The 56587-nt window shown below is 49.8% G+C and carries 60 protein-coding genes and 1 tRNA gene (2 of these 61 running past the window's edge); 33 read left to right on the plus strand and 28 right to left on the minus strand.

Annotated elements, in window-relative coordinates; genetic code table 11:
* On the minus strand, nucleotides 1–369 hold the 5' portion of the coding sequence (tal, locus tag AC9UCN_RS04675; RefSeq protein ID WP_509524267.1) for a transaldolase. The gene continues 735 nt to the left of window position 1, outside the view; the window shows 369 of its 1104 coding nt (coding positions 1–369); the start codon lies at nucleotides 367–369; the stop codon falls past the left edge of the window.
* Nucleotides 366–2456, minus strand: coding sequence for a transketolase (tkt, locus tag AC9UCN_RS04680; protein WP_509524270.1), 2091 nt, complete (start codon nucleotides 2454–2456; stop codon nucleotides 366–368). The genes tal and tkt overlap by 4 nt, the downstream gene beginning before the upstream one ends.
* Before the next feature lie 176 nt (nucleotides 2457–2632).
* Here tkt and AC9UCN_RS04685 point away from each other — a divergent pair, with 176 nt between their 5' ends.
* Nucleotides 2633–3559 (plus strand): heme o synthase, encoded by a 927-nt coding sequence (locus AC9UCN_RS04685; protein WP_509524273.1) that lies wholly within the window; start codon nucleotides 2633–2635, stop codon nucleotides 3557–3559.
* Here the strand turns inward: AC9UCN_RS04685 and AC9UCN_RS04690 are convergent.
* Nucleotides 3536–4900: a cryptochrome/photolyase family protein gene (locus AC9UCN_RS04690; RefSeq protein ID WP_509524276.1), complete on the minus strand. Its 1365-nt coding sequence runs from the start codon at nucleotides 4898–4900 to the stop codon at nucleotides 3536–3538. The two genes, AC9UCN_RS04685 and AC9UCN_RS04690, sit on opposite strands and share 24 nt — an antisense overlap.
* Entirely contained in the window at nucleotides 4897–5814 is a 918-nt protein-coding gene (locus AC9UCN_RS04695; protein WP_509524278.1) for a COX15/CtaA family protein, read from the minus strand. The genes AC9UCN_RS04690 and AC9UCN_RS04695 overlap by 4 nt, the downstream gene beginning before the upstream one ends.
* Nucleotides 5815–5956: 142 nt before the next feature.
* Between AC9UCN_RS04695 and sufB the strand changes: the two genes are divergently transcribed.
* The 5 genes from sufB to AC9UCN_RS04720 are packed head-to-tail and all read left to right on the plus strand — an operon-like array spanning nucleotide 5957 to nucleotide 9953.
* Nucleotides 5957–7375, plus strand: coding sequence for a Fe-S cluster assembly protein SufB (gene sufB, locus AC9UCN_RS04700; RefSeq protein WP_509524281.1), 1419 nt, complete (start codon nucleotides 5957–5959; stop codon nucleotides 7373–7375).
* A complete protein-coding gene (gene sufD, locus AC9UCN_RS04705; RefSeq protein ID WP_509524284.1) occupies nucleotides 7375–8547 on the plus strand; it encodes a Fe-S cluster assembly protein SufD in 1173 nt (390 codons plus the stop codon). Before sufB ends, sufD begins: the two co-directional genes overlap by 1 nt.
* Nucleotides 8547–8867, plus strand: coding sequence for a non-heme iron oxygenase ferredoxin subunit (locus AC9UCN_RS04710; RefSeq protein WP_509524286.1), 321 nt, complete (start codon nucleotides 8547–8549; stop codon nucleotides 8865–8867). Before sufD ends, AC9UCN_RS04710 begins: the two co-directional genes overlap by 1 nt.
* Nucleotides 8868–8870: 3 nt before the next feature.
* Nucleotides 8871–9623: a Fe-S cluster assembly ATPase SufC gene (sufC, locus tag AC9UCN_RS04715; protein ID WP_509524289.1), complete on the plus strand. Its 753-nt coding sequence runs from the start codon at nucleotides 8871–8873 to the stop codon at nucleotides 9621–9623.
* The gene (locus tag AC9UCN_RS04720) at nucleotides 9624–9953 is read left to right on the plus strand and encodes a metal-sulfur cluster assembly factor (protein WP_509524291.1); all 330 of its coding nucleotides are present in this window, start codon (nucleotides 9624–9626) and stop codon (nucleotides 9951–9953) included.
* Here AC9UCN_RS04720 and AC9UCN_RS04725 read toward each other — a convergent pair.
* Nucleotides 9950–10537 (minus strand): biotin transporter BioY, encoded by a 588-nt coding sequence (locus AC9UCN_RS04725; RefSeq protein ID WP_509524294.1) that lies wholly within the window; start codon nucleotides 10535–10537, stop codon nucleotides 9950–9952. The genes AC9UCN_RS04720 and AC9UCN_RS04725 overlap by 4 nt on opposite strands.
* A 77-nt stretch (nucleotides 10538–10614) precedes the next feature.
* Here AC9UCN_RS04725 and AC9UCN_RS04730 point away from each other — a divergent pair, with 77 nt between their 5' ends.
* Entirely contained in the window at nucleotides 10615–12213 is a 1599-nt protein-coding gene (locus AC9UCN_RS04730; protein ID WP_509524297.1) for an ABC-F family ATP-binding cassette domain-containing protein, read from the plus strand.
* Here the strand turns inward: AC9UCN_RS04730 and AC9UCN_RS04735 are convergent.
* Together AC9UCN_RS04735 and AC9UCN_RS04740 are read right to left on the minus strand one after the other, a co-directional pair.
* Nucleotides 12210–13028, minus strand: coding sequence for an SURF1 family cytochrome oxidase biogenesis protein (locus tag AC9UCN_RS04735; protein ID WP_509524299.1), 819 nt, complete (start codon nucleotides 13026–13028; stop codon nucleotides 12210–12212). The two genes, AC9UCN_RS04730 and AC9UCN_RS04735, sit on opposite strands and share 4 nt — an antisense overlap.
* Nucleotides 13029–13234: 206 nt before the next feature.
* Nucleotides 13235–13528 (minus strand): DUF3099 domain-containing protein, encoded by a 294-nt coding sequence (locus AC9UCN_RS04740; protein WP_509524302.1) that lies wholly within the window; start codon nucleotides 13526–13528, stop codon nucleotides 13235–13237.
* A gap of 97 nt (nucleotides 13529–13625) precedes the next feature.
* On the opposite strand from AC9UCN_RS04740, the gene fabG reads away from it, so the two are divergent.
* Nucleotides 13626–14336 carry a 3-oxoacyl-ACP reductase FabG gene (gene fabG, locus AC9UCN_RS04745; RefSeq protein ID WP_509524304.1) on the plus strand — a complete coding sequence of 237 codons (711 nt, stop codon included), beginning with the start codon at nucleotides 13626–13628 and terminating at the stop codon, nucleotides 14334–14336.
* A gap of 50 nt (nucleotides 14337–14386) precedes the next feature.
* Complete coding sequence (gene fabI / locus AC9UCN_RS04750) at nucleotides 14387–15154, plus strand: enoyl-ACP reductase FabI (RefSeq protein ID WP_509524306.1); 768 nt, start codon at nucleotides 14387–14389, stop codon at nucleotides 15152–15154.
* Here fabI and serB read toward each other — a convergent pair.
* Nucleotides 15140–15781 carry a phosphoserine phosphatase SerB gene (gene serB / locus AC9UCN_RS04755; protein ID WP_509524308.1) on the minus strand — a complete coding sequence of 214 codons (642 nt, stop codon included), beginning with the start codon at nucleotides 15779–15781 and terminating at the stop codon, nucleotides 15140–15142. The genes fabI and serB overlap by 15 nt on opposite strands.
* A gap of 97 nt (nucleotides 15782–15878) precedes the next feature.
* Between serB and AC9UCN_RS04760 the strand changes: the two genes are divergently transcribed.
* Complete coding sequence (locus AC9UCN_RS04760) at nucleotides 15879–16664, plus strand: ABC transporter ATP-binding protein (RefSeq protein WP_509524310.1); 786 nt, start codon at nucleotides 15879–15881, stop codon at nucleotides 16662–16664.
* Between the two features lie 84 nt (nucleotides 16665–16748).
* The gene (locus AC9UCN_RS04765; RefSeq protein ID WP_509524313.1) at nucleotides 16749–17000 is read left to right on the plus strand and encodes a type B 50S ribosomal protein L31; all 252 of its coding nucleotides are present in this window, start codon (nucleotides 16749–16751) and stop codon (nucleotides 16998–17000) included.
* Here AC9UCN_RS04765 and AC9UCN_RS04770 read toward each other — a convergent pair.
* Entirely contained in the window at nucleotides 16997–17719 is a 723-nt protein-coding gene (locus tag AC9UCN_RS04770; RefSeq protein ID WP_509524316.1) for an exonuclease domain-containing protein, read from the minus strand. The genes AC9UCN_RS04765 and AC9UCN_RS04770 overlap by 4 nt on opposite strands.
* A gap of 81 nt (nucleotides 17720–17800) precedes the next feature.
* Here AC9UCN_RS04770 and AC9UCN_RS04775 point away from each other — a divergent pair, with 81 nt between their 5' ends.
* Together AC9UCN_RS04775 and AC9UCN_RS04780 are read left to right on the plus strand one after the other, a co-directional pair.
* Nucleotides 17801–18682: an alpha/beta fold hydrolase gene (locus AC9UCN_RS04775; protein ID WP_509524319.1), complete on the plus strand. Its 882-nt coding sequence runs from the start codon at nucleotides 17801–17803 to the stop codon at nucleotides 18680–18682.
* Entirely contained in the window at nucleotides 18679–19755 is a 1077-nt protein-coding gene (locus AC9UCN_RS04780) for a glycosyltransferase family 4 protein (protein ID WP_509524322.1), read from the plus strand. Before AC9UCN_RS04775 ends, AC9UCN_RS04780 begins: the two co-directional genes overlap by 4 nt.
* Here AC9UCN_RS04780 and AC9UCN_RS04785 read toward each other — a convergent pair.
* A complete protein-coding gene (locus AC9UCN_RS04785; RefSeq protein ID WP_509524324.1) occupies nucleotides 19745–20326 on the minus strand; it encodes a histidine phosphatase family protein in 582 nt (193 codons plus the stop codon). The genes AC9UCN_RS04780 and AC9UCN_RS04785 overlap by 11 nt on opposite strands.
* A 48-nt stretch (nucleotides 20327–20374) precedes the next feature.
* Nucleotides 20375–20457, minus strand: a tRNA-Leu gene (locus tag AC9UCN_RS04790).
* A gap of 82 nt (nucleotides 20458–20539) precedes the next feature.
* Here AC9UCN_RS04790 and AC9UCN_RS04795 point away from each other — a divergent pair.
* On the plus strand, nucleotides 20540–20749 hold the full coding sequence (locus tag AC9UCN_RS04795; RefSeq protein WP_509524327.1) for a hypothetical protein: 210 nt from the start codon (nucleotides 20540–20542) through the stop codon (nucleotides 20747–20749).
* A complete protein-coding gene (uppP, locus tag AC9UCN_RS04800; RefSeq protein ID WP_509524329.1) occupies nucleotides 20746–21579 on the plus strand; it encodes an undecaprenyl-diphosphatase UppP in 834 nt (277 codons plus the stop codon). Before AC9UCN_RS04795 ends, uppP begins: the two co-directional genes overlap by 4 nt.
* Here the strand turns inward: uppP and AC9UCN_RS04805 are convergent.
* Entirely contained in the window at nucleotides 21576–22424 is an 849-nt protein-coding gene (locus tag AC9UCN_RS04805; protein WP_509524331.1) for a PAC2 family protein, read from the minus strand. The two genes, uppP and AC9UCN_RS04805, sit on opposite strands and share 4 nt — an antisense overlap.
* A 78-nt stretch (nucleotides 22425–22502) precedes the next feature.
* On the opposite strand from AC9UCN_RS04805, the gene AC9UCN_RS04810 reads away from it, so the two are divergent.
* From AC9UCN_RS04810 to AC9UCN_RS04860, 11 genes are all read left to right on the plus strand, one after another.
* Complete coding sequence (locus tag AC9UCN_RS04810) at nucleotides 22503–23162, plus strand: HAD family hydrolase (RefSeq protein ID WP_509524334.1); 660 nt, start codon at nucleotides 22503–22505, stop codon at nucleotides 23160–23162.
* Entirely contained in the window at nucleotides 23159–24109 is a 951-nt protein-coding gene (locus tag AC9UCN_RS04815; protein ID WP_509524336.1) for a tRNA (adenine-N1)-methyltransferase, read from the plus strand. Before AC9UCN_RS04810 ends, AC9UCN_RS04815 begins: the two co-directional genes overlap by 4 nt.
* A 72-nt stretch (nucleotides 24110–24181) precedes the next feature.
* Nucleotides 24182–25126 carry an FKBP-type peptidyl-prolyl cis-trans isomerase gene (locus AC9UCN_RS04820; protein ID WP_509524338.1) on the plus strand — a complete coding sequence of 315 codons (945 nt, stop codon included), beginning with the start codon at nucleotides 24182–24184 and terminating at the stop codon, nucleotides 25124–25126.
* Between the two features lie 3 nt (nucleotides 25127–25129).
* On the plus strand, nucleotides 25130–26098 hold the full coding sequence (locus AC9UCN_RS04825) for a helix-turn-helix transcriptional regulator (protein WP_509524341.1): 969 nt from the start codon (nucleotides 25130–25132) through the stop codon (nucleotides 26096–26098).
* Nucleotides 26091–27062 carry a helix-turn-helix transcriptional regulator gene (locus AC9UCN_RS04830; protein WP_509524343.1) on the plus strand — a complete coding sequence of 324 codons (972 nt, stop codon included), beginning with the start codon at nucleotides 26091–26093 and terminating at the stop codon, nucleotides 27060–27062. The genes AC9UCN_RS04825 and AC9UCN_RS04830 overlap by 8 nt, the downstream gene beginning before the upstream one ends.
* A 5-nt stretch (nucleotides 27063–27067) precedes the next feature.
* Nucleotides 27068–27313, plus strand: coding sequence for a hypothetical protein (locus AC9UCN_RS04835; protein ID WP_509524345.1), 246 nt, complete (start codon nucleotides 27068–27070; stop codon nucleotides 27311–27313).
* 50 nt (nucleotides 27314–27363) lie between these two features.
* A complete protein-coding gene (locus tag AC9UCN_RS04840) occupies nucleotides 27364–27555 on the plus strand; it encodes a twin-arginine translocase TatA/TatE family subunit (RefSeq protein WP_509524348.1) in 192 nt (63 codons plus the stop codon).
* Nucleotides 27556–28353: a twin-arginine translocase subunit TatC gene (gene tatC / locus AC9UCN_RS04845; protein ID WP_509524350.1), complete on the plus strand. Its 798-nt coding sequence runs from the start codon at nucleotides 27556–27558 to the stop codon at nucleotides 28351–28353.
* Nucleotides 28354–28358: 5 nt separating this feature from the next.
* Nucleotides 28359–30800: a DEAD/DEAH box helicase gene (locus tag AC9UCN_RS04850; RefSeq protein WP_509524352.1), complete on the plus strand. Its 2442-nt coding sequence runs from the start codon at nucleotides 28359–28361 to the stop codon at nucleotides 30798–30800.
* 9 nt (nucleotides 30801–30809) lie between these two features.
* Nucleotides 30810–32354, plus strand: coding sequence for an apolipoprotein N-acyltransferase (gene lnt / locus AC9UCN_RS04855; protein ID WP_509524354.1), 1545 nt, complete (start codon nucleotides 30810–30812; stop codon nucleotides 32352–32354).
* Nucleotides 32351–33055 (plus strand): polyprenol monophosphomannose synthase, encoded by a 705-nt coding sequence (locus tag AC9UCN_RS04860; RefSeq protein WP_509524357.1) that lies wholly within the window; start codon nucleotides 32351–32353, stop codon nucleotides 33053–33055. Before lnt ends, AC9UCN_RS04860 begins: the two co-directional genes overlap by 4 nt.
* On the opposite strand, the gene AC9UCN_RS04865 is transcribed toward AC9UCN_RS04860, so the two are convergent.
* Both AC9UCN_RS04865 and AC9UCN_RS04870 read right to left on the minus strand, forming a co-directional pair.
* A complete protein-coding gene (locus AC9UCN_RS04865) occupies nucleotides 33052–33414 on the minus strand; it encodes an RNA polymerase-binding protein RbpA (protein WP_509524359.1) in 363 nt (120 codons plus the stop codon). The genes AC9UCN_RS04860 and AC9UCN_RS04865 overlap by 4 nt on opposite strands.
* A 94-nt stretch (nucleotides 33415–33508) precedes the next feature.
* A complete protein-coding gene (locus tag AC9UCN_RS04870; protein ID WP_509524361.1) occupies nucleotides 33509–34285 on the minus strand; it encodes a glycerophosphodiester phosphodiesterase family protein in 777 nt (258 codons plus the stop codon).
* A 2-nt stretch (nucleotides 34286–34287) separates the two neighbouring features.
* Between AC9UCN_RS04870 and yczE the strand changes: the two genes are divergently transcribed.
* Nucleotides 34288–34890 (plus strand): membrane protein YczE, encoded by a 603-nt coding sequence (gene yczE, locus AC9UCN_RS04875; protein WP_509524363.1) that lies wholly within the window; start codon nucleotides 34288–34290, stop codon nucleotides 34888–34890.
* Between the two features lie 146 nt (nucleotides 34891–35036).
* Here the strand turns inward: yczE and trpD are convergent, their stop codons facing one another.
* Nucleotides 35037–36098 carry an anthranilate phosphoribosyltransferase gene (trpD, locus tag AC9UCN_RS04880; RefSeq protein ID WP_509524366.1) on the minus strand — a complete coding sequence of 354 codons (1062 nt, stop codon included), beginning with the start codon at nucleotides 36096–36098 and terminating at the stop codon, nucleotides 35037–35039.
* An 81-nt stretch (nucleotides 36099–36179) separates the two neighbouring features.
* On the opposite strand from trpD, the gene ctaE reads away from it, so the two are divergent.
* Genes ctaE through qcrB form a run of 4 tightly spaced genes read left to right on the plus strand, consistent with a single transcriptional unit; the run spans nucleotide 36180 to nucleotide 40319 of the window.
* Nucleotides 36180–36806: an aa3-type cytochrome oxidase subunit III gene (ctaE, locus tag AC9UCN_RS04885; RefSeq protein ID WP_509524368.1), complete on the plus strand. Its 627-nt coding sequence runs from the start codon at nucleotides 36180–36182 to the stop codon at nucleotides 36804–36806.
* A 12-nt stretch (nucleotides 36807–36818) separates the two neighbouring features.
* Nucleotides 36819–37613 (plus strand): cytochrome bc1 complex diheme cytochrome c subunit, encoded by a 795-nt coding sequence (gene qcrC / locus AC9UCN_RS04890; RefSeq protein ID WP_509524370.1) that lies wholly within the window; start codon nucleotides 36819–36821, stop codon nucleotides 37611–37613.
* Nucleotides 37614–37626: 13 nt separating this feature from the next.
* Complete coding sequence (gene qcrA, locus AC9UCN_RS04895; RefSeq protein ID WP_509524373.1) at nucleotides 37627–38670, plus strand: cytochrome bc1 complex Rieske iron-sulfur subunit; 1044 nt, start codon at nucleotides 37627–37629, stop codon at nucleotides 38668–38670.
* 2 nt (nucleotides 38671–38672) lie between these two features.
* Nucleotides 38673–40319, plus strand: coding sequence for a cytochrome bc1 complex cytochrome b subunit (qcrB, locus tag AC9UCN_RS04900; RefSeq protein ID WP_509524375.1), 1647 nt, complete (start codon nucleotides 38673–38675; stop codon nucleotides 40317–40319).
* Between the two features lie 38 nt (nucleotides 40320–40357).
* Here the strand turns inward: qcrB and AC9UCN_RS04905 are convergent, their stop codons facing one another.
* From AC9UCN_RS04905 to AC9UCN_RS04930, 6 genes are all read right to left on the minus strand, one after another.
* Nucleotides 40358–40744 (minus strand): RidA family protein, encoded by a 387-nt coding sequence (locus AC9UCN_RS04905; protein ID WP_509524377.1) that lies wholly within the window; start codon nucleotides 40742–40744, stop codon nucleotides 40358–40360.
* Complete coding sequence (locus tag AC9UCN_RS04910) at nucleotides 40744–41157, minus strand: cytochrome c oxidase subunit 4 (protein ID WP_509524380.1); 414 nt, start codon at nucleotides 41155–41157, stop codon at nucleotides 40744–40746. Before AC9UCN_RS04910 ends, AC9UCN_RS04905 begins: the two co-directional genes overlap by 1 nt.
* A gap of 2 nt (nucleotides 41158–41159) precedes the next feature.
* Nucleotides 41160–42848, minus strand: a complete 1689-nt coding sequence (gene ctaD / locus AC9UCN_RS04915; RefSeq protein ID WP_509524383.1) for an aa3-type cytochrome oxidase subunit I — start codon at nucleotides 42846–42848, stop codon at nucleotides 41160–41162.
* 12 nt (nucleotides 42849–42860) lie between these two features.
* Nucleotides 42861–43709, minus strand: coding sequence for an aa3-type cytochrome oxidase subunit II (gene ctaC, locus AC9UCN_RS04920; protein WP_509524386.1), 849 nt, complete (start codon nucleotides 43707–43709; stop codon nucleotides 42861–42863).
* 119 nt (nucleotides 43710–43828) lie between these two features.
* The gene (gene erpA, locus AC9UCN_RS04925) at nucleotides 43829–44170 is read right to left on the minus strand and encodes an iron-sulfur cluster insertion protein ErpA (RefSeq protein ID WP_509524389.1); all 342 of its coding nucleotides are present in this window, start codon (nucleotides 44168–44170) and stop codon (nucleotides 43829–43831) included.
* A gap of 55 nt (nucleotides 44171–44225) precedes the next feature.
* Complete coding sequence (locus AC9UCN_RS04930) at nucleotides 44226–45632, minus strand: M20/M25/M40 family metallo-hydrolase (RefSeq protein WP_509524392.1); 1407 nt, start codon at nucleotides 45630–45632, stop codon at nucleotides 44226–44228.
* 41 nt (nucleotides 45633–45673) lie between these two features.
* On the opposite strand from AC9UCN_RS04930, the gene AC9UCN_RS04935 reads away from it, so the two are divergent.
* Nucleotides 45674–46243, plus strand: coding sequence for a DUF3043 domain-containing protein (locus AC9UCN_RS04935; RefSeq protein WP_509524395.1), 570 nt, complete (start codon nucleotides 45674–45676; stop codon nucleotides 46241–46243).
* A 63-nt stretch (nucleotides 46244–46306) separates the two neighbouring features.
* Here AC9UCN_RS04935 and AC9UCN_RS04940 read toward each other — a convergent pair whose 3' ends face one another.
* From AC9UCN_RS04940 to nrdR, 3 genes are all read right to left on the minus strand, one after another.
* On the minus strand, nucleotides 46307–47323 hold the full coding sequence (locus tag AC9UCN_RS04940; protein ID WP_509524398.1) for a quinone-dependent dihydroorotate dehydrogenase: 1017 nt from the start codon (nucleotides 47321–47323) through the stop codon (nucleotides 46307–46309).
* Nucleotides 47324–47400: 77 nt separating this feature from the next.
* Complete coding sequence (locus AC9UCN_RS04945) at nucleotides 47401–50229, minus strand: vitamin B12-dependent ribonucleotide reductase (RefSeq protein ID WP_509524400.1); 2829 nt, start codon at nucleotides 50227–50229, stop codon at nucleotides 47401–47403.
* A 45-nt stretch (nucleotides 50230–50274) separates the two neighbouring features.
* On the minus strand, nucleotides 50275–50757 hold the full coding sequence (gene nrdR, locus AC9UCN_RS04950; RefSeq protein ID WP_509524403.1) for a transcriptional regulator NrdR: 483 nt from the start codon (nucleotides 50755–50757) through the stop codon (nucleotides 50275–50277).
* 231 nt (nucleotides 50758–50988) lie between these two features.
* On the opposite strand from nrdR, the gene AC9UCN_RS04955 reads away from it, so the two are divergent.
* Complete coding sequence (locus tag AC9UCN_RS04955; RefSeq protein ID WP_509524406.1) at nucleotides 50989–51495, plus strand: flavin reductase family protein; 507 nt, start codon at nucleotides 50989–50991, stop codon at nucleotides 51493–51495.
* On the opposite strand, the gene dnaE is transcribed toward AC9UCN_RS04955, so the two are convergent.
* The 4 genes in view from dnaE to AC9UCN_RS04975 are tightly spaced (at most 49 nt apart) and all read right to left on the minus strand, a layout consistent with a single transcriptional unit that may run on beyond the window.
* Nucleotides 51465–55022: a DNA polymerase III subunit alpha gene (dnaE, locus tag AC9UCN_RS04960; protein ID WP_509524408.1), complete on the minus strand. Its 3558-nt coding sequence runs from the start codon at nucleotides 55020–55022 to the stop codon at nucleotides 51465–51467. The two genes, AC9UCN_RS04955 and dnaE, sit on opposite strands and share 31 nt — an antisense overlap.
* A 49-nt stretch (nucleotides 55023–55071) precedes the next feature.
* Nucleotides 55072–55989, minus strand: a complete 918-nt coding sequence (locus AC9UCN_RS04965; RefSeq protein WP_509524411.1) for an RluA family pseudouridine synthase — start codon at nucleotides 55987–55989, stop codon at nucleotides 55072–55074.
* A complete protein-coding gene (locus AC9UCN_RS04970; RefSeq protein ID WP_509524413.1) occupies nucleotides 55986–56489 on the minus strand; it encodes a signal peptidase II in 504 nt (167 codons plus the stop codon). The genes AC9UCN_RS04965 and AC9UCN_RS04970 overlap by 4 nt, the downstream gene beginning before the upstream one ends.
* 8 nt (nucleotides 56490–56497) lie before the next feature.
* On the minus strand, nucleotides 56498–56587 hold the 3' portion of the coding sequence (locus AC9UCN_RS04975) for a DivIVA domain-containing protein (protein ID WP_509524416.1). Its footprint extends 540 nt past the window's final position; the window shows 90 of its 630 coding nt (coding positions 541–630); the start codon falls outside the window, past its right edge — the gene reads right to left on this strand; its stop codon occupies nucleotides 56498–56500.

Below are 56587 nucleotides of genomic sequence, written 5' to 3' on the forward strand. Positions count from 1 at the left end.
TGCAATGGTTTTTGCGGAGTCCATCGCTATACCTGGTTCTACCTCAATCGATACTCGTCCTTCAACACCATTGGTCGATTTGTATACATCAGCGAAAACATCGCACGCCATACGAACATCCTGAGTGGTTGCTTCGAAAACAGCTTCTGATGCTGACGCGCCCCTAGCGGAAAGTTCAGCAAGCTGAGTAGCATATGCGTCACCTTTCGAGAAGGCACCGGCAAAGATAGTTGGGTTAGTTGTTACCCCAGAAACAGCCCGAGATTTAATGAGCTCAGCGAGTGAGCCTGACTCAATTCGATCTCTTGATAGATCATCGAGCCAGATGCTCACGCCAGCCTTGTCTAGTTCATGAAGTGGCGAGCTCATTTGCTTCTTCCCAGCACCGCTTTAGCCTTTGCTACAACCGCTTCGGCAGTAATGCCGAACTTTGAGAACAGCGTCTTGTAGTCAGCAGAGGCGCCGAAATGCTCAATAGACACGGAATCGCCTTGTGGAACATACTTTGACCAACCAAGTGCCAATCCTGCTTCCACAGAGACTCTCGCTTGAACACTGGCTGGAAGAACGCTCTCGCGATAGGAGTCGGATTGTTCCTCGAACCACTCCACGCAAGGCATCGAAACAACGCGAGTTTTGACACCGCTTTGCTCAAGCTCTAGCCTTGCGGCTACAGCTAGCTGAACCTCAGAGCCTGTTGCGATCAAGATCAGTTCAGGTTTTTTATCGGACGCGTCCACCAAAACGTAGCCGCCAAACTCCACATTGCTTGCGGAAGACATAACTTGTCCAGTTGAATCGGCTGCAGTTCGATCAAAAACTGGGACATTTTGTCTCGTGAGGGCAATTCCAGCGGGACCAACTCTCCTAGAAAGAATCTTTTTCCATGCGATGCTAACTTCATTTGCATCAGCAGGCCTTACGATGTCGAGACCAGGAATCGCCCTTAGGGTTGCAAGCTGTTCAATAGGCTGATGGGTAGGACCGTCTTCGCCCAGAGCGATTGAGTCATGAGTCCAGACGAAGATTGAAGAGACTCTCATTAAGGCCGCTAGGCGAACAGCCGGCCTCATGTAATCGCTAAAAATCAAGAAGGTTCCACCGTAGGATCGTGTTTTTCCGTGAAGCGCGATTCCATTCAAGATCGACCCCATAGCGTGCTCCCTGATTCCAAAGTGCATCACTCGTCCGTAATCGTCACCCGTGAACTCGTGAGTTGAGTGAATCTTTGGAACGAAGGATTTAGCGCCAGCAATTGTCGTGTTGTTGGATTCTGCAAGGTCTGCCGAGCCACCCCATAGCTCCGGCATCACTTTCGCGATGGCATTGAGTACTTTTCCAGAGGCTGCGCGAGTCGATACATCAGTACCGGCATCAAAAACGGGAAGAACAGAATCAAGATCCGGAAGCTCACCATTATCTAGGCGATCGAACAATGCAGCATTTATTGGATTTGATTTCCTCCAGGCCTGGAAGTTGCTTTCCCACTGCGTGAGAACATCCCTGCTGCGGTCTCTGAACCCCCTGGTGTAGCTGATAACAGCGTCAGATACCTGGAAGTTCTTGGCTGGATCAAAGCCAAGAACAGACTTTAGCCCCGCAAGCTCCTCAGCTCCTAAGGCAGAGCCGTGAACCTTGCCAGTGTTTTGCTTAGTTGGTGCTGGCCAACCAATAATGGTTCGAATAGTTATAAGCGATGGCTTGTTGGTTTCTGCTTTAGCTTTCTGGATTGCCGAGTAAAGCTCCTGCATGTCTTCGACGTATTCGCCAGATTTTCTCCAATTGACAACCTGAACGTGCCAACCGTATGACTCGTATCGTTTCTCAAGATCCTCGGTGAACGCGATCTTCGTGTCATCTTCGATAGATATCTGATTCGAGTCATACAAGACAACTAGGTTTCCAAGCTTCTGGTGGCCGGCCAGGGACGAAGCTTCGGAGGTGACACCTTCTTGCATGTCACCATCGCCAGCGATGCAGAAGATGTAGTGATCAAAAGGGCTAGTTCCTGCAGGCGCCGATGGGTCAAACAGCCCTCTTTCGAACCTTGCAGCGTAGGCAAAACCAACTGCAGAGGCAAGACCTTGACCCAGTGGTCCAGTCGTTATTTCGACGCCCTTGGTGTGTCCATACTCAGGGTGTCCTGGGGTAAGGGAATCCCAGGTTCGAAGTGCCTGCAAATCTGACAGCTCAAGTCCGTAACCAGTGAGGTACAACTGGTTGTAAAGGGTTAGAGATGAATGTCCGACACTGAGAATAAATCGGTCCCTGCCAACCCAATCCGGGTTTGCTGGGTCATGCCTAAGAACTTTCTGGAACAAAAGATGGGCTACTGGAGCCAAAGAAATTGCCGTACCTGGGTGGCCATTACCGACTTTTTCAACCGCGTCAGCCGCTAGAACTCTCGCGGTATCAACCGCTTCTTGGTCTAGCTTTGACCACTCAAGATTGCTCATAACCTACCTGTTCACGTGTCAAACCAGACCTTGCGCGGAATGTCCACCAAACAAGCTTGATCCTTGGGATAAAGGATTGGGGTCTTCCACGACCTTACGATTTACCTTACACATATAGCAAGCAGACCCTTGGTTGCGCAGGGCTACAAGTTGGTCGCTTAGACTTAAATCAAATCATGAGCTCTCAAACCTTAGAAACCTTGCCTGTCAGGCTTGGTTTCTGGCGCAAAGCCAAGGCCTATTTTGACCTCACTAAACCGAGGGTTATTGAACTTCTTCTCATCGCCACGGTTCCGACCATGATTCTTGCCCAACGAGGCATTCCAGACCCCTGGCTCGTGATTGCCACGGTGTTTGGCGGAGCGTTGAGTGCGGGAAGTGCAAACTCATTCAATTGCTACATTGATCGCGACATTGACAAGATTATGGGTCGCACTAAAGGCCGACCACTAGTAACCGGCGATGTGTCACCAAAAGAGGCATACCTGTTCGCTTGGGCTCTAGGCATTCTCTCTGTGGTCTGGCTTGCAGTCATAGTCAATCCACTGGCCGCGGCACTTTCTCTGGCCGCGATACTGTTTTATGTTTTTATCTACACATTGCTTCTGAAGCGTCGCACCCCACAAAACATCGTCTGGGGAGGTGCTGCAGGGGCCATGCCAGTTCTCATTGGGTGGGCTGCGGTTACTGGTGAACTAAATGCTGCCGCCTGGGTATTGTTCCTGATTGTTTTCCTATGGACCCCACCGCACTACTGGCCACTTTCGCTTAGGTACAAAGCCGAATACAGCGATGCTGGGGTTCCGATGCTCCCGGTGGTGCGAGACAACAGAACTGTAGGCATTCAGATTGTCTTGTATGCATGGGCGCTGGTTGTCTCAACGCTGTTGCTGATTCCACTTGGTGAGATGGGCATCATCTACACGGCAACAGCTCTAGTTACTGGCGCTCTGTTTCTTATGGAATCACACCGCCTAAACGCTGAAGCGAAAAAGGGTGAAATCAAAAACCCCATGAGACTCTTTCATGGGTCGATAACATACCTGACTGTCTTATTCGTTGCTATTGCGCTTGATCCGCTATTTTTCTTTAATCTCTTCTAGTCTCCGCAGGCTTTCGTCACGTTCTTTCGAGTGATCGAGCATCGGTTCAGGGTATCCATTTATGAGCCCATCAACTAGTAACCAAGGCTCGTGAACTTCGGATCCTTCAAGATGTGAAAGCTCCGGAATGTACTTACGAACATAGTTACCATCTGGATCGAATTTGTATCCTTGCAAAATCGGATTGAATACTCGGTAGTAGGGCGAGGCATCTGTTCCGCAACCAGCCGTCCACTGCCATCCATGTGAATTCGACGCGGGATCAAAATCTGATAGACACTGCTCGAACCAGTCTGCTCCCTGCTGCCACTCCAGATGCAAGTCCTTCACAAGAAAACTTGCAACAATCATGCGAACCCGGTTGTGCATCCATCCTTCGGCCGCGAGTTGTCTCATACCCGCATCAACCATAGGAAATCCAGTGGTACCCAGCTTCCAGCGTTCAAGTTTCTCAACCGCGTCTTTACCTTTGTCGTAACGCATTTTCGAAAACCTTGGCACGTAGTAGTCGTTGACTGTATGTGGGTTTCTAAAAAGGACATCCGCATAGAACTCTCTCCAAGCGATCTCTTTTCGAAATACATTATGGCCAGGTATATCTCGGAGGTCTGCTAAAAGTGTTCGTGGGTGTATCTCGCCGTGCGCTAGGGCGTGAGAGAGCTTTGATGTGCCAGAAAGATCCGCACGATTCCTGTTTTCCGAATAGTCAAAGAGAGCTCTCTTCTTGAATCGCTCAAAGGTATCCAAGGCGTATCTCTCACCCGCACGAACTTTGAACTGTGCTGGCTTTGTATGTTTAGGAACCTTAGTAATTGAAGCTTGACCCCAGATCATCTTCTTTGGAAGCTTGAAAGGCTCGGGCCAACCAATCTCGAACCAGGCCTTGTAAAACGGCGTGTAAACGCGATAGGCCGAGCCATCTGTTGGTTTGGCTACTGCTCCTGGCTGAACTGCGTAGTTTGATCCTTCCAGCACAAGCTTCTTGCCAACGGCTTCTAAGGCTTTAGCCACCTGCACTTGCTCGACCATTCCTGCAGGATCATAGCTTTGCGTGGCGTGAATAAACTCAACATCATTTTGCTTAGCAAATTTGAGGAGTGCGGCGGCGCTTTCTCCTTCGAGAATGTGCAAAGAATCTGACATTGACTTTCTCAGCGATTCCAAAGATGCAACTAACGAGTGCTGTCTGATTCCGCTCAGGCTCTCGAATGCTTCCTTTCGAAATGTGAAGCATCCAAGAACAGGGGAGCCGCCATCAGCTATTGCTGCCTCTGCGCAGCGCGTCAGAGCCTCGTTGTCTTGCAGCCTTAGATCCTTGCGGAACCAAAAGATCCTGCTCATCTCGACGACTCGATTCCCTTAAATCTTGATCGAAGGGCCAGCAGCTGAAATGTCAGCAGAGAGATGATCAATGAAGCTCCGAGCATGTGCACACCTGCGAGCAGTGCCGGTACTCCCATGTTGGATTGCACCACACCCAGCACTGCCTGTAGTACAGAAACAATCAGGAGAATCCCCAAGGATATCACAGCAGGATTTGAGGTGGGCTTGCTCGGAACGCTTCTCCAAGCAAGTGCTAGAGAAAGCAACACCAGTGCGGTCATCGCGTAGGCAGGCCACGAGTGGTAATGTTGCCAAGTTTCTAGATCGAAACCGTTTCGAGGGGTTAGAGAATCTCCAGCGTGAGGACCAGCACCGGTCACGACAACTCCTACAATCACTGTCACCCAGCCGACCACAAAGATCGGCCAGGCAAGCAAGACTGACTGATAGCTGATTGGGTCATGCTTAGGCGAGTAAGCCCGCCACACCAAAACCGAGGCAATGCTGATAAGAACGCCTGAGACGAGAAAGTGGGCTCCGACCACCCACGAGTTCAGGCCAGTAAGGACCGTGACGCCACCAAGCAACGCTTGAGCGATAATTCCTAGAACTAGCAGCACTGCTGGCCAGGTCAGGCCAAAACGCTGGGCCTTCATAGTCCTGCGAATGACGATGAAAGTGAGGCCTGCGATTATGACCAGAACGAAGGTCAACAGACGGTTACCAAACTCGATTAGACCGTGGATACCCATTTCAGGAACGGATACGAAGGATTCCTCGGTGCACTTGGGCCAGGTTGGGCAACCCAAGCCCGAACCCGTGAGGCGAACCAAACCACCAGTAACGACGATCAAGATCTGACTAACTAGCGACGCCCATGCGTAAGCCCTGAGCCTTGCCGGAGCAAAGATGGTTCTAAAGGGCTGAATCAAGAGCTAATTTCCTGTCTGCTGATGCAATTTTGTGCAATGCTGGTAAACTTTAGTCAATTCCAGTTTCGCATTAACTTTGGCGCGGGAATGCATGGTTGCAAGTGTGGGTTTGACCTAGATGATATGAACAATAAGGAGCCAAATGTCTGACATCATCATTGACCGCCCCGAGCTAGATAGCCTCGGGAATTACGAGTATGGCTGGTCAGATGGCAACGACGCTGGAGCCTTCGCAAAGCGAGGAATCAGCGAGCAGGTTGTTAAAGACATTTCAGGTCTGAAAAACGAACCCGAGTGGATGCTGGACATGCGCCTCAAGGGGTACCAATACTTCTTGAAAAAGCCAATGCCGGCTTGGGGTTCTGATCTGTCGGGAATTGATTTTGACAATATCAAGTACTTTGTTCGCTCAACTGAGAAGCAGGCCCAGAGCTGGGAAGACCTTCCAGAAGAGATCAAGGCTACTTACGAGAAGTTAGGTATTCCAGAAGCCGAAAGACAGCGCCTTGTTGCAGGTGTTGCAGCTCAGTATGAATCAGAAGTTGTTTATCACCAGATCAACGAGGAACTGGAAAAACAAGGTGTTTTGTTCTTGGACACCGACACCGCCTTGCGCGAGCATCCAGAGATGTTCAAGGAGTACTTCGGGACTGTAATCCCTGCAGGAGATAACAAGTTCGCTGCACTAAACACTTCTGTTTGGTCCGGTGGTTCTTTTGTTTACGTGCCAAAGGGTGTTCATGTTGAGATCCCGCTGCAGGCATATTTCCGAATCAATACCGAAAACATGGGTCAGTTCGAAAGAACACTCATCATTGCTGATGAGGACTCATACGTTCATTACATCGAGGGTTGCACCGCGCCAATTTACAAGTCGGATTCTTTGCACTCTGCCGTAGTGGAAATCATTGTCAAGAAAGGTGCGCGTGTTCGCTACACCACAATCCAGAACTGGTCTAATAACGTTTACAACTTGGTAACCAAGAGAGCTATAGCGCATGAGGGTGCGACCATGGAGTGGATTGATGGCAATATCGGTTCAAAAGTGACCATGAAATACCCTTCGGTGATTCTTGCCGGCGAGTACGCCAGAGGAGAGACACTATCCGTTGCATTCGCTGGAGAAGGTCAGCATCAAGACGCTGGAGCGAAGATGATCCATCTTGCTCCACACACCTCATCCTCGATTGTTTCCAAGTCAATTGCACGTGGTGGTGGGAGAACCTCCTACCGTGGTGAGATTCGCGTGAATCCAGGAGCACATCACAGCGCCAACACTGTGCGATGCGATGCACTTTTGGTTGACACAATCTCTAGAAGCGATACATACCCAACTGTTGATGTTCGCGAGGACGATGTATCAATGGGCCATGAGGCGACCGTCTCGCGAGTTAGCGAAGAGCAGCTTTTCTACCTGCAGTCGCGGGGGATGGCTGAAGATGAAGCAATGGCCATGATCGTTCGCGGATTCATTGAGCCAATCGCCAAAGAGTTGCCAATGGAGTACGCACTTGAGCTCAACAAGCTAATTGAAATGCAAATGGAAGGGGCTGTCGGATAGTGGCAGGCGCTTCAGAGACAATCCAGCATGGATTGTCAGAGCATTCCCATGGCTTCGGGGTTCCGATTCAAACTCGATCCGAAAGAGTCAAGTCTGTAAAGTTTGAAGATTTTGACGAAATCTCAACTCGCGAAGAGCAGTGGCGCTACATCGGTTCCGATGAGCTTGGCGGATTAGACAAGTCAGGCCTCGAAGAGTTCTCCGGTGACATTACAGCCAGTACAGCAGACGGTGTCGAGACATCTTGGATCGAATCAGATCATTCGCTTTTTGGGTCAGCTGGAATTCCAGAGGATAGGGTGTCTGCGGCGGGATGGGAAGCAGCAAAGGCTGCTTACCTTATTTCCATTCCTGCAAACTCCTCGCCAGAACCATCTTCTATCGAAATCAAGTCACTTGTTTCCGATCCATCGGCACTGCACGTAATCGTTCACGCCGCAAAGGGTTCACAGGCAACCGTTGTTCTACAACACAACGGTGACGCTGTTTTGTCAGAAAACATTGAAATCATCGTCGACGACGACGCGAACTTGACTCTTGTCAGCATTCAGGAATGGAACACAAAATCGATCCACTCTTCGGCTCAGTTCGCCAAGCTAGGCAGGAACTCTAAGTTCAAGCATGTTGTGGTATCTCTGGGTGGATCGGTAGTTCGCGTAACGCCCTCGGCGTACTTCGATGCTCCAGGTGGGGACGTGTCTCTTTTCGGACTTTACTTCGCCGACGCTGGACAGTATCTAGAGCACAGAATCTTCGTGGATCACTCACAGCCAAACTGTAAATCTCGAGTTACCTACAAGGGCGCACTTCAAGGCCAGAAAGCGCACACGGTTTGGGTGGGAGATGTTCTCATTCGCGCAGCTGCTGAAGGCACCGACACTTACGAACTCAACCGCAACCTATTGTTGACGGATGGTGCCAGAGCCGATTCGGTTCCTAACCTAGAGATTGAAACTGGTCAGATTCAGGGTGCAGGTCACGCTAGTGCCAGCGGTAGGTTCGATGACGAGCAACTTTTCTATCTACAGGCTCGCGGAATTGACGAACTCGAAGCTAGGCGGCTTGTGGTTCGCGGATTCCTAATGGAAATTGTTCAGCAAATTGGAATCTCCGACTTGGAAGACAGACTTGCGCAGGCTATTGAGAACGAGCTCGAAGGAACCGTGAAGTAATGGCAATCAGAATATGCAACGTGGAAGACATAAAGCCCGGTAAAGCCCTGCGCGTCAAAATCGGGGACGAAGCAATCGCTCTTGTTCACACAAAGGATGGTCGCTTCAAAGCACTTGGTGACAAGTGTTCCCATGGCGAAATTTCCCTAAGCGAGGGCTTTGTTGACAATGAGACCATTGAGTGTTGGGCTCACGGTGCCAAGTTCTCACTTGATACTGGTGCGCCTCTTTCGCTTCCCGCATATGAGCCGGTAGCGACCTACGAAGTGATCGTCGAAAACGGCGAAGTATTTATTGAAATCGACAAGGACAGTGAGTAGAAGATGGCAAAGCTACAGATTAAGAACCTACACGTATCAGTTGATACTGATCAGGGAACAAAAGAGATTCTTAGGGGAGTGGATCTTGTTATCAATAGCGGTGAAACCCATGCTGTTATGGGTCCAAATGGCTCTGGTAAGTCAACATTGGCTTATTCGATCGCCGGGCACCCAAAGTACAAAGTAACCAAGGGCGAGATTTTGCTAGATGGCGAGAACGTTCTCGACATGTCCGTTGATGGGCGTGCTCGAGCTGGTTTGTTTCTTGCGATGCAGTACCCAGTTGAAATTCCTGGTGTAAGCGTTTCAAATTTCCTTAGAACCGCAAAGACAGCTGTTGATGGAAAAGCTCCTGCGCTTCGTAGCTGGATTCAAGATGTTCGAGTTGCTATGGAGAATCTAAAAATGGATTCAGCCTTCACTGAGCGAAACGTTAACGAAGGATTTTCTGGTGGAGAGAAGAAGCGTCACGAGATTCTTCAGATGGAGCTACTAAAGCCAAAGTTCGCTGTTTTGGATGAGACTGATTCAGGTTTGGATGTTGACGCACTCCGTGTTGTTGCCGAAGGCGTCAACCGCATCAAGGACTCTAATGACATTGGTGTCTTATTGATCACTCATTACACGAGGATCTTGAAGTACATCAAACCTGATTTTGTGCACGTTTTCGTTGCGGGGCAGATTGCTGAGCAAGGTGGCGCAGAGCTTGCTGAAAGGCTTGAAGCCGAGGGTTACGACAGGTACGTGAACGCCTAAATGCCAAGAGAACTGGAAGCAAGTCTTTACGACAAAGTGGAAGAGGCCCTCAAGGAAGTTATCGATCCCGAGATTGGCGTTAACATTGTTGACCTCGGATTGATCTATGGGCTTGAGATGGCGGATGAGGACGAGTCGCTATTAATTAACATGACGCTAACGTCTGCTGGTTGCCCACTTACAGATGTTCTAGAAGAACAAACTGCAGAGGCGCTAGATGGTGTTGTTGAAGCATTCAGGATTAACTGGGTTTGGATGCCGCCTTGGGGTCCAGAGAAGATAACTGATGACGGTCGCGAGCAAATGCGCGCAATCGGATTCTCTATCTAGCTCTTTTTCCCTAGAAACTTCCAGGCCAGCGGCAAAAGCGCGGCGGCAAGAATCATTTTTAGAACATCGCCCACAATAAATGGCACAAGACCCGCTGTGGCTACAGACGCCAGGTCATTAGCTATTCCTAAGTTCCCAAGCGCAAATGCAAGCCAAGGAAGCCCAAATAGATAGATCACGGTGTTGGCAATAGCAAAGCTCCCCAGAACTCCAGCGACAGATTTATGCCAACCCCGCTCCGATAGCCATCCAACAACGCCGGCTGCAGCAACGAAGCCAACCAGGTAACCAAAGGTTGGTCCAAAGCTCAAGCTAGTTGCGGCGGAGAAAACAGGTAATCCCATTGCTCCCAGGGAAAAGTACGCGATTAGTGAAATTGCGCCCCTGGTTGCTCCAAGCACAGAACCAACCAGTAATACAGCAAGGGTCTGAGCAGTAATTGGAACGGGCCACATCGGGATAACAAGCTGAGCTGCGTACGCTGTGAAGACAGCGCCGGAGAGAATCAACGCAATGTTGTTTAGAGCGGATCGTGGAACAACCCGATCAACAAGTGCCGAATTGCTCGAAAGCTGAATAGTCATGAGATTCTCTTTTCTGCCCAGGGAAGATAAGACGATTGTAGACTATTGCTTTTGTGAGCAAATGAGAGGTTTGTTGATTGCTTAGCGTCAAAGACCTAGAAATCACCATCGGTGCCAGAACCCTTATGAGTGAGGTTTCATTTCGCATAGCCGCTGGGGACAAAGTTGGTCTTGTTGGTCGAAATGGGGCTGGTAAGACCACACTGACCAAGATTCTCGCTGGGGATGGACAGCCTTCGAAAGGGCAAATTGAGCGTCAGGGGGAGATTGGGTATCTACCGCAAGACCCAAGATCCGGAGACCCCGAAGAGTCCGCTCGCGACCGAATTTTGAACGCTCGTGGACTTGGCACACTGCTGAAGCAGATGACCGAGACAACCGAGATTATGGCCTCAGCAAATGGGCTTGAGTCTGAGAAAGCGATGCAGAAATACAGCAAGGTTGAAGAGCGTTTTCAAGCTGCCGGAGGATACGCAGCCGAAGCTACCGCGTCGGCGATAGCCAGCAACCTTGGCATTGAGGAGCGAATCCTGTCTCAGGCTCTCAAGACTCTCTCTGGTGGCCAGCGAAGACGAATCGAGCTTGCACGGATATTGTTTTCAGACGCGCAAACCATGTTGCTCGATGAGCCAACCAACCACCTTGATGCTGATTCTGTTGTTTGGCTTAGGGACTTCCTTCGCGCTTACCAGGGTGGATTGATAGTGATAAGTCACGACGTGGAATTGGTGGAGACAACTGTCAACAGAGTGTTCTACCTAGACGCTAACCGACAAAAGATCGACGTATACAACATGGGTTGGCGCGCATATCAAAAGCAGCGTGAGGCGGATGAGGAAAGACGCAAACGTGAACGCGCAAACGCAGAGAAGAAGGCGGCTTCGCTGAGCCTTCAGGCTGCAAAGTTTGGCGCTAAAGCGACAAAGGCGGTTGCGGCTCAACAGATGCAACGTCGAGCTCAGAGACTTCTTAGCGAGTTAGAAGATGTCGGCCAAGTTGATCGGGTCGCAAAGATTCGCTTCCCAGATCCAGCGCCATGTGGCAAGACGCCTTTGATGGCTCACGGACTTTCCAAAAGCTATGGTTCGCTTGAGATTTTCGCAGCAGTTGATCTCGCTATTGATAGGGGATCAAAGGTGGTGATAATTGGTCTAAATGGTGCTGGAAAAACAACTCTGCTTCGAATACTCGCCGGAGTGGATAAAGCGGATACTGGGGTTATAGAACCTGGCCACGGACTAAAGATCGGCTACTACGCTCAGGAGCACGAGACACTCGATGTCGCCAAAACAGTTCTCGAAAACATGCAGGCGGCAGCACCGCACCTTGGTGATGTTGAAGCCCGCAAGGTCTTAGGGTCGTTCCTGTTCACTGGAGACGACGTAGCAAAGAAGGCAGGGGTGCTAAGCGGTGGTGAAAAGACCAGGTTGGCACTTGCCTCACTCGTTGTCTCCTCTGCAAATGTGCTGCTGTTGGATGAGCCAACAAATAACTTGGACCCAGCAAGCCGAAAAGAGATTTTGAACGCTCTAGCAAGCTTCACAGGAGCTGTTGTTTTGGTTTCGCACGACGAAGGTGCGGTGCTTGCACTCAACCCAGAGCGGGTGCTGATACTGCCTGATGGCACAGAAGATCATTGGTCAGATCAGTACGCTGATCTGATTTCGCTTAGCTAACTTCTTCGATCCAAGATTTCATCCTCGACGCTTGAGTCTGCGTTGGCTTTGCGTCTCAGGCTGCTTGGAACATAGGTTGGATCCTTCTCCATCCTTCGAAATTCCTGCTCTTGTCTAATTGCCCAAAAGAGCGCAAAGAATCCCATAACCGCGAAAATGATCCACTGGACTGCATAGCTAAGATGATTGCCCTCATCTAAGATTGGACGACTAAGCGGCTGCGGATAAGAACTTTCAGCAGGTGATTCAGAAACCATTCGAAGGTAGAAATCTTGCTCAACATCGAGGCTGATAAGTTGCTTGACCTCGGGCAGGTTGATACTGGTGACCTGACCGCTTGGCGATTCCCTGTTTGGAATGGTTTCTCCCAATCGCACTCTTGCGACGAGTGACTTCACAGATTCTGAAGGCAAGAAAGTGTTTGAAGGATTGAGATCGGAATCTGCTGCTATCCAACCACGCTCGACAACCACAATCTTTCCAGTTTCAAGCAAGAAGGGGACCAGTTGAACGAAACCTGGTTGACCTGCGATGGCTCGATTCCGCACCAACAAGGTGTCAGCTACCAGATAGCTTCCAGAAAGTTCCACCTGTCGCCACTCATACGCCACGACAGAATCACCCGAAAGCGAAGAAACCTCTTCGAACGATAGCTTTTCTAGATCGTAGTTATTGGCGATTCTTTCAATTTTAGAAACTGCTTCAGATCTTCTCTCGATCTGCCAGCTAGCAAGACCCACGCACGCCAAAGCGAATGTGCAGGCAACTAGGAACCATCCGGTCCAACGAACCCATGGCTTTACTGTCTTTTTCAACTAAAGTCCGTCTCTCTAAGGAGAAAAGATCGATCGGTGAGGAAGCTTCTTAGGTAACCCAGGTGTTCTTGACAAGCGAGCCAGGTTTTTGATTTTCCGTCTTGATGAATGTTCGGGTTGGCCCAAATCAATGATGTTGTGGCGGGTTCTGTGCAGCCAGCCCTTGAACACATGGCATCAATTGGGTCGAGATTGAAAATCGACATCTAAATCTTGGTTGTTGGCTCGGTGCCTGGAGACGCGTCCACGAGTTTGATTACTCGCGTGACTTTGGAGATTTCACCCTGCTTGGGACCCTGCGCATTGGCCAGCACCACCGCGAAGTAAGGCAGGAATATTGCGCCTGCGAATGCAAGCCACATCAGCCAGCCCTCTACAAACATGGCTGCAACTATGCAAACGACTCGAATTGTCATCGCAAGGGTGTATTTGAGCATACGAGACTTACGCTCGTCGTCAGGTGACTCGCTAACTGTTGTGATGCTTTGTGCTTTAGCCAACGCTACTTCCAGATAGATAGGTTCAATACAAGGGTAAGGCTAGAATTGCGATAGTCCAAACCTGCCACAGGATCACTGCGTTAGAAATGAGCATCAAATGACCCAGTCCCGAGTTGTCTTTATAACCGGTGGAAATAGAGGAATTGGTTACGCTATTGCGCAGCAATTTATCGAACAGGGTCACAAAGTAGCCGTTACCGTTCGATCTGGAACTGGTCCCGAAGGCTCACTATCGCTCAAGGCCGATGTAACAGACTCAACGTCACTAGATGAAGCAATAGCCAAAGCAGAGAATGAACTTGGCCCTATCGAGGTTCTAGTTGCCAATGCTGGTATAACCAAAGACACACTCTTGCTACGCATGAGCGATGAGGACTTCGAAGACGTAGTTAACGTAAACCTCAATGGTGTGTTCCGAGTAGTAAAAAGGGCAACCAAGTCAATGATCAAGCAGCGTTTTGGCCGAGTCATATTGGTTGGAAGTGTTGTCGCGCTTCTGGGGTCGCCAGGACAAGTTAACTACTCGGCAACGAAGGCAGCTTTAGTTGGAATGGCCAGATCAATCACCAGAGAGCTCGGCGGTCGTGGAATAACGGCGAATGTAATCGCACCTGGATTTATTGACACAGACATGACTTCCGAGCTCGATCCAGATCAGCAGAAACAGTATCTCGAGAGAATTCCAGCTGGCCGATTCGCGGCTCCCTCGGAGGTTGCCAAAGTTGTTTGCTGGCTAGCAAGCGATGAGGCAGCTTACATTTCAGGCGCTGTTATCCCTGTTGATGGCGGTTTAGGCATGGGGCACTAGATTTATTTGTTGAAGACTTCTCTTAGAAGTCAAGTTGAAGGAGAGAAATCATGGGAATTCTAGAAGGCAAGAAAATCCTTGTAACCGGAGTTCTCACCGAGGCATCCATTGCGTTCTCCGTAGCTCGTCTGGCGCAGGAAGAAGGGGCAGAGGTAATTCTCTCTTCGTTTGGTCGAATGCTGCCAATCACCACAAAGATTGCAGAGCGTCTGCCAAAACCTGCTCCGGTAATTGAGCTTGATGCTACAAATCAGACAGACCTTGAAGAGCTATCTTCTCGCATCTCGGCCCATTTTGATTCAATCGACGGAATCGTTCACGCGATTGCATTTGCCCCCCAAACTGCACTTGGCGGAAACTTCTTGGAAACCGAATGGCCGGATGTCTCAACAGCGGTAGAGGTTTCCGCTTACTCTTTGAAGTCGATCACAATGGCGGCAAAGCCAGTTCTTAAGAATCCTTCTTCAATCGTTGGTCTAACCTTCGACGCACGTGTTTCCTGGCCGGTTTATGACTGGATGGGTGTTGCAAAAGCTGCATTCGAAGCTACCGCTAGATATCTTGCAAGGTATCTAGGAAAAGATGGCATACGAGTGAACCTGATCTCCGCTGGACCGCTTAGAACGACTGCAGCAAAAGGTATACCTGGCTTTGCAACCATGGAAGAGCTCTGGACTGACCGCGCACCACTTGGTTGGGATCTCACGAACACCGAAACAGCAGCTAGGGGAGTAGTTGCCCTGCTTTCAGATTGGTTCCCCGCCACAACCGGTGAGATGATTCACGTCGACGGTGGTCTTCACTCAACTGGAGCGTAGTTCAAGCACCGAGATAAGTGGCTCTAATGAATCTCCTTCGATGATTAAATCGGCGTGATCTCGAAGGACTTCTTTCGGTCTAAAAGCAACAGCAAATCCCGAGGCCTTTAGCATTTGGATATCGTTAGCTCCATCTCCAACTGCCACAGTGCTAGACATATCAAAACCGTACTCTCGAGCCCACTGAAGCAAAGTGCGTGCCTTCATTTCTGCATCGACAATGTCCCCGATAATCCTGCCGGTCATTACACCGTCTTCTATCTCTAGATCGTTTGCTTTGAAAAAATCCAAACTGAACTTGTCTGCTAGTGGTTCAAGAACCCGCGAAAAGCCACCGCTAATTGCTCCAACCATTCCACCAGATTTGTGAACGGCGCTAACTAGCTCAGGAACCCCAGCTGTTACCCGAATGTCAGCCAGAACTTCTTTAAATACCTGATCAGTTAGACCTTCGAGTAATCCAACCCGCTGCAAGAGCGCCTCCCTAAAATCAATCTCTCCGGCCATCGCCTGATCGGTGAGGATCTTCACTTGGTCGCTTAGGCCGACTCTTTCAGCAAGCAGCTCAATGACTTCCTGCTCGATCATTGTGGAATCGACATCGAGTACGAGTAGGTACTTCTTCATTGTGATACCTGTGGGATATTCAAAATCCTTATGGAAACCATAACTCGATGTTAGAGCAGTCCAAGGCTCAGGCAAGTCATCGATTATGCTGATTTACATGAGCAGGGTTTTGGATTTCAATAACATCACGGTTAGTCGAGATGGTAAGCCAATAATCAACAATCTTGATTGGCAAGTTGAATCAAATCAGCGGTGGGTCATAATTGGCCCTAACGGAGCGGGAAAGACAACACTACTCAGGGTTGCAGCCGCACAAATCCAGCCCACTTCGGGAACTGCGAAAATTTTGGGTCACACGCTTGGCTCGGTTGATGTATTTGAGCTCAAGACAAGGATTGGTTTTGCTTCAAACGCCCTGTCGCAACACATTCCCAACTCGGAGACAGTCCTTGATGCGGTTATGACGGCTAGCTACGGAGTAACGGGTCGTTGGAATGAGAAGTACGAGGATGTTGACAAACGTCGGGCTAATCGAGTCCTGGCGGAGTGGCAGCTCGATGGCTATGGCGACAGACCCTTCGGAACCCTCAGCGATGGCGAGAAAAAGCGAGCACAGATCGCCAGATCAGTAATGACTGATCCAGAGCTGTTACTTCTCGATGAGCCAGTAGCCAGCCTCGACATGGCAGCTAGAGAACACACTATTGAAGTTCTTTCTAGCTACGCACAGGCACCAACCGCGCCGGCAATAGTTATGGTCACCCATCACATCGAGGAGATTCCAAAGGGCTTTACGCACGCGCTTATCCTCAGCAAGGGCCAAGTCTTTGCTGCGGGGGAGCTTGCTGGCACCATCACTAGCGAGAAGGTGACCCAGGCCTTTGGCTACCCGATGCAGGTCACTGATGAATCTGGAAGATTCCGCCTGCGGCCAGGAAAATAGCCGCTAGTTATCCCGTTTTGCCTCTGGTATAGTTGTCAAGTTGCCATCAAGGCACAAAATCCTTGGACCAAAGAAAGATCTCTCATGAAGTCAGAAATTCACCCAGACTACCAGGCAGTTATTTTCCGTGACCTTGCCTCTGGTGAGAGCTTTTTAACACGCTCAACGCTGACTAGCACAAAAACTTTGAAGTGGGAAGACGGCAAAGAATACCCAGTTTTCGATGTTGAAATTTCTTCAGCTTCGCATCCTTTTTACACCGGTAAGCAGAGAATTATGGATGCCGCTGGACGAGTGGAGAAGTTCAACTCCCGTTACAAGAACTTTGGCTCCTAGAGCTTTACTGGCCAACCTCTTACAACCGTAAAATCTGGAGAGCTCTTTCTCCGAAAAATCTCATAAGAATCGTCCTGGGCGACGCTCCAGACTTTCTGAAGATCATGTAGCTCAAAAACATCCGAAGGTAACTTAGCTGCATGTTTTAGAGCTATTGCCTGAGCAACCTTGCCAGCCGCTATTGCGTCGGCCGTTGCATTGTGGGCATCAGATAGCTGGACCCCATAAACCGAAGCGGCTATCTGTAATGTTCGCTTTCCAGATCGGTACTGATCGACGAACTTATCCAAAACGAGAGGATCAATGATTGGCTTTGGGTCAGATAATGGCTCTAAACCATTTCTAAGAGCCTCATGATGCAAAATGGTGAAATCATAGGGTGCGTTGTATGCAACAACGGGGATACCTGCGCTAAAGAATCCGCGTAGAGTTTCCAGAATCTCAGATACTACTTCCTTGCTATTTCGGCCGCGAGCTCGCGCAATCTCGGTAGTAACACCGTGAACATTTGAAGCAGCCACGGGAATCTCGATACCGGGATCTGCTATCCACTCAATGTTGGAGCCAGTGACCTGACCTTGCTCGTCTATAGCAACAGCGCAAGCGGTAACTATCCGAGCTCGTTCAAGGTCGAGACCAGTGGTCTCCAAGTCAAAAACTGCGAGCGACTTTGCCCAGGGAAGTTGGTCACCAAGGTCGAAGCTCAACTGTTCGTTCACACTAGAAGGATAGGGTGCAAATCCTTCCTCGTTTGGGATTACTCATACCCAGTTATCGAGCCTGATTAGACTTGTGACGTGTTGTCAGAGGTATTAACCAATCAAGCTCGCCTTCGCGGACTCAGGCGAACTCTGACACTCTCTGGGAAAGAGTTCGTCTACTACGACTATCCGGCAAGATTAGCCAACCCTGAGACGATTGTGATGATCCACGGCTACAGGGGTAATCATCGAGGGCTAGAGGCAATCGTTGGCGGTCTGGGGGACTACAGAGTGCTTGTTCCGGATCTTCCAGGCTTTGGTGAATCTTCAGAACTTTCGAGTGTGCACAATTTGGATGCTTACGCAAACTGGCTTGGACAGTTTCTTAGCGAGCTTGGGCTAATCAGCACTGCAAATCTAGTCGGTCATAGCTTCGGGACCTTGGTAGTTGGTCGCTACGCAAGCACCAGAGATTGCAAATCGATTGTCTTGATCAATCCGGTATCAGGTCCAGCGCTTTCGGGTCCAAGAGCGTTCTTAACTCGAATCACCTCCGCGTTCTACCACCTAAGTAATCTGCTTCCCGAGTCAATCGGGGGATGGCTTCTTCGAAGTCCCATTGCGGTGATGGTTATGAGCACAGTCATGGCCAAGACAAAAGATCGCAAATTGCGCAGCTGGATCCATAAGCAGCATCTCTCAAATTTCAGCGACTTCGCAACCGTCAGGGTTGCAACCGAAGGCTATGACGCTTCGATTTCTAGCGACTTATCCGTCATGGCGCAATCAATCACGACCCCGGTTCTGATTGTTGCTGCGGAATTGGATGACATCACAGCGATTGAGATCCAGCGCGAAGTTGTCAAACTCTACCCAAGGGCAAAACTAGCTGAGATAAGTAATGTCGGCCACCTGGTTCATTACGAAGCCCCCGAGCAGGCTGCTAATTACATTCAGGCCTTTATAGAAGAACTCAAATGAGTGTCTTCTTTGACTGCAGATTCATTCGGGTAGATCACCATGATGGAATCTCCCGATTCTCTAGCGAACTATTCAAATCACTTTCAAAGACAGTATCTGTAAAAGCAATAATCTCCGACATCCAGCAGCTGAAAGAACTACCCCAAGGAGCCGACTATTTCCTGGCTAATGATCCAAAGAGTCCATTGCTGGAGCTGTTTTTGCCGCGACGGCTGAACAAGCAGGGTGCGAGTGTCGTTTTCTCTCCTATGCAAACCATGGGCTCCTTAGGTAAGAAGTACAGGCTGATTCTCACTCTTCATGATCTGATTTACTACAAGCACCGAAAACCTCCAGTCTTCCTTGCCTGGCCGATAAGACTAGCGTGGCGATTGTTTCACTTGAGCTTTGCACCGGTTCGGCTTCTTCTAAATGGAGCAGATGCCGTTGTCACGATCTCCGAGACCACTAAGTCTTTGATTGAGATTAATCGGCTTACCCGTAGGCCCGTGACGGTTGTTTACAACGCTTCGAGCATCCCTATCGCTGACTCGTCTAAGACAGAGCCCAAGACGAAGAATCTTGTCTACATGGGCAGTTTCATGCCCTATAAAAATGTCGAGTTACTAATCAAAGGTATGGAAGATCTTCCTGCGTTCACACTTACCCTTTGCAGCAAGGTTGATCCAAAGCGTCGTGATCAATTCCTTGCCAGTTCTAGTAAAGAAGCTCGCTCTCGAATCTTGTTTGTAAACGGGATGTCGGAAGCAAAGTACAGAGAGATTCTTGATGATAGTTTTGCGCTCGTGACCGCTTCCAAAGATGAGGGTTTCGGTATTCCAGTTATCGAGGCCATGTCTAGATCAATCCCGGTAGTGCTGTCTGACATCCCAATCTTTCGGGAGGTAGCCTCCGAAGCAGCACACTTCTTCGATCCTGAAAGTCCAAGTGAGTTTGCGTCAGCAATCAAGGGCTTGGACGAGATTGGTTCCTGGCAACAGGCAAGTAAGACAAGCTTGGAACGAGCAAGGTCATTTAGCTGGGACGATTCGGCCGGAAAGCTGAATCACTTACTTGAAAGCCTTAAGGACTAAGCGGGTCCAAGTCGTACTTGGTTACAGACCAGGAAGCTTCTTGGTATGAAACAACATTAAGCGAAGCATTTCCCAGTCTTTCGCCATCACGCGGTAGTTGATTATCACTTGCGATAGTCAGAACGGTTCGGATTAGTGCACCGTGAGAGATAGCAAGAATGCGCTTTCCCGGATGAGAGTCGGCAAATGTGTCCAAGAGAAGTTTGGATCTTGCCAGAAGCTCAGATTTTGATTCGCCTCCTGGAAGTTCATCAAGATTTGAGTACTTTGCCTTCCACTCTTCGTATGCCAATCCTTCGGCTTCGCCAAAGGAGCGCTCCATTAGCAGATCTTGCTGATGGACCTCCGGGAACCCAAGTTGCTCCGCAATGATCTCAGCCGTTTGACGGGCTCTTCCTAGTGGGGAAGTGAGGATGAGATCCCATTCGTTTCCATTTATTGCTCTAGCTGCAGTTCTTACTTGTTCTATTCCTGTTGAATTCATCGGAATGTCGGTTACGCCTTGGAGAAGCATGTTGATGTTCCAGTCGGTTTGACCGTGGCGAAAAAGGCCGATGTGAGTGTTTGTCAAAGACTTTCACAGCTCCTAGATAGCAGTTTATGCTGTCACAATCGACAGTGTCCGAGGGGGGACTCGAACCCCCACCCCCTTGCGAGGACTAACACCTCAAGCTAGCGCGTCTACCATTCCGCCACCCGGACTTACCAGATGTGATGGTATCACGGACCGTCAATGCTTCTTCTGGTACTTGGCATCACGGAAGATTGAAGGTAGTTTTGGGTTATGGCTACTGATCCACGAATAGCACTTACGCAACTAGTTGCAGCGCTCGAGAAACATTTCGAGGCTGTGGCAGCCCGACGCGGTGACGGTGATTCCAGTGTTGAGAGAGCTTATGACAACCTCGAGGACGCCTTCATCAATTACGACGAAGCGCTGTCCGAGGAGTATGGGGAGTTTCTTCCATTCGCAATTCCAGAAGAAGATAATTGAGCTTTCTTGAAGCACTAATACTTGGGTTGGTTCAGGGCCTGACTGAGTTTTTGCCGATATCTTCTTCGGCACATGTTCAAATCGCCCAACAACTCATGGGATTATCAGATCTATCCAGACCCGAACTAACTGCTTTTATAGCAACCATCCAGCTTGGAACAGAGATTGCAGTAGTTGCCTATTTCGCAAAAGACATTCGGAAGATTGTCCTAGCTTGGTTTGGATGGGTGGCTAAGCCAAGATCGGTCATGACATCCGACGCCAAGCTTGGTTGGCTGATCATTATTGGAACGCTGCCTGTTGTTTTGCTTGGTCTTGCGTTTAGGGACTTTATTGAAAATGACGTGCGAAGCTTGTGGGTTATCGCGTACACATTGATTGGTTTTGGAGTACTTCTTGGGATTGCCGACTGGGTTGGAAAAAAGCGAAAGACTATTGCCAACTTGAGCTACAAGCACGGCATCACGTTTGGATTGGGCCAGGCACTTGCGCTGGTTCCTGGAGTCTCTCGATCGGGCGGAACAATAACCGTCGGATTATTGCTTGGTTACACCCGACAAGCAGCAGCCAGATATAGCTTTTTGCTGGCGATCCCAGCAGTGCTGGCTTCTGGGCTGTATCTTTTTGTCAGTACTGTTGGCAATATAAATCAAGGGATGTTGCTTGCGACGATTGTGGCAACAGTTGTGTCAGGGGTTGTTGGACTTGCAGTGATTCACTACCTGCTGAAGTATCTCGAGTCTGGCTCGTTTTTGCCGTTTGTTTTTTGGCGAGTAATTGTTGGGCTCTGGTTGCTATGGATGCTATCTAGCGGCTCAATTGTCGCCTAAGCCTCTGGTGGACGCTGCTCAGACTCTAAAAACTTCTCGAGCTCTCTGGCAATAGCTTCGCCGGAGGCTGCCTCGGAATCTACCTCGTCGCGGCTTGCTTCAAGTTGTTCAATGTAGCCAGCCATCTCTTCATCGTTTTCCGCAATCTCATCGATTCCTCGCTCCCAGGCAAAAGCCTGATCGGCTAGGTCTCCGTGACTGAAACTTACCCCAAGCAATCTTTCAAGCTCAGCCACAAGAGCAAGTGTTGCCTTCGGTGAGGGAGAAGTGTGAACGTAGTGTGGCACAGCAGCCCACAAGGCAATTGTGGCGATACCCGCTTCTTCTAATGCGATTCCAAGAGTTGAAACTATTCCTACTGGACCCTCGTAACTGCTTTTCTCAACACCCTCAATTTTTCTCACCTCAGGGTTCTGACTAGTGGCGGTGACAGCTATGGGTCTGGTATGTGGTGTGTCTGCGAGCATTCCTCCGAGGAAGATAACTGTTTCGATCTCACGGTCTTGAATCATCTCAATGATTTCCGCAACAAAGGACTTCCACCTTCTCGCCGGCTCAGTTCCAATCAGAACACTAAACCTAGAGAGCTTAGGGTCAGGATCATTGGAAACGAGCAAGCTCGTAGTTGGCCAAGTAAGTTCACGGTGACCTTCTTCGGAAAGAGCAACTGTTGGTCTGGTGAATTGAAAGTCGTAGTAGTCCTCGGGGTCGACTTCTGCTACAACTTCGCAGGAAAGTGACTCACTAACGATGTTTGCAGCTGCGCTTGCAGACTCAGCCGCATCGTTCCAACCCTCGAATGCACAAATCAGCACTCGTCCTTGAAACACGCTTTCTACCGTCAATCTAGCGAATCTGCCCCTCTTGAAGATTTTTTCTTGCTTAACTGTAAGGGCAAATAGCGAGGCTAGAATTCAAGCATCATGAATAATTCTTCGTTTCCTGCCGCCGTGCTTTGGGACATGGATGGCACTCTGATTGATTCAGAGCCCTACTGGTTGGCCAGCGAGAGCGCCTTTGCGGCCGCTCACGATAGCAACTGGGGACACGACGATGGCCTTGGGGTTATTGGAATGTCGCTGTACGAGTCCTCAAAGCTTCTAAAGGAGCGAGTGGGTTCGCAACTTGAACCCCAGCAAATCATTGATCAGATTACTGACGGGGTTTTATCCCAGCTTGAGCGAGAAATCCCGTGGCGACCTGGCGCGAGAGAGCTTCTAAAGCTTCTTAGAGACAATAACGTTAAGACGGCTCTTGTTACTGGTTCCATGCATCGAATGGCTCAGAAGGTAGCCGAACAAATCGGCTTCGAAGGTTTTGATGTCATCGTTGGTGGCGATGATGTAGTCAAAGGTAAGCCACACCCAGAGTCATATCTCAAGGCGGCAGGGATGCTTGGCGTCGACCCAACACACTGTGTGGCCTTCGAGGATTCGCTAACCGGCATCACAGCCGCTGAGGCCGCAGGAACGAAGGCGGTTGGAATTGCACACATCGTTGAGATTCCCAAGAGTGAAGGACGTATTCTCTGGCCAACTCTAGAAGGCGTTTCAATGAATGACCTGCGAGCACTGTTCGAATGAGTCCAAAGCAAACTGGGTCGTTCTCAGCAGGGGACAAGGTTCAACTCACTGGACCCAAGGGAAGAATCAACACGATTGTTTTAGCTAAAGGCGGAACATTTGGTACGCATCGAGGTGACCTAAGACACGACGATATCATCGGATTGCCAGATGGTTCTGTTGTCGCAAACCAAAATGGCGTTGAGTATCTCGCGCTGAAACCACTTTTGAATGACTTTGTATTGTCCATGCCGCGCGGAGCGGCGATCATCTACCCTAAAGACGCAGCACATATTTTGGTATCGGGCGACATATTCCCAGGAGCGGTTGTTGTGGAGGCGGGAGTTGGCTCCGGTGCACTAAGCCTTTACCTGCTTCGAGCAGTTGGGGAATCTGGAGAGCTGCATTCTTTTGAACGCAGAGCAGAATTTGCGGAGATTGCTCAAGGAAACGTAACGAGCCAAACCGGATCAAAACCAACGAACTGGAGCGTTCACTTGGGGGAATTGCAGGAAGAGCTTCCTAAAGTTTTCAAGCCACACACTGTCGACAGAGTCGTTCTCGACATGCTTGCTCCTTGGGAGTGCATCGAATCAGTAGCGCAGGCTCTTAAGCCTGGAGGTTTGGTTATTGTTTACGTCGCCACAGTGACTCAGCTATCAAGGGTGGCCGAAGCAATTCGTGCCACTTCGATGTTCACAGAGCCAGAAGGCTTCGAGTCACTAGTTCGCCCATGGCATCTGCAAGGATTGGCAGTCAGGCCAGAGCATCGAATGATTGGGCACACGGGATTCTTGATTACAGCTCGAAGGCTTGCTCCAGGGACCGTCTTGCCCCAGTTCAAAAACAAGTTGAAATCAACGGAATATTCGGATCAGGACATTTTGGCCTGGAACCCAGAAGGGCTGGGGGAGCGAAAGGTTTCCGAGAAGAAGCTTAGAAAGACAGTCCGTAAAGCTACCTCTTAGTCCGCTTCTTGGCCAAGGCCCAGCGACTAAACTTGAGCACTTAGGACCAAAAAACACTGAAGGAAGACCCTCTTGCAGAAAACAGCAATTGCTCTGAGTGCTCTAATTGTTTCACTGACCCTCACTGGATGCAGCTCTAGTGCTACTCTCGCCTGTGATCCTTCGGGAGGTGGCGCGCAAATTGACTCAGTCGAAGTATCTAGTACTCCACTAACTAAGCCGACGGTAACTTTTGCATTCCCGATTACAGCGGATTCAATTCAGTCAAGAATTGTTATCGAGGGTGATGGAGATGTCTTCACCGGTAAGAACATGATTGAGTTTGAATTCGCAGGTTACAACGGAGCAACAGGTGAATTACTGCAGGAAACTGACTTTGATGGCAAGAACCCTTCTCCTGGCTTTTTTGGCCCCGATTCTGTTCCAAACTTCTGCTCCGCATTAGCAGGAGCTAAAGAGGGATCAAGAGTTGTTGCGATCTTCCCGCCAAAAGACGCCCATGACGGCAGAGGGGTTCCAAGCCTTGGCATTGGTCCAAATGATTCCTTCGTATTCATTTTTGATATTTCTAGGGTTTATCTAGAACAGGCACAAGGCTCAGCGGTCGCACCAGAGGCTGGATTGCCAGCTGTAGTCACAACCCCCGCAGGTATCCCAGGGATTACGATCCCAAACACTGAGCCACCTTCGGAGTTGCGGATCGCACAGCTAATAAAGGGTGCGGGTGAAACCGTTAAGTCAGGCGACAACGTCACCATGCACTACAGCGGCTTTCTGTGGGCTGATGGCTCAAAGTTTGATTCCAGCTGGGATAAAGGTTCCCCAGCACAGTTTGTGGTGGCTCCAGGACAGCTGATTGAAGGTTTCCTTAGTGCTGTTGTTGGTCAACCAGTCGGGTCAAGAGTAATAGTGGTAATCCCGCCAGCCTTGGGTTACGGACAGCAGGGTAGTGAAACTATTCCGCCAAACTCAACTCTAGTTTTCGTTATCGACATCCTAGGAACTAGTAGCCAGTAGCTGATGCCAGCAAAAATAGATCTCTCAGAGCGCTTATTCAATCTCACCTGCGCTTTGTTGGTTTCGAGTCAGGGATTAACCAAGGCTGAAATCTTCGCGAATGTTCAAGGGTACAAAGAGCGATACGTCCAAGGCGGAGACAACGAATCTCTTAGTCGCTTGTTCGAGCGTGACAAAGTACTTCTCACCAAAGTTGGAGTAGCCTGGCGATCATTTATCCCACCAGAAGACATGGATGATAATCAGGAGTATAGATACCTGATAGCAAATGAGGACTTCGTCTGGCCGACTGGCACCACGCTAAACGCTAAGCAAGTTGCCCTAATGAATCTTGCCGCGCAAGTTTGGGCCAAAGCATCACTATCCAGAGATGCGAACAATGCAATTATGCGAATTAGAGCGATGGGTGAGCCTGCCGATGCGTCAAGCCTTATTGGAATTGCACCAAGAATTCGCACCCATGAGCTATCTTTCTTACCGCTTTCAACCGCAATCGAAACTTCATCTAGGGTTTCCTTCGACTACCGAAAGCCGGATCAAGAGGTTGCTGAAGTTAGAAATGTCGAACCCTGGATTATCCAAAACATCTCTGGCCAGTGGCTACTTCTAGGCTATGACTTAGACAGGGAAGAGCCGCGGAATTTTCTGCTAAGACGCATCGTCTCCGAGGTGGACATCCAGGACTTCACCTTTGAGCCACCGAGCAAATCTGAAGTCAATGCGGCGATTAGCGATCTCGATAGCCGCAGGAGATCCTTGAAGGCAATTATCAAGGTTCCAACTCGAAGCGCCGCTTGGTTCCATTTTGACCTGCAAGCAGACCAAGAGCGCTTTGAGGTCTCCTACATGGACATACATCTACTGGCGGAAGAGTTAATGGAATTTACTGATCACGTTGAGGTTCTGTCGCCACCGGAGCTTGCTGACATTCTGAAAGTAAGGCTTGAAGCGGTCAGGGTCTCTCATGCCTAAGAGCTCAAAGATTTCAGGAACCGAGCGATACAACTTTATGCTGGCGCTAACGGGATATTTGATTCAAAACAGACAGCAGAAGATTGCTGATGTTGCTAATCACTTTGGCGTCTCCGAACAAGAGATTCATGACGCCGTGGTAACAATCTCGTTATCGGGTGTGGGTATGTATCGACCTGATGAGCTCTTCTTTCTTGATTACGACCTTTTGGAAGTAGGAATCGTAGACGTTAGTTTCGCACCAACCCTAGAATCGGTTCCTCGGCTTTCAACCAGGCAGGCCGCGGCGATTGCAAGCGGTCTTTCTTACCTAGAGTCAGTACTTGATGAATCTGACAGAGTTGAAGTTGCAGAGCTTATGAATTTGCTCTCCGATGGCGGCAAGCGCACCAGCGAGTTGCCATTCAAGGTCCATCCTTCTCGAATCGATGTCGAAGTATCACTTACAAGGCAAGCCATCAGTGAAGATAGATTGCTCAGCTGCTCTTACATAAACGCCTCTAACGAGGTTACTTCAAGGCAAATTGAACCGATTTCCATGGAATCAAGTGACTCAATTTGGTATCTCAGGGGTTACTGTCGCACCAAGAAGGAAGTGAGAGTATTCCGGCTTGACAGGATGCGTGACATTGCTCTTGACAAAAATAAGCTAGTTCGCGCAGAGTATCCGGAAACCGATTCTTCAGGCATCTACTCGGTAAGCGAGAGTGACACCAACGTTGCATTTGACATCGATCCGGAGGGGTTTGGAATGCTCGCTGATTACAAACCCGATTATCCAGCGGTGGGCGATAAGACACTTAGGGTGACGATACCAATCGGGGATATCTCTACTCTCGGGAGAGTTGTTTCAAAGTACTCAGGACATGTCCGAGTAGTCGAGCCGGAAGCGGCACGTAGAGTGGTTTTTGAGTACGCGAGTAGGGCCCTTGGGTCCAACTCTTCCAGTGAGAAAGTGGAGTAAATCAGGTGGAACTTTGGATCTGGTTAGTCGCACTGGGGCTTGGCCTCATAACCCTGATAATTGCATTCGCAAGGTTGAGCATAAGTGGAGTAAAGCTTGCCAAAAAGCTCGGCCCATTTGCCAATCGCTTTGCTAGGTTCCAGAAAGATGCTGAGCGATACCCTGAGGCCGTGAAGTTCTATTCGGACCTGGCCAAGACACAGGAAAAATCAGCCAAGAAGCCCCGGACCCCAAAGGCTAACGAAAGATAGCAAGAGAGCGTAGGCTTATCCAATAAGAACTTGAGCGGATAGGAATTGAGATGCGTCTACAGGGCTGGGAATGGATCATTATTCTGGCAATTGTCTTGCTGCTATGGGGTGGACCAAAGCTTCCAGGTTTAGCTAAGTCACTTGCACAGTCGATGAGGGTTTTCCGCAAGGAGATCAAGTCAACAGACGACACCAAGCAGGCTGATCTGCCTGTTGAGGGTGAGAACACCACTAAGAACTAAGTGGTCAAGAAGCAAAACCCCGAAGGCAAGATGAGCCTGTCGGGTCACCTGAAAGAGCTTCGTAATCGACTTTTCTGGTCGGCAATTTGCCTTCTGGCTGGCTCTATTGCGGGTTGGTTCATGTTTGACGCCGTGTTCGCCGAGTTGCAGCGACCAATCGTTGAACTTTCCACTCAACCCGGATCCAACGCGACCATAAACTTTCCAACCGTTGTCTCAGCGTTCGACGTTAGGCTTCAGGTTTCCATCTTTCTTGGCGTGATGATGAGTTCACCAGTTTGGCTTTTCAACATCTGGTCATTCATCACACCTGGCCTCAAAAAGAAGGAGCGCAAATACACAATTTGGTTTGTGGTAGTAGCTGTGCCACTTTTTCTGGCAGGCACCGCACTTGCCTGGTCTTCTCTTCCAACCTTTGTTCAGGTCCTTGTTGGATTTACCCCCGAGGGCAGTGCAAACGTAATCAACGCGAGCGAATACATCCTGTTCACAATCCGGATTCTTCTCGTTTTCGGTATTGCATTCGTTCTTCCAGTTGTATTAGTGCTACTCAATTTTGCCGGAGTTATCACAGCGCAGAACATACTCAAATCCTGGCGCATGGCAATATTTATCTCAGCCGTTGTTGGGGCAATTGCAACTCCAGTTGCGGAACCCATGGCGATGTTCCTACTTATGGTTCCTCTTCTGATTCTTTACTTTGTTGCCGCTGGGGTTGCCACCTTGCATGACAAGCAACTGGCACGGAAATCAGCCAACATTGATCTTGAACTCGAGACCCCGCAAGCCAACACCTAAAGACTATGGATAATCTCACCGCGTCTGAGCGATATCAGCGTGCTAAATCAAAGAGAGCAAGTCCTAGTTTTGACTCCTTTCTTGAACTTCTGGATTTCCAACTCGACCCGTTTCAAGAGCAAGCCTGTGAAGCACTGGCGCTCGGAAAAGGTGTGCTCGTTGCTGCTCCCACCGGGGCTGGTAAGACAGTGGTTGGAGAGTTTGCTATTCATCTAGCAATCGAGAAGAACCAAAAGGTTTTTTACACCACCCCAATAAAGGCCCTAAGTAACCAGAAGTACGCCGAATTGGTCACGCGCTATGGCCCGGATCGAGTGGGGCTCCTAACTGGTGACATAAACAACAATTCCGAAGCCCAGATTGTCGTTATGACAACAGAGGTTCTTCGCAACATGATTTATGCCAATTCCGAATCCCTAATTGATCTTGGATACGTTGTCATGGACGAGGTTCACTACCTTGCCGACCGTTTCAGGGGAGCGGTTTGGGAAGAAGTCATTTTGCACTTACCCAAGGACGTTGTCCTAGTTTCTCTTAGCGCAACTGTTTCCAACGCCGAAGAGTTTGGTGCCTGGCTAGATGAAGTTCGGGGTGACACGGTAATCGTGGTTTCCGAAATTCGCCCTGTGCCTCTGGACCAGCACGTGTTGTTCGGCGATGAGCTACTGGAACTTTTCGAGCCTGGAACCAAGGGCCAAAGAGTTAGCGCAGAACTTGTTCGCAAACACTCAGCAAAGCTTCGGGTTCCAATCGGGAAAATCAACAAGGGCAAGAAGTCGAACAATTCATTCGACCGAGGTCTCTCACGAATACCGAAGGTTTCAAAGCCTGAGGTAGTCGAAATTCTGGACGACGAGGATTTGCTTCCAGCAATCTTCTTCATTTTCTCTCGTGTTGGCTGCGACACTGCGGTTCGGTCTTGCCTCCAAAGAGGCGTGCGCCTAACAAGTCGAGAGCAGCAAGATGAAATCAGAGAGATCGTTGAGCGTAAGTGCTCCTCGATCGCAGAGGAAGACCTAGATACTCTTGGCTACTTCGATTGGCTGAGTGGTTTGGAGCGTGGAATAGCCGCTCATCACGCCGGCATGCTGCCAGCTTTCAAAGAAGTTGTGGAGGAGCTCTTTCTCAAAAAGCTCGTCAAAGTGGTTTTCGCAACCGAGACCCTAGCTCTAGGTATCAACATGCCAGCAAGAACTGTCGTATTGGAAAGACTCGACAAATTCAACGGGGAATCTCGAGTGCAAATCACTCCTGGTGAATACACCCAACTGACTGGTCGCGCGGGGCGTCGAGGCATCGACACGCTCGGACACTCGGTTATTCAATGGTCGGGAAATCTCGATCCAGCAAGCGTTGCCGGTCTTGCCAGTAGAAGAAGCTACCCGCTGGTTAGCCCGTTTAAACCAACCGCAAACATGGCGGTGAATCTAATAGACGCTTTTGGTCGTTCACGAGCAAGGCAATTACTAGAGACATCCTTTGCACAGTTTCAAGCCGATCGCTCGGTTGTTGGCATGGCTAGGGGGATACGTGACAAGCAGATTTCACTTGATGGCTATGCGAAGTCCATGGAGTGCCATCTTGGGGATTTCTTCCACTACTCATCCATTAGGCGTGAACTCACAGACATAGAGAAGGTGCTCGCAGTTGGCAACACTCGAGCAGAACGAGGAAAAGACATTAGACAGACAAAAGGCAGGCATGAGCTGGAGCGCAAACTTGCCGAGCTAAAAGTCCGAATGAAAACCCATCCTTGTCATTCCTGTAAAGATCGCGAAGCTCACGCGAGGTGGGCAGAACGATGGTGGAAGATGCAGCGCGAGACCAAAGCAACTATTGACCAAATTGAAGGTCGAACAAACCAGGTTGCTTCGACTTTCGACAAGATATGCGAACTGTTAATTGAGCTCGATTACCTGGATGACAACGATCAAGACCTCGCAGTTACTGATTCAGGTCGGATGCTGGCGCGCATCTATGGCGAACGCGATCTCTTGGTTTCCGAGGCCATCCGAAACAAGACTTGGGAAACACTTGACGCTGCAGGGCTTGCCGCCATGGCGGCAGCTCTCGTCTATGAACCTAGAAGAGATGATGAAGGGTTTGAGCCTCGTGTGCCGAAGGGAAATTTCCAGGCCGTGGTGGAGAAAACCCAGCTGCTTTGGGAAGATCTTGAATTTCTCTCCAAAAAACACAAGCTTCCGCGTTCTTCAAAGATTGAGCTGGATCTTTGCTACCCGATATACCGCTGGGCCACTGGAGCAAAACTAGATCTAGTTTTAGACTCCGCTGATTTGCTACCGGGGGATTTCATTAGATGGTGCAAGCAAATTATTGACTTGCTGGAGCAGGTTTCACGCGCAGCAACTGGGGGGCTTTCGGTAAACGCCAAGGATGCCATCGATAAGGTTCGACGTGGGATCGTTGCCTACTCCTACTATGCATAGGCTAGAACTATGACGACCATAAAGCGCTCTAGTGGTTTGCTCTGGAGACTTCCAACAGCTGTGGTCGGTGGATTTGTTTCTTCGCTTGCGATGCCAAGAGAAGACATCTGGCCACTGATTTTTGTCTCCATCGCATTGATTCTGATATCGATACGAGGGTTACGCTTCTGGCCTGCCACTGGAGTCGGGTTCTTCGCAGGCCTGGCTTTCTACATGAGCCAGGTTGAATGGCTTTCTCTATATCTTGGCCCTGTGCCATGGATTGCTCTTTCGGTTATGGAGGCTCTGATTTTTGCAGTCGGGTCCGGCGCTCTTGCAATTGTGTGGAGCTGGGCGGACGCTCTCAGGCAGAGCTTTTATCGCAATGCCTTGATTGCTCTATCGATTGCAACCCTGTGGACAGCAAGAGAATGGGTGGCAATCAATTTGCCATACGGTGGCTTTCCGTGGTCGCGAGTAGCGCAGGCTCTATCTGAGAGCTTTCTTTCACAGCTGGTGTTCTTTGTCGGTATCTCAGGTCTGACCTTTGTTTCGGTTTTTATCACGGTTGCTTTACTACTGGCAATCGAATCTGGGGCTCAGGCACTCAAGAGAAACTACCTGGGGTTGGCGGCAAGCCTGATTGCCATCGCAACGGCTTGGCTATTCGTTGTCCCGACTGGCGCAGAATCAGGCGTACTAACCGTTGCCGCAGTGCAGGGGAACGCTAACGCTGGACTGTTTGCTAATGCAGAGCCTGGAACTTTTCTAAGAAATCACCTTGAGGCAACTGCACTCTTGGATGAGCATCCGCAAAAAGACAATATTGATTTTATCGTTTGGCCAGAGAACGCTTCAGATTTGAATCCTCAGGACAATCCGCTAGCTCTTTCTCAGATACAAGCAGTCGTATCAAACTACGAAGTGCCAATCATTCTTGGGGCAATTACTCAGTCTGATGGGGCTGTGTTTAACAGCTCCCTTTACTACGACGCGGAGGGGTATCAGATTGACCAATACGACAAGAAGCGTCCCGTTCCCTTTGCCGAGTATGTTCCAGACCGAGATTTTTGGAACCTACTTGCCCCGGATCTTATTGGTCTAGTCTCACGTGACTATGCCTTTGGAACCAGGGACGGCATTTTCGAATTCGATGGAAAACCCCTCGGTGTGCTGATTTGCTTTGAGGTCGCAATCGATGACATCGGTCGAGAGTTGGTAGCCGGGGGAGCCCAGATAATTCTTTCCCAAACCAATAACGCTGACTTTGGAAGAAGTGACGAAACTTTCCAGCAGGCAGCTCTAGCGAGGTTGCGCGCCATCGAAACCGGTCGAACTGTGGTGAACATATCCACTGTTGGCGTTTCGAGAATCTTCTTACCAAATGGGCAAATCATCAGTGAGCTTCCTATTTTCGAACCTGGAATCATGGTTGAGAAAGTTCCACTTAGAACTTCGGTAACTCCAGCTATGGCAATCTCGCCGTATTTTGACAGCACTCTAAACATTCTTGCACTTGGTCTCGTGATCGCTGCAACTGTGGGGCAGCTTGGGCGCAGAGGAAAGAAAGCTTGAAAACGCTTGTCGTGATGCCAACTTTCAATGAGTCAAAATCACTAGCCTCAACAGTTTGGGGGTTGCTAAAAGAGATCGCAGGCGTCGATGTTTTGGTCGTCGACGACAACTCCGAAGACGGAACCGCAGCAATAGCCGATTCGCTTGCAATCAATCACTCGAGAGTTTCTGTTCTTCACAGGCCTACCAAGCAGGGCTTAGGTCCTGCCTACATCGACGGCTTTAGATATGCGTTCGCAAACGGTTATGAAGTTGTAGTGGAGATGGATGCAGATGGTTCGCACCAAGCCTCTGATCTGCAAACAATCCTGTTGGCAACAACAGACGCTGATTTGGTCATTGGCTCGCGCTGGATCCCTGGTGGAAGTGTTCAGAACTGGCCGATTACAAGAGTGTTGCTATCAAAATTCGGCAATCTCTACGCAAGATTGATGCTTGGAACACACATTTTTGATATGACCTCAGGATTTCGCGCTTATCAGGCAAGTCTCTTACAGAAACTTATTGATTCGCCGGTTTCCTCGCAGGGGTACTCGTTCCAAGTCGAACTTGCCTATCGAGCGTCTAAAACAGGTGTCGTAAAGGAAGTTCCCATTACATTTGTTGAACGCACTGAGGGAAGATCAAAGATGACGATAGGAATCGTTTTCGAGGCCCTGGTAAAGATTCAGCTTTGGGGTATTAGACGCCTTTTTGGCTAAATGTCAGCCTTGCCAGCTTTTCTTCGCGCTTTTATGTAAGCCAAACGCTCCTTTAAGATAACTTCCAGCTCTACTTTCGAGCGGCGCTCGAGGAGCATGTCCCAGTGGGACTTTGGTGTCTTCATCTCAATGATGCTCAGGGTGATGGGTTTTCCGTCTTTTAGCAAAGTGCCAAACTCTGAGCAGGATTTACATTGCCAGGTCTCTGGCAGCTCGGCATCTTGGGCAAAGACAATTTCAGAGGAATGACCGTTGGGGCAAAGAAATTGGTACTTGGTTCTGGGGGAGTAGCTAACCCCAACTTCGGACTCAAGTGATTGAGTTCCGAGTCTGATGCCACGCATGGTCTGCTGAGCCAATTTGTTCTCCTTGTTTGCGCAGTTTTTGCGCTAAGAGGGTCAACAGACTCACGTGACGGAATCATCCCGACCCTTAGGCTTTAACAGCAAAGTGTCAGCTAAAGACGTTGATTGCGATATCACTTCGGTCGGTAACAATTCCATGAGCTCCGAGGGCAAACAGGCTTACCATCTCACATGGGTCATTTACGGTCCAGTAGTGAATCTCCTTGTTCTGGTTCAACACAGCCTCAACGAATCGTGGATGGGTGAAATTGATTCCATACATTCTCGTCGGGATCTGTAGGGCCTGCACATCATCAAGGGAAGCTGCGAGTTGAGCTGTCATATTCAGTCGCGCCAGCATGTAGCTGGCAAGCACCTTGGAGCTTCCAGCGGACGATGTGATTCGAACAGGGGAGTGAGCTAGAGCACGAACTCTTGAAGATTCGCTAAAGCTAGATACCAATACCCGCTCATGAGCTCCTGCGGCACTGATTACCGCCACACCAGGGGACTCAGTGCTGGGGGTTTTGAAATCAAGATTGAATTTGGCCGAAGGAAATTTCTCGAGGGCTTCTTGCAAGGTTGGAACTGTTCCGCCAAAGGGGAGTCTGATTTTCTTGAGTTCACCAAGAGTTAGGGATGAAATCGATATTTTGGACCCAACCAGGCGTGATAGATCGGAATCATGAAACAGCACTGCAACTCCGTCTTTGGTTAGTTGCAGATCAGTTTCTAAATAGTCAGCACCGGCTGCCAAAGCGAGCTCGAATGAGTCGATGGTGTTCTCATCAACTACTTGCCCGTCACCCTCGTAAACAAGTCCGCGGTGGGCAAAAATTCGTGGTCGTGATTCCGGAATTTCACCCAGATAGCCAGTAGGGTTCATAGGTGCTCCATGAAACCAACCGTAGCTTGCCAATCAGGCTGGTCACGCTATTGGCTGGATTGTTTGTTTATGGCCTAGGAGTTGCCCTCACGGTCCATGCTGGTATTGGAATCGCCCCTTGGGACGTTCTAGCTCAGGGTATTTCTATACAGACTGGGTTGAGCTTTGGCGTGGCAACTGTAGCGGTGAGCATACTTGTCCTTGTCTGCTGGATTCCGCTCAAAGTCAAGCCTGGCTTCGGAACCGTCGCGAATGCACTTTTGGTAGGACTATTTGCCGATTTCTGGCTCATGATTCTTCCTGATCTAAATGCCTACTGGCAGCAGCTAGCTGTATTCATGCTGGGGGTAGTTTTCGTGGCAATAGCCACCGGTCTATACATCAGCTCAAGGCTGGGATCTGGCCCCAGAGACGGTCTAATGCAGGGGACAGCAAATGCCCTAGACAAGCCCTTTTGGATCGTCAGAACGGCTTTTGAGGGCTCTGTGTTGACAATGGGCTGGCTTATGGGTGGCCAGGTTCGCGAGGGAACTTTGATTTTTGCACTAACAATCGGTTATTTGGTCCAGATCTCCCTCAAGGCCTTCAAGATCCCAAAGGGCTAGTTCTAAATGCCTGTTTTGGGCGGGTGCCACGATTGGATCGTTTGCTCGAAGGGTGAGCTGGGTTAGGAAAGATACTGTATGCCGATAATGTACATTATGTCAACAAGCAGAATCATGGCAACTTGAACCCATCCCCACAGATTTTTCTATTTAGACGCCCGAACCCACTGCTCAAGCTTCGAGTTAGCCTCACCTGAATCGAGGGCCGATGTGACTAGCTGAACCGCTGACTCAAACCTCGTTAGAAGTTCAAAGCCAACCAGATTTGGGTCCTTGGCAGCCTGGTAAGCTACCACTCCCCCCGCTGCGTTCAAAATGACGATGTCTCGGACTGCTCCGAGGTTCCCAGAGGTGCCTCCGGCAAATAGATCCCTAGCAATCTGGGCGTTAAAGCTGGCATCGCCACCAAGTAGTTGCTCCAAACTGGCCATTTTTATGCCCAGCAGGCTTGGATCCAACTCCCATTTGGTCACCAAATTGGGCGAAACTTCCCATATTTGGCTCTTGGTAGTTGTGGTTAGCTCGTCCAAGCCATCATTTCCCCTGGAAACTAGGCCAAATCGGCCTCTTTGTGCCAATTCTTGGGCCATAAGTGGGGCAATTTGCTCATTTGCTACCCCTAAAGAGGTCGCTATAGGTTGAGCGGGGTTGGCCAAAGGTCCTAGGAAGTTGAAAGTTGTTGGCACACCGAGTTTCTTTCGGATAGGGGCCGCATGCCTCATTGCCGGATGAAAAACTAGGGCAAAAAAGAAAGTTATTCCGGTCTCTTTGAAGACTTGAGCCACCTGCTGGGGCGATAAATCGAGGTTTAGACCCAACTCTGACAACATCTCGGAAGAGCCGGTTTTTCCAGAGGCTGAACGAGACCCGTGTTTGAGAACAGGAACCCCAGCTGCGGCTGTAAGAATCGAAGCCATTGTGGAGATGTTCACGGTGCCGATCATGTCACCGCCGGTCCCAACTATGTCCACCGCATCATTTCCGGTTTCCAGTTGCAAGCAGTTTTGAAGCATCGTATCCACTAGTCCCGCTAGCTCATCAACGGTTTCACCCTTGGTGCGAAGTGCAACAAGAAAATTCGAAACTTCAGCTTCAGGGGCTTGCCCAGACATGATTTCAGACAAAGCCCAAGAACTCTGTTGCCGAGTTAGGTTACGCTTGGCGTCCAAATCTTCAAGAATTGATATCCAGTTTTTTTGAGATGGCATCAGGTCAGCTTATTACCGAAACACATACGATTTGCTGGCATATTGCCCTAGATGCCAATAATCTCGGGTTATCATATTGGTATGACCTCCGCCCAAATGGCCCAAAACGCCCCAATCGTGATAAATCGCCCTAGCGCGACCTCGGTGGGAACCATCGTTTGGCTTGGTAGCGAGGTCATGTTCTTCGCGGGTCTGTTCGCGATGTACTTCAGTCTTAGGGCCAACTCCCCCTCTATTTGGGCAAACGACACGCAGATTCTTGATGTCACCTTCGCCCTGATCAACACATTGATTCTTGTTGCCTCCTCGTTTACGGCTCAGTTCGGTGTTTTCGCCGCTGAGCGACTTCAACCAAGAGCTACCGGCTTATCACCGGTCAAGTGGGGTTTGGTTGAGTGGTTCTTCCTTAGCTATTTCCTCGGAGCAATCTTCGTGGCGGGTCAGGTTTTGGAGTACGCAACGCTGGTTTCTGAAGGCGTTTCACTAAGCAGCAACTCCTACGGCAGCGCCTTCTACATCACGACCGGTTTCCACGCTCTGCACGTAACAGGCGGATTGATTGCATTCCTGCTTGTAATTGCAAAGACCTATGCAGCAAAGAAGTACGGTCACCTAGAGGCCACTAGCGCAATTGTGGTTTCTTACTACTGGCACTTTGTTGATGTTGTTTGGATCGGCCTCTTCCTAATCATTTACGTTTTGAAATAAAGAAAGCAATTGATGTCACTTAGAAGAAAACTAAACGGCTCACGCCGCACTCCGCTAGCGGCGACGATCGTCATCGCTGCCGGATTGCTGTTTTCTGGTGGTGGCTTCGCTGTTGCAACAAGCGTTGTTGAGTCCAATGTGGCGACCGCATACACAGCTGATCAAATCGCCGAAGGAAAAAAGCTCTTCCTATCCAACTGCGCCAGTTGCCACGGCTTGAACTCTGAAGGAACAAAGGCTGGCCCGAGTCTTATTGGTGTTGGTGCAGCTTCAGTTGACTTCCAAGTTGGCTCTGGTCGTATGCCAGGACAGGGATCTGGTCCTCAACTTCCGAAAAAGACTGTTCAGTTCACCGAAGCGCAAATTGAATTGATGGCTGCCTACGTTGCATCGCTTGCTCCTGGTCCTGCAATTCCAGAAGCCAAGTACCTTGAAGCAACCGGTGACGCAGCTCACGGTGGCGAGCTCTTTAGAATCAACTGCGCGATGTGTCACAACGCTGTTGGAGCTGGAGGTGCTCTTACTGAGGGTAAGTACGCGCCTGTACTGAAAGGTGTTTCCGCCAAACACGTCTATGAGGCTATGGTTACCGGACCTCAGAACATGCCGGTATTCAACGATTCCAACTTGACCCCAACGGATAAACAAGACATCATCACCTACCTGGCTTACATCGACGAGAACGAATCTGCTGGTGGCTATGCGCTCGCAAGCCTTGGACCGGTTGCAGAAGGACTGTTCATTTGGATTTTCGGTCTTGGCGGAATCATCGCCATTACCGTTTGGCTCGCAGCGAAATCGAATTAGAGGGAGAACCTAGTTGGCTGGCAACGAAATAGAACGAAGCAAAGAAGCAGCTGGCTTCGAGCATGAGTTCGAATCTGGCCTGGCGGTAATTTCCCAGGACAAGATTAGCGATCCAGGTCTTGCGCCTCACCGCGTCCGGATGACCGACAAGTCCCCCAAGCATGCCAAGAACGCGGAGCGCCAAGTAGCCGCACTGTTTTTGTTGTCAGTAGTTGGAAGCTTCTTCGCGTTATGGGCTTACGTTGCTTTCCCGATCACCGAAGATCTCTCAACAGTCCGCGCAAACAACCTGTGGCTCGGTCTTGGAATGACGCTTTCACTCCTTGGCATCGGAATTGGTGCAGTCCACTGGGCAAAGACTCTGATGCCCGACTTTGAAGTGTCTGAAGCGCGTCACCAGACTCGCGGCAGCGAAGACGTTCGGGCAGCAGCGGTTGAAATTGTGAAGCTTGCGGATCAGGAATCTGGCTTTTCTCGCCGGAAGCTAATTCGCAGAACTATGTATGGAGCGCTTGCTCTTTTCCCTCTGCCAGCGTTGATTGTGTTTGGTGATTTGGGTCCCGTCGTCGGTGACAGCTTGCGCCACACCATGTGGAAAAAAGGAACCAGGCTCACCAAGGATCCAACTGGAATTCCAATCAAAGCCTCGGATGTAACTCTGGGTTCTGTATTCCACGTTATTCCAGAAGGTCTAGCCGAGATGCACGAGCATAAACTCGAAGAAAAAGCCAAGGCGGCTGTTTTGCTAGTGCGCTTGAATCAAGAAGACCTAAAAGAAGATGAAGACAAAAAGAGTTGGTCATACGATGGAATCGTTGCCTACTCAAAGATTTGCACCCACGTTGGTTGCCCAGTTGCTCTTTACGAGCAGCACACTCACCACTTGCTCTGTCCATGCCATCAATCAACATTCGATGTAACTGAGCACTGCAAGGTTGTATTCGGTCCAGCAGCACGTCCTCTTCCGCAACTACCGATTTCGGTTGATGCAGAAGGTTACCTAATCGCACAAAGTGATTTCTTAGAACCAGTCGGCCCTAGCTTTTGGGAGCGTTAAAGATGACAACAGTAGTTACTGAAAACAAGCCAGAAGGCGCACTCGCCTCTACCGCTAACTACCTTGATGAGCGTCTAGGCGTTGGAGGAATACTGAAGAACTTTGGTCGCAAGGTCTTCCCTGATCACTGGTCATTCATGCTCGGTGAAGTAGCTCTCTACAGCTTCGTGATTCTTTTGATTTCAGGAACCTTCCTGACTTTCTTCTACCAGCCAGCAATGACAGAGATTATCTACGACGGTTCATATGTGCCGCTTAAGGGTGCGCAGATGTCAATCGCTTACGCTTCATCGCTAGACATTTCTTTTGAGATTCGTGGTGGAATGCTCATGCGACAGGTGCACCACTGGTCCGCCCTGTTGTTCGTAGCAGCCGCTGGGCTTCACATGCTCAGAGTTTTCTTCACCGGTGCTTTCCGCAAGCCTCGCGAAATCAACTGGGTTGTTGGTTTCATGCTCTTCATCCTGGGTATGGCAGCAGGTTTCACCGGTTACTCATTGCCAGATGACCTGTTGTCTGGAAACGGCCTTCGCATCATCGATGGAATGATTAAGGGAATTCCAGTTATTGGTACCAGCATCTCTTCAGGCCTATTCGGTGGCGAGTTCCCTGGAACGGAGATTGTTGCAAGGCTCTATGGTCTGCATATCCTTTTGGTTCCTGCGCTGATTCTTATTTTCATCGCTATTCACTTGTTCATGGTTGTTATTCACAAACACACCCACTTCTCCGGCCCAGGTAGAACCGATGAGAACGTCGTTGGCTATCCACTGATGCCGGTATACGTTGCTAAAGCTGGTGGATTCTTCTTCATCGTGTTTGCTGTTGTGATGCTGATCTCGGCAACGTTCACAATCAACCCGATTTGGAACTACGGTCCATACGACCCCTCCCCTGTATCCGCAGGTACCCAGCCTGACTGGTACATCGGCTGGTTAGACGGTGCACTTCGTCTGGCTCCTAGTAACTTGGATATCATTTTGTTTGGCCACACCTACCCATTCGGTGTTCTAATTCCACTGGTAGGAAGCCTTGTGTTCCTGGGGTTGGTTGCGGTCTACCCGTTCATCGAAGCCTGGGTTACCGCTGACAAGCGCGAACACCACGTTCTAGACCGCCCAAGAAACGCTCCTACCCGCACAGCTATCGGTGCTGCTGGAGTTACCTTCTACGGTGTGCTCTGGGCAGCAGCTTCGACAGACTTGATCGCAACCTTCTTCCAGATGTCGCTGAACCAGGTTCTGGTGTCGATGCAGATCATGCTCATTGTCGGTCCAATCTTTGCCTACATTGTCACCAAGAGAACTTGTTTGTCCTTGCAGCGTAAAGATCGCGAGATCGTGCTTCACGGTAGAGAAACTGGGCGCATCGTGCGTCTGCCACATGGTGAGTACATCGAAGTTCATGAACCATTAGATAAGTACGAAATGTACAAACTAGTTGACTTCAAGGACTACAAGCCAACAATTGTCAGACCTAATGAGAAGGGCAAGATTACGGTTGGCACCCGAATCCGATCTGCTCTATCAAGAATCTACTTCGAAGACCGGATTACTCCGGTGTCACAGACTGAACTAAATCAGGCACAGGCTCACAATCACTCCCCTGCTGTTACAGCAAGCGAAACTCAAGAGCAGCTGTCTAAGTAGCTAATCGAAAAAACCTCGGCGCAAGGCTGGGGTGATTTTTAGGGTTTGTATGAATCGACTTCGATCTCAACCAACATGGCCTCGTTGATGAATTTGATTCCAGCAAGCATTGTCGCAGCTGGTCTAATAGCCGAGAACAGCTCCCCGTGAACACGGCCTACCGCGTCCATGTCTTGCGCGTTCGCTAGATACATTCTGGTTCTCACAACATCTTGGAGGCTATGTCCGCCCAACAAAAGTGCCTTCTCGATTACTTGGAAGGCAACCTTGGCCTGCCCGTAAGCGTCTCCCTCATGCTGCAGCACACCATCAACGGTTGCCGTCGAACCAGATACGTGAATGTAGGGACCCGCTACAACAGCTCTTGAATACCCGATTGATTCTTCCCAGGGTCCTCCGGAGGAGATAGTTTTATCTGCAGCCACTAGTGTGCAAAATGTCCGCGGTTGTGTTCAAACACGAAACCAACAACACCAATCAGCGCCAATGGCACGGCTATAAAGGTTAGCCACCAACCCACAGCCAACGACGCAAAGGCAAGAGCTGAAGCAGCTCCAACAAAGATCGGCCACCAGCTCCAAGGCGAGAAGAAGCCAAGCTCAGACTCCCCATCTTCGATATTCGCATCTGGGCGATCTTCTGGAACAAACCCCTGCGTTCTATCTGTCTTCCAAAGATAAAAGGTAATAAAGATGCTCATGAAAGTCAGCATCGCAAGAGCTGAGGTACCGATAGGTTCCCAACCTCCGTAGGTTAGAAACCACCAAACTGCGTATACGCCTGTAATCAAGGCGAAGAAGGCGGTCATGATGAACCACATGCTCACATTGGCCTTCATGACTACTTCCTTTCTTCGCTCGCTGCTGCTTTAGCCTCAGCAGATGCGTGATCGGGGTGATGTAGATCGAAAGCTGGAGACTCAGATCTGATTCTAGGAATTGAATGGAAGTTGTGACGAGGGAATGGACTTGATGTTGCCCACTCCAGAGATCTTCCGTAGCCCCAAGGATCATCCAGGGTAACAGTGGGTGCTCTGCGAGCGGTCACGTACAAGTTCCAAAGGAATGGAATCATGGACAGTGCAAGCAGAATAGACCCCAAGCTAGAGGCGATGTTCATCCAGGTGAAGCCATCTTCAGGTAAGTAGGTTGCATACCTTCTTGGCATTCCAATTACTCCCAACCAGTGCTGCACGAGGAATGTGATATGGAAACCAAAGAATAGGATCCAGAACTGAATCTTTCCAAGGCGCTCATCGAGCATCTTGCCGGTGAACTTTGGCCACCAGAAGAAGAAGCCTGCAAACATGGCGAATACCACTGTTCCAAACACCACGTAGTGGAAGTGGGCCACAACGAAGTAGCTATCGGATAGGTGGAAAGTTAGCGGCGGTGAAGCAAGAATTACTCCAGTCAAACCACCAAAGATAAATGTGGTCAAGAAACCGAGGCTGTAAAGCATTGGGGTCTCAAAAGTAATCGAACCGCGCCACATCGTGCCAATCCAGTTAAAGATCTTCACACCCGTCGGAACAGCAATCAGCATCGTAGTGAAAGCAAAGAATGGAAGCAGAACCGAACCGGTAACGTACATGTGGTGAGCCCACACTGTCATCGATAAAGCGGCAATGGCGATGGTTGCGAAAATCAGTGTCTTGTAACCAAATACTGGTTTACGGCTAAAGACCGGGAATATCTCGGAAACGATTCCAAAAAATGGCAGCGCGATGATGTAAACCTCGGGGTGGCCAAAGAACCAGAACAAATGCTGCCAGAGCATTGGGCCACCATTGACGGGATCAAATATGTGCGCACCAAATCGACGGTCAGCTCCTAGGGCAAACAAAGCCGCCGCCAATGGAGGGAAAGCCATGATGACCAAAATTGAGGTAACCAGAGTGTTCCAAGTGAAGATTGGCATGCGGAACATGGTCATACCCGGAGCGCGCATGGTCAAAATCGTTGTGATGAAATTCACTCCACCCATGATTGTTCCGAAACCGCTGAGCGCCAAACCAAAGACCCAGAGATCTCCGCCTATTCCCGGCGAGAACGTCGTGTTGGATAACGGCGCATATGCGAACCACCCAAAAGATGCAGCGCCCTGTGGAGTGAAGAAGCCAGAGACGGCTACCAGGCTTCCAAAGAAAAAGAACCAAAAAGCAATTGCGTTCAGTCTCGGGAAGGCAACGTCAGGTGCACCAATTTGAACTGGCATAAGCACGTTTGCAAAGCCAGCAAACAAGGGGGTTGCGAACATCAAGAGCATGATGGTTCCGTGCATTGTGAACAGCTGGTTGTACTGCTCCTTAGTTTGCACGATGTCAAGACCTGGCAGAGTCAGTTGAGCACGAATAAGCAATGCCATAACTCCAGCAATTAGGAAGTAAATGAAGGAAGTTATTAGGTAGAGATAACCAATTTTCTTGTGATCGGTAGTAGTGATCCAGTCGACGATGATTTCACCTTTGGATTTTTTCCGAGGTGACTGGTATCCGCCTGTTGGTCTGGTGTCAGTTAGGGTCGCCATACGCCTTGTCCTCTAATCTCTAATCTCAGGATCGTCACCTGGAAGGTTTTGGTTTCTATCAAGTGAAGTATCAAGCTGTCCGGTTTGGCCCTTGGCAGCCAAGCTAGCAAGGTGTGTGTCGTACTCAGCTTGGGAAACTACTTTTACCTGGAACAGCATCATCGAGTGGTACTCACCGCAGAGCTCTGCACACTTACCCATGTAGGTGCCTTCAACTTGAGGCGTGAAGTACATGTGGTTGGTTTTTCCTGGAAACATATCCTTCTTATACAAGAAATCAATAACCCAGAAGGAGTGGATCACATCTCTTGAGGACAGATCTATCTGGACAGTCTTTCCAACCGGAAGATACAGTGCTGGCAATGTCTCAGGCACGCCGGTCTGTCCATCAAACTGTGCCTGAATTCCTGAGTCGTAAACGTTGGCATCAACGTAGTTGAAATCCCAGCTCCACTGCTTTCCAATAACCTGAATCACCACGTCGGGGTTCTCGGTTGGTTGCTCAATAGCTGCAATGTCTCTAGCGGTGAAAGCGAAGAATCCGATGACCAGAATCAATGGAATCACTGTGAAAAGAACTTCGATCGGGTTGTTGTAGCGCAGCTGCGCTGGAATGCCGGTCTCACCCTTGCGACGGCGGTAAACCAAGATGGCCCAACCCATTAGAGCCCAAGCAATGATTCCGACTAACCAGAGAATGATCCAAGCCACAGTCCAGAGCCCAACGATGCGGTCAGTGTGGTTTGTGACCCCCGTAACTCCGGGCAGCCATCCGCGAGAAAACTCATCTGTGCAACCAGTTAACAGAAGAACTAGGCCAGTCACAGCTGGAGCAGCCAACCATTTTGAACGATTCTTCAATTAAAACTAGTCCTTTGAGTTTCTAGAGCTTACTGCTTAATTCTAAGTCAGTGATTTGCTAAAACGTGCCAAAACACCAATAAACACTTGGGTTATTGGGGAATTGGTCAATTGCTAGGTTAGTTAAACGAATCTCCGCAAGCGCATGAACCAGCTGCGTTTGGATTATCAATTGTGAAGCCCTGCTTCTGTATGGTGTCTTCGAAATCAATGGAAGCACCTTCTAGATAAGGAACGCTCATTTTGTCCACGACAACCTCAACATCGTCAAACTTGGCAATCGCATCTGAGTCCTCTAGAACTTCATCAAAGAAAAGTTGGTAGATCAATCCAGAACAACCACCAGGTTGAACTGAAACTCTCAGTCGCAGGTCATCTCGTCCTTCTGCGCTAATCAAGCTCTTTACCTTGTTTTTAGCGGTATCGGTGAGCTTTACGCCGTGGGTAAGGGTTTGTTCCATTGAAATCTCCTTGGAGTCTCTTCTCGGTTATTTCAGTCTATCCCAGCTCTTGGATTTAGAGCTGAAGTTGGTTTCCGCCCAGCAAAATAAGTGTTTGGGCGATGATCGCTTTGCGAAGGGTTTCGATATCTAGACTTTCATTCGGAGAATGAGCTCTAGAATCTGGATCCTCAACCCCCGTCACTAGGACTTGCACTCCTGGAAACACAGCCTCCAGATCGGCAATGAACGGAATTGAGCCACCGATACCGATGTCGACACTTTCGAACCCATAGGCAGATTTAAGGGCCCTGGAAGCTAGATCTTTGGCCCAGCCAGACTCCCCCAAGCTGAAGGGTTTTCCTAGTTCTACGGCCCCAAAATTGATTTCGGCGCCTATGGGGTTATGGGCCAATATGTGGGCTTTCAGGGCCTCCAGAGCGTCGCTGGGGACCTGTCCGGGGGCAATACGAAGGCTCAACTTGGCCCGAACGCTTGGAACCAAGGTGTTTGAGGACATCGCTACCGAGGGGTAATCAAGCCCGATTAGGGTCAATGCCGGCTTGGTCCAGATCCTTCCCAAGATGCCCCCTACCCCAAGGGGCTGCGTGGAGGGCAAAAGCCCAGAATCTGCCCTAAATTGGTCCTCTGAGTAGTCCAAATTGACTATATGGCCCGATATAAGGCCTGAAATGGAGACTTCTCCATTTTCATCCCACATTGATCCCAAGATCTTGGTGAGCGCCAGCATGGCATCGGGAACGGCTCCCCCGTACATTCCGCTATGGACCGCATGGTCCAGGGTTCGAACCTCAAACTCCAGAGAAACTAGACCTCTAAGGGTTGTGGTGATTGCCGGAACTTCGGTGCTCCAGTTTCCAGAGTCGGCCACGATAATCACATCCGACTGCAACTTGCTTTTGTATTCAGCGAGAAAGTTACCAAAGGATGGCGAACCAGCCTCTTCCTCGCCTTCAATGAAGACAACTAGCCCAAGATCAAAATCATTTTGAGTCAGCTCACGAAGGACCTTTATGGCGTAAACGTGAGCAATCACGCCAGCCTTATCATCCGCTGCTCCGCGCCCATACATCCGACCGTTTCGAACCTCAGCTTTGAATGGTTCAGATTCCCAAAGCTCGTCGTCCCCAGGCGGCTGAACGTCGTGATGCGCGTAAAGCAAAACAGTAGGCCTGGAGTTTTGAGCTCTTCTAGTTGCAACAACGGCTGGTGCGCCCATCGGCCCCTGTGGTGTTGGCGATCGCAAAATCTCAACGGCTTCAAAGACTTCGGTTCCTCGGAGCAGTCCCGCTACTGCCTCGGCGCTTCGGTCAAGCTCACTTGAATCAAATGCCTCCCAGGCTATACCCGGGATACTTACCAAACCCGATAACTCTTCTAATGCTTGAGCAAAAACACCTTCAGTGTAATTCTGAACGGCTTTGATGTCAGTGTCGCTAATCGGCGGTGGGGTGATTGTCATAAGGGTAATCTTAAAGGCATAACTCGAAGAATTGAGATCTAATGTCGTCGACACCAGCAAAGCAACCCGAGAGTCCCAAAGCAGGAAAGGGTCGCCCTACTCCGGCCAGGAAGCAGCAAGAGTTGCTTCGCAAGAAGCCAGTAGTCGGTAACAAAAGCCCTGAGGCTAAGAGAGCCGCAAAGAAAGTTCTCAATGCCGAAAGAGCTAAAGCGCGTGAAGGATTGGCCAACGGGGAAGATCGCTACCTAACCAGCAGGGACCGTGGACCTCAGCGAAGGCTGGCTAGAGATGTCGTAGATTCACGCTTCACAGTTGGAGAACTAGTTCTACCAATGCTATTTCTAGTAATCATCGTCTCTTCAATCAGACCAGATGACCCACAGCTGGATTTAACAATTCAGCTGGGAACTCTTGTTGCGATGTGGGGGCTGTTTGTTCTAATTGGAATCGATGGTTACATCATCGGCAAGAAGGCGCTCAAAGTTGTTGAGTCAAAGTACCCTGGTAAGGGTGAAAAAGGCTTGCGCTGGTACGCAGCCATGCGTTCGATCCAAATGAGAGGTATGAGGCTTCCAAAACCTCAGGTCAAGCGCGGAACCAAGATTCTTTAACGAATTGGTTGGCTTTTTTGTTTCTGAACAGGCAGAAAGCAAGAATCCTGCGGCCTTGATTCTTTAGGAAGGCAAGCTAGCGTTTATCTTTCTAGCCCACAAGGGGCCCTGATAGACAAACCCTGTATAGCCCTGGACTAAATCTGCACCGAGCTTTAGGCGCTCTAAAACATCATCGCCGTTAACTACTCCGCCGACAGAAATAACTGCGAACTGCTGGCCGAGCTCTTTCCGCAGAAGCATCAGAACTTCTTTAGCCCGAGTTGCCAAAACCGGCCCCGATAAACCACCCGCGCCATAAGACTCAACTTGCTCCACTGGTGCCATGAGACCCTCGCGGCTAACTGTGGTGTTGGCTGCAATAACTCCTGCCAGCCCAAGCTTTCGAACCAACCCTGCCACCTCTATAACTGCACTATCTTCCAAGTCAGGCGCAATCTTCACCAACACTGGTTTTCCAAGTGCAGAGAGGGAAACTGCAACCAGAATCGGTTCCAGCTGATCAACATCCTGCAGCGATCTGAGTCCCGGTGTGTTTGGCGAAGAAACATTTACAGCTATGTAGTCAGCAACTGGAGCTAAAGCCTTCGTGCTGTATTCGTAGTCAGAAACAGCGTCAACTAGTTCTGTTATCTTGCTTTTTCCGATGTTGACGCCAATAACTGGAAGTATCGCACCCGAAGCCCGGAGCTTGGCAAGGCGACTGGCAACTTGGTCCGCACCTTCGTTATTGAAGCCCATGCGGTTTATCAGGGCTTGATCTTTTACCAACCTAAACAATCTTGGCTTAGGGTTGCCAGGTTGCGGATGCCTTGTTACGGTTCCTATTTCAACATGGGAAAAGCCCAGTTCACCGAGCTCTTTGACGGCTACTGCGTTCTTATCAAATCCAGCTGCGATTCCAAACGGGCCAGCAAAATCGAGACCTAGAGCATGAACTGATTTGGTTTTGACTCGTTGTTGCGAAAACTTGCTCAGCCTCGTGAAACCAAGAAGTTTGATAACAAACATTCCGAGGTAATGCGCTTGTTCGGGATCTAGTTTCGAGAAAACCAGCTTGAACAGGGCTTTGTATAGCACCTACCTAGATTACCTTCCTTGGGGTAAACCAAAGGGTCAACGCAATTCGCGCTGACCCTTTGGCTATAACTTCTTTTCTAGCTGCAACCAGAAGTCGATCCACAACCTTCACAAACGTGGCATGAGCCAGAAGGTCTCATCTTGATTCCACAGTTGAAGCAAAGTGGTGCGTCTGACTCTTTACCTTGCAGTAGCTCGAACAACTCAGCTGAAGAATGAACTTCCTTCTTGGTTGTGATCTCTACTGACTGAGTGATTGATACCACTGGCTCAGCTTGGGCCTCAACCGCAGGTGCTGCGCTTTCAACAGCCGCTGGATCTGCGTAGCTGGAGTTTGCATCCAGTTCTGCAGTGCGCTCGTCAGTTGAGTGGATTCCAATTGCTGCTCTGGTTTCGTATGGCAGGTAATCCAGCGCCAAGCGACGGAAGATGTAGTCCATCAGAGACTTAGCCATTCTGATGTCCTTGTCATCGGTTAGACCAGCTGGCTCGAAGCTGACGTTGGTGAACTTTTTGACGTAGCTTTCAAGGGGCACGCCATACTGCAAACCAATCGAGACTGCGATTGAGAATGCATCCATAACGCCAGCAAGGGTTGAGCCCTGCTTACCTAGCTTTAGGAATACTTCTCCCAAACCACCGTCTGGGTAAGAACCTGCAGTTAGGTAACCCTCAGCGCCGCCAACGGTGAAGCTGGTGGTTGATGATGGGCGTGACTTTGGTAGGCGCTTACGAACCGGGTGAGACATGCCTGAAGCAATAGTTGCTGTTTCGGTCTTGGTTTCGGTTTTTGCCTTACCGTCGGAAAGTGGCTGACCTACCTTACAGTTGTCACGGTAGATAGCTAGTGCTTTTAGTCCAAACTTCCAACCCTGGAAGTAGACCTCTGCAATTTCCTCAACGGTTGCTGTCTCTGGCATGTTTACTGTCTTTGAGATAGCTCCGGAAAGGAATGGCTGAACAGCAGCCATCATTCGTACGTGACCCATTGGCTCAATCGCACGAACACCGATAGCGGTATCGAAGATTGGGTAGTGCTCAACCTTGAGTCCTGGTGCGTCTACGACGTGACCGTTTTGTGCAATGTGATCAACAATTGCCTCAATGGTCTCCTGAGAGTATCCAAGACGGTGCAACGCGAATGGAATGGTCTGGTTCACAATCTGCATTGAACCACCGGTTGATAGCTTCTTGTACTTCACCAAGGAGAAGTCAGGCTCGATACCTGTGGTGTCGCAGTCCATCATGAAACCGATGGTTCCGGTTGGGGCCAGCAATGATGCCTGAGCGTTTCTCCAGCCGTTTTGTGAACCGATCTTGGTGTTCAGTGCCCACTGCTCGGTAGCTGCGGCGTGAACTGAGCGGTCGATTTCGCTAACCGATGTAACTAGTGAATTAGCAGCCTCGTGCTTTGCCATGATGCGATCATGTCCGGCCTTGTTCTTTGCGTAACCATCGTATGGACCGACTACTCCTGCAAGTTCAGCTGAGCGACGGTAAGACGCGGCTGTCATCAAAGAGGTGATTGCTCCAGCAAGAGCAAAACCTTCCTTGCTGTCGTAAGGAACACCGATTGCCATCAATAGGGCACCTAGGTTCGCGTAACCGATACCTAGCTGACGGTAAGCACGGGTGGTTTCGCCAATTGCCTCGGTTGGGAAATCAGCAAAGCTAATGGAAATGTCCATTGCGGTGATTATTAGCTCGGAAGCTTTGGTGAAGGTAGCGGAGTCAAATGATCCGTCTGGGTTTAGGAACTTCAGTAGGTTCAAGCTCGCTAGGTTACAACTTGAGTTATCAAGGTGCATGTACTCAGAGCAAGGGTTGGATGCAGTGATGCGACCAGACTCTGGAGTGGTGTGCCAGTCGTTGATGATGTCGTCGTACTGGATACCAGGGTCCGCACATGCCCAAGCTGCTTTAGAGATCTTGTTGAAAAGCTCTCTTGCGTCAACTTCTTCGATAACTTCTCCATTGGTTCTGGCGCGAAGACCGAACTTGCCGCCGATTTCAACGGCATTCATGAACTCTGCGTTTACGCGAACTGAGTTGTTAGCGTTCTGGTACTGAACGGAGTTGATGTCCCGTCCTCCAAGTTCCATGTCATAACCTGCATCGCGCAATACGCGGATCTTTTCTTCTTCAAGTTCCTTGGTCTCAATGAACTCAACGATGTCCGGGTGATCAACGTCCAAAACAACCATCTTGGCTGCGCGACGGGTTGCTCCACCAGACTTGATGGTTCCTGCAGAAGCATCAGCTCCGCGCATGAATGAAACTGGACCAGAAGCGGATCCACCGGAGGACTTTAGAAGCTCCTTGGATGAACGAATTCTGGAAAGGTTTAGACCTGCACCGGAACCGCCTTTGAAGATCATTCCCTCTTCGCGGTACCAGTTCAGGATTGACTCCATTGAGTCATCAACAGACAAGATGAAGCAAGCAGAAACTTGCTGCGGGCTCTTGGTTCCCACGTTGAACCAAACTGGTGAGTTGAACGCAAACACCTGGTTCAAAAGCATGTAGGTCATCTCGTGCTCGAAGATTGTTGCATCTTCTTCGGTTGCGAAGTATCCATTGTCGCGACCAGCCTGAGTGTAGGTAAGAACAACGCGGTTGATCAGCTGACGCAGGCTGAATTCACGTTCTTCAGTTCCCATTGCTCCACGGAAGTATTTGGTTGTGACGATAGTCGAAGCGTTCAAGCTCCAGAAATCTGGGAACTCAGCACCACGCTGTTCGAAAATGGTTTCACCATTTTTCCAGTTGGTCTGTACAACATCGCGAAACTCCCAGTTGACCTGGTCGTATGGGTGCACACCCTCGGTTGTGTAAATACGGTTAATTGTTAATCCCTTGCCGCTTACGGAGCCAGAGGTGGAGCTAAATGCAGTTGCGTCAGTCACGAGTGTTGCCTTTCCTAGTTTTGGATACTTATGGTTGTTGGGTTGCTACTTGGTTAGTTCTTTGTCTAAATCTGTTGCTTCGTTGTTGCTTGCTCGAAGGACATTTATTGCCGCTTCGAAATCTTCTAGGCTCTCCCAGCCCTGGTAGACGCTTGCGAATCTCATAAAGGCCACCTCATCTAGCAGTCTCAGAGGTTCCAAGATAGCCAGCCCGATCACGTGTGCCTCAACCTGAGCTGCACCTGTGGAACGAATGGTCTCTTCTACCTGCTGAGCCAAAATCGCTAGATCAGCATCTGAAACCGGTCTGCCCTGGCAAGCCTTGCCAACGCCGCTTACGATCTTGTCCCTGCTGAAAGGCTCAGTCACACCGCTGCGCTTTAGAACGCTCAGCGAGGTGGTCTCAGAGGTGGTGAACTTCTTGCCACATTCTGGGCACTGACGCCTACGGCGGATGCTGGTGCCATCCTCGCTAGCCCTGGAATCTGTGACCCTGGAGTCCGTATTGCGGCAAAAAGGACAATTCATGAGCTGATGCCTTTCTCCCGTAAATACAGTGGATTTGGTTGGATTTTAGCCGAATTCCCCGATAACCTTCCACTAGATGTGGAAAGTTTTCGCTCTTCCGTCCCTATATCTTGTGGTTTAAGGGTCATATTTGCAAATTTGTCCGATATTCGGCGTGTCGCGGTTAATGCCCCCAAAAAGCTCGAAAAATTGCGGTTCGATTACCCCAAAATCTCTACTACCCTGAAGAAGATGCTTGACCCCAACCTAAACCCAGACTCCAGCGAGGCCCTCAAGGCCGCCTTCAGGCGCCATGCCTCGGGAGTGGCCGTGATCACGACCAATGACGCGTCCGGCAACCCAGTGGGCTTTACAGCGACCTCAATGACCTCGCTTGGGTCTAATCCAGCACTTGTGACCTTCAACGTCTCTCAAGGCTCATCTTCTTGGCCGGCAATCTCGGCCGCCAAGTACATCGCGCTTCATATGCTCGGTGCAAAAAATCTAGATTTGGCCGAAAAGATGGCAGCCGACAACACGAAGAGATTCCTTGACTCTGATTGGCAGCGATCCGAATTTGACTTACCGGTTTTTCAAAACGTAACTGCAGTTCTCTTTGGGAAAGTTAGGGAATTTCACCACGTTGAACAGAACGCGGTATTTATCATCGACATCATTTCGGGTGTAACTGGAGAGCAAGACAAAGCCCTGCTATACAACCAGCGTGCTTACTTCACTACTTCCGAAGAATCTCTCTGAACAAAACCTTGAGTTCCTAGTAAGGCTTTTAGTTCACCGAGAAGATCATCGGTGATCTTCACAGTTGGTTGGAGTTTGAAGCTTCGCGGATTGCTGTCATCCAAGAAAGTCAAGTGAACTTCTTCTTTTCCAGGATGAGCTTTCAGCGTCGAGTCAAGGTTTTCCAAAACAGATCTGGTTGCCTCAGCCTCTGGTAATTGCAAACGAAGCGGACCACTGGATACCCCCTGTGCTCCGATGGCGATTGGCTCTAGCGAGAAAGCCGAGATAGCAACGCCATCATCGCGCATGTTGATACGACCTCTGATGACCACAACTTCGTCGTTGACAAGTTGCTCTGAATACTCGCGGTAGGTCTTGCCCATGAACATCACATTCACTTCACCCTCGAAATCTTCGATAGATACGTTCGCGTAGGGGTTTCCCGACGAGCGGGCAACTCGATGCGTCACGCTGGAGATCAACCCGGCAATAGTTACCGTTTCGCCGTCCTTGACATCCTCACTGGTTAGCAGATCCCCGATAGTGAACTCAGCGAACTGAGCCAACTGACTCTCTCTTCCCGAAAGCGGATGGTCAGATACGTATAGCCCTAGCATTTCTCGCTCATGCGCCAACTTCTCGGCCTTGGGCCATTCGGGTCTATCAGGAACTGTAACCGAGGTCCCCATACCATCAAACAGGTCACCAAATAGGTCTACTTGGCCAGCTGATTCGTTGCGCTTAGTCACAGAAGAAGCGTCAACAGCCTCTTCGTAGATCTCAAAGAGGGATCTTCTGGTGTGACCGAGCGAGTCAAACGCACCTGCTTTTATTAGTGACTCAATAGTGCGCTTGGAGCAAACCTGCTGTGGAACCCGGGCCAAAAAGTCACTAAACGAAGCAAATGCTTTTCCAGTACGAGCTTGAATGATTCCATCAACCACGTTGTGTCCGACGTTTCGAATAGCTCCCAAACCGAATCGGATGTTCTCGCCAATTCCCGTGAAGGCCTCGACGGATTGATTCACATCGGGAGCAAGAACTTGAATGTTCATTCGACGACACTCGTTTAGATAAATAGCGAGCTTATCTTTTGAATCCCCCACCGAAGTAAGTTGAGCGGCCATATACTCTGCAGGGAAGTTAGCCTTTAGGTACGCAGTCCAATAGCTCAGAACTCCATAGCCAGCACTGTGTGCTTTATTGAAGGCGTAGTCGGCAAAAGGCAACAAAGTTTTCCAGAGAGTTTCGATTGCAGCTTCTGAATATCCTTGCGCCAACATTCCACCGCTGAAGTCTTTATAGGAACGATCTAGTTCCTTCTTATCTTTTTTACCCATCGCTCGGCGAAGCAAGTCGGCCTGAGCCAAACTAAATCCCGCTACTTTTTGCGCAACGGCCATTACCTGTTCCTGATAAACAATCAGGCCATAGGTAGGGTCAAGAATATCTGCAAGTGTTTCAGCAAGCTCCGGGTGCACCGGTTCTGATTTTTGCAAACCGTTTTTTCTAAGCGCGTAGTTGGTGTGAGACTTCTCGCCCATCGGACCCGGGCGATACAAGGCAATAACGGCCGAGATGTGCTCAAACTCGGTGGGCTTTAGCGTGCGAAGCAGTGATCGAACCTGCGCGCCATCGAGCTGAAAAACACCCAGTGTTTCTCCGCGAGAGAGTAGGTCAAAGGTATTCTTATCCGCGTTCAAGTCAAGATCTTCCAACACAACTGTCACTCCGCGGTTGGCCTTGATGTTCACTAGAGCATCATCCAAAACGGTGAGGTTTCTAAGGCCCAAGAAGTCCATCTTGAGTAGACCAAGTTTTTCACAAGGTGGTTGATCAAACTGGGTTATCACCGCTCCGTCATCATCGCGACGCATTATCGGAATCACGTCGATTAGTGGTTCCGCGGACATTATTACTCCGGCCGCGTGAACCCCCCACTGGCGCTTTAGGTTCTCAAGCCCTCTGGCCAATTCGAAGATCTTTGCCGAGTCTGGATCGGACTCGAGGGCTTCCCTGAACTCCGATGCTTCTTTGTATCTCGAGGTCTCCTCTGATTTTTTGTCCTGGGGTTTTTCGACAAGTTCTCCCAACGAGATGTCTCTGCCAAGTACCATTCCGGGCATTAGTTTGGTTAGCTTCTCACCCGCCGCATAGGGCATGCCCAGTACTCGAGCGGAGTCCTTTAGTGCCTGCTTGGCTTTGATGGTTCCAAAGGTCACAATCTGAGCTACGCGGTCTTCGCCATATTTTTGGCTGACGTAGCGAATAACTTCTCCCCTGCGGCGATCATCAAAGTCGACATCAATATCAGGGGGTGAAACTCGATCAGGATTCAAAAAGCGCTCGAAAATCAAACCGTGAACGATTGGGTCAAGCTCGGTAATGCCAAGAGCGTAAGCAACAATTGACCCTGCAGCAGAACCTCTGCCTGGTCCAACTCGAATTCCCTGAGCCCTAGCCCAAGCAATAAAGTCAGCCACTACCAAGAAGTAGCCAGGGAATCCCATTTGTGCAATGACACTTACCTCGTACTTGGCCTGGTTGGCTTGAAGCTCTGGCACGTTCTGGCCATAGCGGCGCTTCATTCCGCGATCTACTTCTTTAGCAAACCAGCTCGCCTCAGTTTCTCCCTCCGGTAGTGGGAACTTGGGCATGAGATCGCGTTTCTGGAACTCCACATTGCAGCGCTCGGCAATCAACAAGGTGTTGTCGCATGCGTCCGGGTGATCGCGGAACAGTTCACGCATTTCGGCCGGTGATTTCAAGTAATACTCAGCGCCATCGAATTTGAAGCGATTGGGATCCAGCAAGTTGGTTGATGACTGCACACAAAGCAGAGCCTCATGAGCGGTGGCCTCGAAAGCATGGGTGTAGTGCAGATCGTTGGTAGCCACCAGGGAGAGCCCTAAGTCCTTAGCAAGTCTCAGCAGGTCAGAAGTGGCTCGACGCTCGATATCGATGCCGTGATCCATGATCTCGACGAAGTAACTGTCTTTGCCAAAGACATCTCTATAGAAAGCTGCCGCCTCAACCGCTTTGTCGTACTGACCCAGTCGAATAAGGGTTTGCACCTCCCCTGAGGCGCAACCGGTGGTTGCAATAATTCCCTTTGAGTATTCCTGCAATAGCTCGCGGTCCATGCGGGGTTTGAAGTAGAAACCATCCAGATACGCCTTTGATGACATCTTAAACAAGTTGTACATTCCCTCGGTGGTTTCGGCGAGCATCGTTAGATGTGTATATGCACCACCACCAGATACGTCATCCTCTCCACCTGTTCCCCACTTGACTCTGGTGCGATCGGTTCTAGCGGTGCCGGGAGCTAGGTAGGCCTCGATACCGATGATTGGCTTTATGCCATTTGCCTTGGCTGTTTGATAAAAGTCGTAGGCACCGAAGTTATTGCCGTGATCGGTGATAGCAATTGCCGGCATCCCCATCTCTGCTGCAGCTTTGGTTAGCGGCCCAATTCGGGCCGCTCCATCGAGCATGGAATATTCGCTGTGCACATGAAGGTGCACAAAAGAATCCTTTGTCGACAACGAAACCCCGCCTAGGTGATTGAGTGATTGAAAATTAGCCTAAGGCTATTTACGACCTCAGCCGTTCAAGCACTACCGCCAAGTCAGCAGGATACTCAGAAACCAAGTGAATCTGCTTGGCTGTGATTGGATGCTCGAACCCCAACTCTTTAGCGTGAAGCCACTGTCTCGTAAGTCCAAGACTCTTAGCCAACTTTGGGTCTGCCCCATACATGGTGTCCCCCAGAAGCGGATGCTTGAAAGCGGAGAAGTGAACACGAATTTGGTGAGTTCTACCAGTTTCCAAATTCACTTCACACAATGTGCTGGCTGGGAAAAGCTCAAGTGTTTTGTAGTGCGTGATTGATGGCTTGCCACCTTCAACGATTGCGAACTTGAACTCAGCTTTCGGGTGTCGTCCAATCGGAGCATCTAGGGTTCCCTCAGAAGGATCAGGTTGGCCTTGGATAATCGCGTGGTAAATCTTATGAACCGCTCGATCGCGAAACGCCTGCTTTAATCTCGAATAGGCAAGCTCAGATTTTGCGAGCATCATTAGTCCACTGGTTCCAACATCTAATCGCTGCACTATCCCCTGACGCTCTTGCGCACCAGAGGTCGAAAGCTGGATTCCTCTGGCTAGCAAAGCGCCGGCGACGGTTGGACCGTGAAAACCAACTGTCGGATGGGCCACCACACCCGCGGGCTTGTCAACAACAACAATGTCCTCATCCTGGTAAATCACGAGCAGCTCATCGACTGGGGTCTCGGTGACTCTAAGAGGTTCTGCAGCAATCGGTGGCTTGACTAGCAAAACATCTGCAAGGTTCACCCGGTCAGACTTGGAAAGAACCTTGCTGGAGACCTGGGCATCACCTCGTTCGCATAGCTCGGCTGCAACGGACCTGGAAATTCCGAGCAGTCTAGCTAGGGCAGTGTCGACTCTCTCACCGGAAAGTGAAGCATCTATTTCAAATCGGAGAGTCATTTGGTCTTAGGCTCGATGCCACCTAGGTTCTCACCCCTCATGACTCGAATGACAGTAAGGATTGCCATAGAAACAATAAATGTGTCCGCGAGATTAAAGATCGGAAAGTTCAGCGGAATCTGAATAAAATCAACGACGTGACCATTGCCAAAACTTGGTTCGCGAATCAATCTGTCAATTAGATTTCCAACTACACCACCTAGAAAAATACCAATCATCAGCGACCAGGAGATAGACTCCAATTTTCTTGAGTACCAAATGGTTGCAAGCGCCGCAATCGTAGAAATAATGGCCAGAATCCAGGTATAGCCAAAACCCAAACCAAAAGCGGCGGAGTCGTTGTACAAAAGCCTCCAAGACAACAAATCCCCTAGAACGGGATAGCTGGTTCCTAGCTCAAAACTTGCAATCGCGAGGTTCTTGGTGAATTGATCAATTGTTATCGCAACTAGCGCAACAACCAGATACAGCCAACGACTTACTTTGGCTCTAGAGCTCATCAAGAAAACTAGATGCTTAGGCCAGGGGTATATCCTGGGGCCTGAGTTGGTGCCACTCCAGCTGCATCAAGGTCAGTAAGTTGTGACTCAATGTACCT

This window comes from Rhodoluna sp., assembly GCF_036721215.1.
GTDB lineage: Bacteria > Actinomycetota > Actinomycetes > Actinomycetales > Microbacteriaceae > Rhodoluna.

Bases quoted from the DNA above. Each gene is read 5' to 3' on its own strand.
- tkt (WP_509524270.1), bottom strand. From the start codon at position 2,456: ATGAGCAATCTTGAGTGGTCAAAGCTAGACCAAGAAGCGGTTGATACC.
- AC9UCN_RS04685 (WP_509524273.1), top strand. From the start codon at position 2,633: ATGAGCTCTCAAACCTTAGAAACCTTGCCTGTCAGGCTTGGTTTCTGG.
- AC9UCN_RS04690 (WP_509524276.1), bottom strand. From the start codon at position 4,900: ATGAGCAGGATCTTTTGGTTCCGCAAGGATCTAAGGCTGCAAGACAAC.
- sufB (WP_509524281.1), top strand. From the start codon at position 5,957: ATGTCTGACATCATCATTGACCGCCCCGAGCTAGATAGCCTCGGGAAT.
- AC9UCN_RS04710 (WP_509524286.1), top strand. From the start codon at position 8,547: ATGGCAATCAGAATATGCAACGTGGAAGACATAAAGCCCGGTAAAGCC.
- sufC (WP_509524289.1), top strand. From the start codon at position 8,871: ATGGCAAAGCTACAGATTAAGAACCTACACGTATCAGTTGATACTGAT.
- AC9UCN_RS04720 (WP_509524291.1), top strand. From the start codon at position 9,624: ATGCCAAGAGAACTGGAAGCAAGTCTTTACGACAAAGTGGAAGAGGCC.
- AC9UCN_RS04725 (WP_509524294.1), bottom strand. From the start codon at position 10,537: ATGACTATTCAGCTTTCGAGCAATTCGGCACTTGTTGATCGGGTTGTT.
- fabG (WP_509524304.1), top strand. From the start codon at position 13,626: ATGACCCAGTCCCGAGTTGTCTTTATAACCGGTGGAAATAGAGGAATT.
- fabI (WP_509524306.1), top strand. From the start codon at position 14,387: ATGGGAATTCTAGAAGGCAAGAAAATCCTTGTAACCGGAGTTCTCACC.
- serB (WP_509524308.1), bottom strand. From the start codon at position 15,781: ATGAAGAAGTACCTACTCGTACTCGATGTCGATTCCACAATGATCGAG.
- AC9UCN_RS04760 (WP_509524310.1), top strand. From the start codon at position 15,879: ATGAGCAGGGTTTTGGATTTCAATAACATCACGGTTAGTCGAGATGGT.
- AC9UCN_RS04765 (WP_509524313.1), top strand. From the start codon at position 16,749: ATGAAGTCAGAAATTCACCCAGACTACCAGGCAGTTATTTTCCGTGAC.
- AC9UCN_RS04780 (WP_509524322.1), top strand. From the start codon at position 18,679: ATGAGTGTCTTCTTTGACTGCAGATTCATTCGGGTAGATCACCATGAT.
- AC9UCN_RS04795 (WP_509524327.1), top strand. From the start codon at position 20,540: ATGGCTACTGATCCACGAATAGCACTTACGCAACTAGTTGCAGCGCTC.
- AC9UCN_RS04810 (WP_509524334.1), top strand. From the start codon at position 22,503: ATGAATAATTCTTCGTTTCCTGCCGCCGTGCTTTGGGACATGGATGGC.
- AC9UCN_RS04815 (WP_509524336.1), top strand. From the start codon at position 23,159: ATGAGTCCAAAGCAAACTGGGTCGTTCTCAGCAGGGGACAAGGTTCAA.
- AC9UCN_RS04825 (WP_509524341.1), top strand. From the start codon at position 25,130: ATGCCAGCAAAAATAGATCTCTCAGAGCGCTTATTCAATCTCACCTGC.
- AC9UCN_RS04830 (WP_509524343.1), top strand. From the start codon at position 26,091: ATGCCTAAGAGCTCAAAGATTTCAGGAACCGAGCGATACAACTTTATG.
- AC9UCN_RS04840 (WP_509524348.1), top strand. From the start codon at position 27,364: ATGCGTCTACAGGGCTGGGAATGGATCATTATTCTGGCAATTGTCTTG.
- AC9UCN_RS04850 (WP_509524352.1), top strand. From the start codon at position 28,359: ATGGATAATCTCACCGCGTCTGAGCGATATCAGCGTGCTAAATCAAAG.
- lnt (WP_509524354.1), top strand. From the start codon at position 30,810: ATGACGACCATAAAGCGCTCTAGTGGTTTGCTCTGGAGACTTCCAACA.
- AC9UCN_RS04870 (WP_509524361.1), bottom strand. From the start codon at position 34,285: ATGAACCCTACTGGCTATCTGGGTGAAATTCCGGAATCACGACCACGA.
- trpD (WP_509524366.1), bottom strand. From the start codon at position 36,098: ATGCCATCTCAAAAAAACTGGATATCAATTCTTGAAGATTTGGACGCC.
- ctaE (WP_509524368.1), top strand. From the start codon at position 36,180: ATGACCTCCGCCCAAATGGCCCAAAACGCCCCAATCGTGATAAATCGC.
- qcrC (WP_509524370.1), top strand. From the start codon at position 36,819: ATGTCACTTAGAAGAAAACTAAACGGCTCACGCCGCACTCCGCTAGCG.
- qcrB (WP_509524375.1), top strand. From the start codon at position 38,673: ATGACAACAGTAGTTACTGAAAACAAGCCAGAAGGCGCACTCGCCTCT.
- AC9UCN_RS04910 (WP_509524380.1), bottom strand. From the start codon at position 41,157: ATGAAGGCCAATGTGAGCATGTGGTTCATCATGACCGCCTTCTTCGCC.
- ctaD (WP_509524383.1), bottom strand. From the start codon at position 42,848: ATGGCGACCCTAACTGACACCAGACCAACAGGCGGATACCAGTCACCT.
- erpA (WP_509524389.1), bottom strand. From the start codon at position 44,170: ATGGAACAAACCCTTACCCACGGCGTAAAGCTCACCGATACCGCTAAA.
- AC9UCN_RS04930 (WP_509524392.1), bottom strand. From the start codon at position 45,632: ATGACAATCACCCCACCGCCGATTAGCGACACTGACATCAAAGCCGTT.
- AC9UCN_RS04935 (WP_509524395.1), top strand. From the start codon at position 45,674: ATGTCGTCGACACCAGCAAAGCAACCCGAGAGTCCCAAAGCAGGAAAG.
- nrdR (WP_509524403.1), bottom strand. From the start codon at position 50,757: ATGAATTGTCCTTTTTGCCGCAATACGGACTCCAGGGTCACAGATTCC.
- AC9UCN_RS04955 (WP_509524406.1), top strand. From the start codon at position 50,989: ATGCTTGACCCCAACCTAAACCCAGACTCCAGCGAGGCCCTCAAGGCC.
- AC9UCN_RS04965 (WP_509524411.1), bottom strand. From the start codon at position 55,989: ATGACTCTCCGATTTGAAATAGATGCTTCACTTTCCGGTGAGAGAGTC.
- AC9UCN_RS04970 (WP_509524413.1), bottom strand. From the start codon at position 56,489: ATGAGCTCTAGAGCCAAAGTAAGTCGTTGGCTGTATCTGGTTGTTGCG.